General features: G+C 69.4%; 57 protein-coding genes and 1 tRNA gene (2 of these 58 running past the window's edge). 19 read left to right on the top strand and 39 right to left on the bottom strand.

What is annotated here, in order from left to right; translation table 11 throughout:
• Positions 1–321, bottom strand: partial view of a DNA polymerase IV gene (gene dinB, locus ASF71_RS07510; protein ID WP_056297459.1) — the beginning only. Its footprint begins 741 nt before the window's first position; only the first 321 of its 1062 coding nucleotides appear in the window; its start codon is at positions 319–321; its stop codon lies beyond the left edge, outside the window.
• Positions 322–347: 26 nt separating this feature from the next.
• Positions 348–1553 (bottom strand): 23S rRNA (cytosine(2499)-C(5))-methyltransferase, encoded by a 1206-nt coding sequence (locus tag ASF71_RS07505; protein WP_056297456.1) that lies wholly within the window; start codon positions 1551–1553, stop codon positions 348–350.
• 338 nt (positions 1554–1891) lie between these two features.
• On the opposite strand from ASF71_RS07505, the gene ASF71_RS07500 reads away from it, so the two are divergent.
• Entirely contained in the window at positions 1892–2482 is a 591-nt protein-coding gene (locus ASF71_RS07500; protein ID WP_056297453.1) for a hypothetical protein, read from the top strand.
• A gap of 57 nt (positions 2483–2539) precedes the next feature.
• Positions 2540–3424: a hypothetical protein gene (locus ASF71_RS07495; RefSeq protein WP_056297450.1), complete on the top strand. Its 885-nt coding sequence runs from the start codon at positions 2540–2542 to the stop codon at positions 3422–3424.
• 55 nt (positions 3425–3479) lie between these two features.
• Here the strand turns inward: ASF71_RS07495 and ASF71_RS07490 are convergent, their stop codons facing one another.
• From ASF71_RS07490 to ASF71_RS07470, 5 genes are all read right to left on the bottom strand, one after another.
• Positions 3480–4673: a thiolase family protein gene (locus tag ASF71_RS07490; protein ID WP_056297447.1), complete on the bottom strand. Its 1194-nt coding sequence runs from the start codon at positions 4671–4673 to the stop codon at positions 3480–3482.
• On the bottom strand, positions 4666–5868 hold the full coding sequence (locus ASF71_RS07485; protein ID WP_056297443.1) for a S9 family peptidase: 1203 nt from the start codon (positions 5866–5868) through the stop codon (positions 4666–4668). The genes ASF71_RS07490 and ASF71_RS07485 overlap by 8 nt, the downstream gene beginning before the upstream one ends.
• Positions 5869–5906: 38 nt before the next feature.
• Entirely contained in the window at positions 5907–8267 is a 2361-nt protein-coding gene (locus tag ASF71_RS07480; protein WP_056297441.1) for a 3-hydroxyacyl-CoA dehydrogenase/enoyl-CoA hydratase family protein, read from the bottom strand.
• A 392-nt stretch (positions 8268–8659) separates the two neighbouring features.
• Entirely contained in the window at positions 8660–8956 is a 297-nt protein-coding gene (locus tag ASF71_RS07475) for a hypothetical protein (RefSeq protein WP_056297437.1), read from the bottom strand.
• Positions 8953–9720 (bottom strand): sulfite exporter TauE/SafE family protein, encoded by a 768-nt coding sequence (locus tag ASF71_RS07470; protein WP_056297434.1) that lies wholly within the window; start codon positions 9718–9720, stop codon positions 8953–8955. Before ASF71_RS07470 ends, ASF71_RS07475 begins: the two co-directional genes overlap by 4 nt.
• Positions 9721–10102: 382 nt before the next feature.
• Between ASF71_RS07470 and ASF71_RS07465 the strand changes: the two genes are divergently transcribed.
• Positions 10103–11068, top strand: coding sequence for a tripartite tricarboxylate transporter substrate binding protein (locus tag ASF71_RS07465; protein ID WP_056297432.1), 966 nt, complete (start codon positions 10103–10105; stop codon positions 11066–11068).
• Here the strand turns inward: ASF71_RS07465 and ASF71_RS07460 are convergent.
• The 4 genes from ASF71_RS07460 to ASF71_RS07445 form a co-directional block, all read right to left on the bottom strand.
• On the bottom strand, positions 11055–12320 hold the full coding sequence (locus tag ASF71_RS07460; RefSeq protein ID WP_235514215.1) for an AAA family ATPase: 1266 nt from the start codon (positions 12318–12320) through the stop codon (positions 11055–11057). The genes ASF71_RS07465 and ASF71_RS07460 overlap by 14 nt on opposite strands.
• Complete coding sequence (locus ASF71_RS07455; RefSeq protein WP_056297423.1) at positions 12317–12943, bottom strand: RNA ligase family protein; 627 nt, start codon at positions 12941–12943, stop codon at positions 12317–12319. Before ASF71_RS07455 ends, ASF71_RS07460 begins: the two co-directional genes overlap by 4 nt.
• 153 nt (positions 12944–13096) lie before the next feature.
• Positions 13097–14125 (bottom strand): RNA ligase (ATP), encoded by a 1029-nt coding sequence (locus ASF71_RS07450; RefSeq protein WP_056297420.1) that lies wholly within the window; start codon positions 14123–14125, stop codon positions 13097–13099.
• A gap of 151 nt (positions 14126–14276) precedes the next feature.
• A tRNA-Ala gene (locus ASF71_RS07445) sits at positions 14277–14351 on the bottom strand.
• A gap of 172 nt (positions 14352–14523) precedes the next feature.
• On the opposite strand from ASF71_RS07445, the gene murD reads away from it, so the two are divergent.
• Both murD and ASF71_RS07435 read left to right on the top strand, forming a co-directional pair.
• Entirely contained in the window at positions 14524–15810 is a 1287-nt protein-coding gene (gene murD / locus ASF71_RS07440; protein ID WP_056297418.1) for a UDP-N-acetylmuramoyl-L-alanine--D-glutamate ligase, read from the top strand.
• Positions 15807–16919 carry an FtsW/RodA/SpoVE family cell cycle protein gene (locus ASF71_RS07435; protein WP_056297415.1) on the top strand — a complete coding sequence of 371 codons (1113 nt, stop codon included), beginning with the start codon at positions 15807–15809 and terminating at the stop codon, positions 16917–16919. The genes murD and ASF71_RS07435 overlap by 4 nt, the downstream gene beginning before the upstream one ends.
• Before the next feature lie 132 nt (positions 16920–17051).
• Here the strand turns inward: ASF71_RS07435 and rpsI are convergent, their stop codons facing one another.
• From rpsI to murF, 14 genes are all read right to left on the bottom strand, one after another.
• Positions 17052–17453 carry a 30S ribosomal protein S9 gene (rpsI, locus tag ASF71_RS07430; protein ID WP_056297412.1) on the bottom strand — a complete coding sequence of 134 codons (402 nt, stop codon included), beginning with the start codon at positions 17451–17453 and terminating at the stop codon, positions 17052–17054.
• A gap of 2 nt (positions 17454–17455) precedes the next feature.
• Positions 17456–17881: a 50S ribosomal protein L13 gene (gene rplM, locus ASF71_RS07425; RefSeq protein ID WP_056297409.1), complete on the bottom strand. Its 426-nt coding sequence runs from the start codon at positions 17879–17881 to the stop codon at positions 17456–17458.
• 150 nt (positions 17882–18031) lie between these two features.
• Positions 18032–18889: an alpha/beta hydrolase gene (locus ASF71_RS07420; RefSeq protein ID WP_056297406.1), complete on the bottom strand. Its 858-nt coding sequence runs from the start codon at positions 18887–18889 to the stop codon at positions 18032–18034.
• Entirely contained in the window at positions 18886–19347 is a 462-nt protein-coding gene (gene aroQ, locus ASF71_RS07415) for a type II 3-dehydroquinate dehydratase (RefSeq protein ID WP_056297399.1), read from the bottom strand. The genes ASF71_RS07420 and aroQ overlap by 4 nt, the downstream gene beginning before the upstream one ends.
• A 44-nt stretch (positions 19348–19391) precedes the next feature.
• On the bottom strand, positions 19392–20465 hold the full coding sequence (gene aroB / locus ASF71_RS07410) for a 3-dehydroquinate synthase (protein ID WP_056297396.1): 1074 nt from the start codon (positions 20463–20465) through the stop codon (positions 19392–19394).
• Complete coding sequence (locus ASF71_RS07405) at positions 20452–21078, bottom strand: shikimate kinase (RefSeq protein ID WP_369814979.1); 627 nt, start codon at positions 21076–21078, stop codon at positions 20452–20454. The genes aroB and ASF71_RS07405 overlap by 14 nt, the downstream gene beginning before the upstream one ends.
• A 152-nt stretch (positions 21079–21230) precedes the next feature.
• Positions 21231–22379 carry a chorismate synthase gene (gene aroC, locus ASF71_RS07400; protein ID WP_056297392.1) on the bottom strand — a complete coding sequence of 383 codons (1149 nt, stop codon included), beginning with the start codon at positions 22377–22379 and terminating at the stop codon, positions 21231–21233.
• Between the two features lie 112 nt (positions 22380–22491).
• Entirely contained in the window at positions 22492–24537 is a 2046-nt protein-coding gene (locus ASF71_RS07395; RefSeq protein WP_056297389.1) for a secretin N-terminal domain-containing protein, read from the bottom strand.
• A gap of 3 nt (positions 24538–24540) precedes the next feature.
• A complete protein-coding gene (locus ASF71_RS07390) occupies positions 24541–25857 on the bottom strand; it encodes a hypothetical protein (protein ID WP_056297385.1) in 1317 nt (438 codons plus the stop codon).
• Positions 25854–26483 carry a GspMb/PilO family protein gene (locus ASF71_RS07385; RefSeq protein ID WP_056297382.1) on the bottom strand — a complete coding sequence of 210 codons (630 nt, stop codon included), beginning with the start codon at positions 26481–26483 and terminating at the stop codon, positions 25854–25856. The genes ASF71_RS07390 and ASF71_RS07385 overlap by 4 nt, the downstream gene beginning before the upstream one ends.
• Complete coding sequence (locus ASF71_RS07380; protein ID WP_056297379.1) at positions 26473–27180, bottom strand: hypothetical protein; 708 nt, start codon at positions 27178–27180, stop codon at positions 26473–26475. Before ASF71_RS07380 ends, ASF71_RS07385 begins: the two co-directional genes overlap by 11 nt.
• Positions 27173–28351, bottom strand: coding sequence for a type IV pilus assembly protein PilM (gene pilM / locus ASF71_RS07375; protein ID WP_056297376.1), 1179 nt, complete (start codon positions 28349–28351; stop codon positions 27173–27175). The genes ASF71_RS07380 and pilM overlap by 8 nt, the downstream gene beginning before the upstream one ends.
• 307 nt (positions 28352–28658) lie before the next feature.
• Entirely contained in the window at positions 28659–29384 is a 726-nt protein-coding gene (locus tag ASF71_RS07370; protein WP_056297375.1) for a hypothetical protein, read from the bottom strand.
• A 206-nt stretch (positions 29385–29590) separates the two neighbouring features.
• Positions 29591–30892: a UDP-N-acetylmuramoyl-tripeptide--D-alanyl-D-alanine ligase gene (gene murF / locus ASF71_RS07365; protein ID WP_056297373.1), complete on the bottom strand. Its 1302-nt coding sequence runs from the start codon at positions 30890–30892 to the stop codon at positions 29591–29593.
• A gap of 163 nt (positions 30893–31055) precedes the next feature.
• Here murF and ASF71_RS07360 point away from each other — a divergent pair, with 163 nt between their 5' ends.
• Positions 31056–31379 carry a hypothetical protein gene (locus tag ASF71_RS07360; protein WP_056297370.1) on the top strand — a complete coding sequence of 108 codons (324 nt, stop codon included), beginning with the start codon at positions 31056–31058 and terminating at the stop codon, positions 31377–31379.
• Between the two features lie 110 nt (positions 31380–31489).
• Here the strand turns inward: ASF71_RS07360 and lipA are convergent, their stop codons facing one another.
• From lipA to ASF71_RS07345, 3 genes are all read right to left on the bottom strand, one after another.
• Positions 31490–32500: a lipoyl synthase gene (lipA, locus tag ASF71_RS07355; RefSeq protein WP_056297368.1), complete on the bottom strand. Its 1011-nt coding sequence runs from the start codon at positions 32498–32500 to the stop codon at positions 31490–31492.
• A gap of 4 nt (positions 32501–32504) precedes the next feature.
• Positions 32505–33221, bottom strand: coding sequence for a lipoyl(octanoyl) transferase LipB (lipB, locus tag ASF71_RS07350; protein WP_056297365.1), 717 nt, complete (start codon positions 33219–33221; stop codon positions 32505–32507).
• Between the two features lie 126 nt (positions 33222–33347).
• The gene (locus ASF71_RS07345) at positions 33348–33830 is read right to left on the bottom strand and encodes a hypothetical protein (RefSeq protein ID WP_056297360.1); all 483 of its coding nucleotides are present in this window, start codon (positions 33828–33830) and stop codon (positions 33348–33350) included.
• Between the two features lie 305 nt (positions 33831–34135).
• On the opposite strand from ASF71_RS07345, the gene rplS reads away from it, so the two are divergent.
• Entirely contained in the window at positions 34136–34606 is a 471-nt protein-coding gene (gene rplS, locus ASF71_RS07340) for a 50S ribosomal protein L19 (protein WP_369814969.1), read from the top strand.
• A 160-nt stretch (positions 34607–34766) separates the two neighbouring features.
• On the opposite strand, the gene tsaB is transcribed toward rplS, so the two are convergent.
• Complete coding sequence (gene tsaB / locus ASF71_RS07335) at positions 34767–35357, bottom strand: tRNA (adenosine(37)-N6)-threonylcarbamoyltransferase complex dimerization subunit type 1 TsaB (RefSeq protein ID WP_056297344.1); 591 nt, start codon at positions 35355–35357, stop codon at positions 34767–34769.
• 130 nt (positions 35358–35487) lie between these two features.
• Here tsaB and ASF71_RS07330 point away from each other — a divergent pair, with 130 nt between their 5' ends.
• Positions 35488–36621, top strand: a complete 1134-nt coding sequence (locus ASF71_RS07330) for a citrate/2-methylcitrate synthase (RefSeq protein ID WP_056297341.1) — start codon at positions 35488–35490, stop codon at positions 36619–36621.
• Between the two features lie 67 nt (positions 36622–36688).
• Here the strand turns inward: ASF71_RS07330 and ASF71_RS07325 are convergent, their stop codons facing one another.
• The 6 genes from ASF71_RS07325 to ASF71_RS07300 form a co-directional block, all read right to left on the bottom strand.
• A complete protein-coding gene (locus tag ASF71_RS07325; RefSeq protein WP_056297338.1) occupies positions 36689–37153 on the bottom strand; it encodes a hypothetical protein in 465 nt (154 codons plus the stop codon).
• 138 nt (positions 37154–37291) lie between these two features.
• A complete protein-coding gene (locus ASF71_RS07320) occupies positions 37292–38284 on the bottom strand; it encodes an MBL fold metallo-hydrolase (RefSeq protein WP_056297335.1) in 993 nt (330 codons plus the stop codon).
• Positions 38285–38378: 94 nt separating this feature from the next.
• Positions 38379–39779 (bottom strand): methylenetetrahydrofolate--tRNA-(uracil(54)-C(5))-methyltransferase (FADH(2)-oxidizing) TrmFO, encoded by a 1401-nt coding sequence (trmFO, locus tag ASF71_RS07315; RefSeq protein WP_056297332.1) that lies wholly within the window; start codon positions 39777–39779, stop codon positions 38379–38381.
• A gap of 305 nt (positions 39780–40084) precedes the next feature.
• Positions 40085–40831, bottom strand: coding sequence for a YdcF family protein (locus ASF71_RS07310; RefSeq protein ID WP_082505720.1), 747 nt, complete (start codon positions 40829–40831; stop codon positions 40085–40087).
• A 146-nt stretch (positions 40832–40977) separates the two neighbouring features.
• Positions 40978–42135 carry an NADH-dependent flavin oxidoreductase gene (locus ASF71_RS07305; protein ID WP_056297326.1) on the bottom strand — a complete coding sequence of 386 codons (1158 nt, stop codon included), beginning with the start codon at positions 42133–42135 and terminating at the stop codon, positions 40978–40980.
• A gap of 142 nt (positions 42136–42277) precedes the next feature.
• A complete protein-coding gene (locus ASF71_RS07300; protein ID WP_056297323.1) occupies positions 42278–42577 on the bottom strand; it encodes a hypothetical protein in 300 nt (99 codons plus the stop codon).
• Between the two features lie 84 nt (positions 42578–42661).
• On the opposite strand from ASF71_RS07300, the gene ASF71_RS07295 reads away from it, so the two are divergent.
• The 3 genes from ASF71_RS07295 (at position 42662) to ASF71_RS07285 (ending at position 44852) form a co-directional block, all read left to right on the top strand.
• Positions 42662–43309 carry a ribonuclease HII gene (locus tag ASF71_RS07295; RefSeq protein ID WP_056298297.1) on the top strand — a complete coding sequence of 216 codons (648 nt, stop codon included), beginning with the start codon at positions 42662–42664 and terminating at the stop codon, positions 43307–43309.
• A 261-nt stretch (positions 43310–43570) separates the two neighbouring features.
• The gene (locus ASF71_RS07290) at positions 43571–44464 is read left to right on the top strand and encodes a hypothetical protein (RefSeq protein ID WP_156372664.1); all 894 of its coding nucleotides are present in this window, start codon (positions 43571–43573) and stop codon (positions 44462–44464) included.
• Positions 44465–44540: 76 nt separating this feature from the next.
• Positions 44541–44852, top strand: a complete 312-nt coding sequence (locus ASF71_RS07285) for a non-heme iron oxygenase ferredoxin subunit (protein ID WP_056297317.1) — start codon at positions 44541–44543, stop codon at positions 44850–44852.
• Between the two features lie 54 nt (positions 44853–44906).
• Here the strand turns inward: ASF71_RS07285 and ASF71_RS24970 are convergent, their stop codons facing one another.
• Both ASF71_RS24970 and ASF71_RS07275 read right to left on the bottom strand, forming a co-directional pair.
• Positions 44907–46166, bottom strand: a complete 1260-nt coding sequence (locus tag ASF71_RS24970; protein ID WP_235514213.1) for an ankyrin repeat domain-containing protein — start codon at positions 46164–46166, stop codon at positions 44907–44909.
• Positions 46163–47344, bottom strand: a complete 1182-nt coding sequence (locus tag ASF71_RS07275) for an acetyl-CoA C-acetyltransferase (protein WP_056297314.1) — start codon at positions 47342–47344, stop codon at positions 46163–46165. Before ASF71_RS07275 ends, ASF71_RS24970 begins: the two co-directional genes overlap by 4 nt.
• Positions 47345–47389: 45 nt before the next feature.
• On the opposite strand from ASF71_RS07275, the gene ASF71_RS07270 reads away from it, so the two are divergent.
• The 3 genes from ASF71_RS07270 (at position 47390) to ASF71_RS07260 (ending at position 50817) form a co-directional block, all read left to right on the top strand.
• Positions 47390–47836, top strand: coding sequence for a thioesterase family protein (locus tag ASF71_RS07270; protein ID WP_056297311.1), 447 nt, complete (start codon positions 47390–47392; stop codon positions 47834–47836).
• A gap of 100 nt (positions 47837–47936) precedes the next feature.
• Complete coding sequence (lepA, locus tag ASF71_RS07265) at positions 47937–49751, top strand: translation elongation factor 4 (protein ID WP_056297308.1); 1815 nt, start codon at positions 47937–47939, stop codon at positions 49749–49751.
• A gap of 112 nt (positions 49752–49863) precedes the next feature.
• Positions 49864–50817 carry an MBL fold metallo-hydrolase gene (locus tag ASF71_RS07260; RefSeq protein WP_056297304.1) on the top strand — a complete coding sequence of 318 codons (954 nt, stop codon included), beginning with the start codon at positions 49864–49866 and terminating at the stop codon, positions 50815–50817.
• A gap of 1 nt (position 50818) precedes the next feature.
• Here ASF71_RS07260 and ASF71_RS07255 read toward each other — a convergent pair whose 3' ends face one another.
• Together ASF71_RS07255 and ASF71_RS07250 are read right to left on the bottom strand one after the other, a co-directional pair.
• Positions 50819–51901: a DUF4163 domain-containing protein gene (locus tag ASF71_RS07255; RefSeq protein WP_235514211.1), complete on the bottom strand. Its 1083-nt coding sequence runs from the start codon at positions 51899–51901 to the stop codon at positions 50819–50821.
• Positions 51902–51905: 4 nt separating this feature from the next.
• A complete protein-coding gene (locus tag ASF71_RS07250; RefSeq protein ID WP_056297301.1) occupies positions 51906–52664 on the bottom strand; it encodes a metallophosphoesterase in 759 nt (252 codons plus the stop codon).
• Between the two features lie 69 nt (positions 52665–52733).
• Between ASF71_RS07250 and dcd the strand changes: the two genes are divergently transcribed.
• The 5 genes from dcd to ASF71_RS07225 form a co-directional block, all read left to right on the top strand.
• On the top strand, positions 52734–53297 hold the full coding sequence (dcd, locus tag ASF71_RS07245; protein ID WP_056298290.1) for a dCTP deaminase: 564 nt from the start codon (positions 52734–52736) through the stop codon (positions 53295–53297).
• Positions 53298–53302: 5 nt separating this feature from the next.
• Positions 53303–53797 carry a GNAT family N-acetyltransferase gene (locus ASF71_RS07240; protein WP_056297298.1) on the top strand — a complete coding sequence of 165 codons (495 nt, stop codon included), beginning with the start codon at positions 53303–53305 and terminating at the stop codon, positions 53795–53797.
• Between the two features lie 74 nt (positions 53798–53871).
• Positions 53872–54093 carry a hypothetical protein gene (locus tag ASF71_RS07235; RefSeq protein WP_056297295.1) on the top strand — a complete coding sequence of 74 codons (222 nt, stop codon included), beginning with the start codon at positions 53872–53874 and terminating at the stop codon, positions 54091–54093.
• 65 nt (positions 54094–54158) lie between these two features.
• Entirely contained in the window at positions 54159–54575 is a 417-nt protein-coding gene (locus ASF71_RS07230) for a hypothetical protein (RefSeq protein ID WP_235514209.1), read from the top strand.
• A 103-nt stretch (positions 54576–54678) separates the two neighbouring features.
• Positions 54679–55351: the 5' portion of a VOC family protein gene (locus ASF71_RS07225; protein WP_056297289.1), read on the top strand. Its footprint extends 197 nt past the window's final position; only the first 673 of its 870 coding nucleotides appear in the window; it begins with the start codon at positions 54679–54681; its stop codon lies beyond the right edge, outside the window.

The following is a 55351-nucleotide window of genomic DNA, read 5'->3' as shown; positions in this document are numbered from 1 at the left end:
CAGGTACGCCTCGTCGAGCGAGAGCGGCTCGACAAGCGGCGTGTACGACCGGAAGATGGCCTGAAGCTCGGCGCTCACCGCGCGGTAGGCCGCGAAGCGCGGCGGCACGACCCGCAGGCCCGGACAGCGTTCCAGCGCCCAGTGCAGGGGCATGGCGCTGCGCACGCCGAAGGGCCGCGCCTCGTAGCTCGCGGTCAGGACCACGCTGCGCTTGCCGCCCCACGCCACCGCCAGCGGCACACCCCGCAGCGCTGGGTCGTCACGCTGCTCGACCGAGGCGTAGAAGGCGTCCATGTCGACATGGATAATCTTGCGGGTCATGGGTGAGGCGCGGGGCCGGGCGCCGCCTAGTCCACCTGCAGGAAGATCGCCTTGAGGTACTCGGCCTCGGGAAAGGCCGCGTGATGGTCGGGGGCGTGGCGGCTGGTCCGCAGCTCCTTCGCCGTGCGGCCGGTGCGGCGCACGGCGGTGCGCACAGCCCCGAAGAATTCGTCGGCACTGACGTGCGCGCTGCACGAGGCACTGACGAGCACGCCGCCCCGGCTCAGTCGGGCGACCCCGTCGGCGGCCAGCTTGCCGTAGGCGCGGATGGCCCCCTCGCGCTCGCTTTCACGGCGGGCCAGCGACGGCGGGTCGAGGACGATGAGATCGAACTCGCGCCGGGTGTCGCGCAGCCAGTCGAACACGTCGGCCTGCACCGTCTCGTGCGGAGTCGTGAGGCGCGGATTGAGGGCGAAATTGCGCCGGGCGCCGTCCAGGGCGTGCGCGCTGATGTCGAGGCTGACCACCTCGCGCGCGCCGCCCCGCGCGGCGTACAGCGAAAAGCCGCCTGTAAAGGAAAAGGCATTGAGCACCCGCCGCCCCGAAGAGAACCCTTCGACCCGGCGACGGTTCTCGCGCTGATCGAGGAAAAACCCCGTCTTCTGCCCCTGCACCACATCGGCCTCGAAGGCCAGCCCCGACTCGTGAAACACGACCGGCCCGGCGGGCGCGCGGCCCAGCAGGGTCTGGCCGTCGTGCAGGCCGAGTGTCGCGGCCGCGTCCTGGATGTTGCGGCTCAGGCGGGCGACCACCCGGAGCCCCGGAAAGCGCGCCGTGAGCAGTTCGAGCACCAACGCGAGGTGCGGAAACCACGCGGCCGTGTAGAGCTTGACGACCAGCGTGTCGGCGTAGCGGTCAAGCACCAGCCCCGGCCAGCCGTCCGACTCGCCGTTGATGAGGCGGTAGCCATCGGTGTCGGGAGCGAACAGCGGCGCCCGGCGCTGCAGGGGCGTGTCCAGGCGGTGCGCCCACCACGCCGGGTCGAGCGTGACGGGCAGCCCGGCGTGCAGCACCCGCACCCGCAGCGGCGAGGCCGGGTCGTACAGCCCGATGGCCAGAAAGCGGTCGCGGCGGTCGTAGATCACGGCCAGTTCACCGGCCTCGCCGGGGCGGTTCTGGTCACGCACACTCGACTCGTAGACCCAGGGATGCCCGGCGCGGATGTGGGCCTCGGCAGCGGGGGCCACGCGCAGGCGCAGGCGGGGCAAGGAGGGAGTGGAAACACCAGACATGCCGGGTAGCGTAGCGCAGCACGCATGAAGCAGATGGCCCCGCCGCCGCAAGCTACGCAATCTGGCATTCGGCGCGAAAAAAGAAACAGCGCCGTCAGACCCGGCCGTCTACAGTGCCTCCATGAATGCCCTGGCTCCGTCCGCCCCGCGTCTGGCCGCCCTGAGCCTGGTCCTGCTGCTCGCCGCCTGTGGCAGCGCCTCTCCGGAGCCGCAGACTGGAACGACGTCGCCCTCCCCCACCCCGGCACCGGCCGACACCACCGCCCCGACGGTGGGCCTGAGCGCGGCGCAGAGCGGCACGGACCGATACCTCGGAACCGTACACCGCCAGCGTAACCGTGAGCAGCGCCGACAACGGCAGCGTGGGCTTTACCGCCAAGGCGTACGACGCGGCCGGCAATACGGGCTTGAGCAGTGCGGCCGTGAACGTGTACGTGGCCCCGCCCACGACCACGCCGGTCCCCTCACCCACGCCGGGCAAGACGCTGTATCAAGGGGTCTGGAGCTGGAGTGCAGCCGACAGTGCAGGCCGGGTGGTCGGCGAGGGCACCCTGACCCTGAACGGCGAGGTGGTGCTGGGCACCGGCAGGCTGGCGACCGGCACCTACCGCACGGCCGCCGGGACCCAGAGCGGCTACGCGGGCCTGGGGCCGGGTCTCGCCGCCGGGAACCTCGACGTCGCCCTGTCGTACAGCTCCGACTCGTCTTCCAGCCAGATCTATCTCATCGCCTCGGACAGTGACCGCCAGTTGGAGACACAGGGCGGGCAGGCGGTGTTTTCCGGCTCCGGTTTCATTCTCGACCGCGTGACGCAGCAGCCTCAGCAGCCGGTCGTGGTGACGCTACGCCAGCTCTCGGCCGAGGTGCCCGGCGGACGGGTGCCCGTCCAGAGGGCGGCTCTGGACCGCGGGTTCGCAGCGCTGCGCTGAGGTCTACACCGCAAACGAGGCAACGCCAGAACAACTTCTCTCCTATTCTGAAAACAGATGAAAGCCCTGAGTCTGCCCGTCCTGAGCCTTTCGCTGCTGCTGGCCGCCTGTGGTGGCGGCGGCAGCGCGCCCAGCGCCGATACCACCAACCCCAACATCACCCTGAGCGCGGTGCAGAACGGCACGGCTGTGAAYCTCAGCGCGGCCGCCAGCGACACCGATACCTCGGAACCGTACACCGCCAGCGTAACCGTGAGCAGCGCCGACAACGGCAGCGTGGGCTTTACCGCCAAGGCGTACGACGCGGCCGGCAACGTGGCGACCGACACCCGGACGCTGAACGTCTTCGTCGGCTCCACGCCTCCGGCGGGCACGACGCTGTATCAGGGCCTGTGGCTCTGGGCACTGGGCGACGGGACTGGGCAGAAGATTGTACGTTCCGGCCTAGCTGTCTTTGACGACGATGCCGCCGAGGTCTACGGCCGGATTGCACTGGGCGACTACGGCGACGCCCGTGACCCCGAGGACGTGGGCAACAACGTGAGCTACACCGGGGGAGCCTTTTTTGGTCCACTGACCGATATTGGGCAGTTGCAGGTCCGCTTTGTACGTGCCAGTACGACACCGAGCTTTGACATCCTTGCGGACGACGACGACAACCGATTCGAGCAGATCGAGGGCCAGCCCGCGTTCTACGACGACGATGCCGAGGTGCGTGACAGGAACGGCACCACAGTCGGCTACGGCGAGTTCGCGATGATCCAGGTAACAACTCAGGTGTCGGGAAGTGCCTCAGCGACGGCGCTACGGCTTCAGGCCGTGGCCCCCGTCACGCCCGGAAATCTGGGCCGCGCGAGGCTGGACAAGCAGGCGGTCTCCGCGTCTGCAACCGGGCACAGCCGCATGCCTGCCTACCTCCGGCAGATTGCCAAAGGCAAGTAAGGTCAGACGAAACAGAGCCCAGGAAGCCTGATTCCTGGGCTCTGTTTGGTGGTGCTCAGTCGGCGGCCTGCTCCTCGCCGTAGACCTCGATGACCCCGGCCGCGCCCATGCCGCCGCCAATGCACATGGTGATCAGCGCCTTGCCGCCGCCCCGGCGCCGCAGTTCGTAGATCGCGGAAGTCGCCAGCTTGGCGCCCGAACACCCCAGCGGGTGCCCCAACGCGATGGCGCCGCCGTTCACGTTCATCTTCTCCTGGTCGAGGCCCAACTCACGCGCCACGGCGAGGCTCTGGGCCGCGAAGGCCTCGTTCAGCTCGATCAGGTCGATGTCGTCCAGTGTCAGGCCCACCTGCTTGAGCACCTTGGGCACGGCCTTGACCGGCCCGATCCCCATCAGCTCGGGTTCTACGCCCGCCACCGCGAAGCCCAGGAACTTGGCGATGGGCTTGGCGCCCAGTTCCTCCGCCTTCTCGGCGCTCATGAGCAGGACGGCCGCCGCGCCGTCGGAAAAGGGGCTGGAGTTGGCTGCGCTCACGCTGCCGCCCTGCTTGAAGGCCGGGCGCACCTTCGCCATGTCTTCCAGGTTGGCGTCGCGGCGGATGAGTTCGTCCTTGTCGAAGCTGAGGGTCTCGGACTTGAGCTTGGTGCCGCGCAGCTTGTCCACACGCACCGGCACGGCGATGATCTCGTCGTCGAAGCGGCCCGCGTCCTGCGCGGCGGCGGCCCTCTGGTGGCTGCGCAGCGCGAAGGCGTCCTGATCGGCGCGGCTGACGCCGTACTTGGCGGCCACGTTCTCGGCCGTCAGGCCCATGCCGATATAGGCGCCGGGGCGCTCGTCGACCAGTTCGGGGTTGGGGCTGGGGTTGTGGCCGCTCATGGGCACCATGCTCATGCTCTCGACGCCGCCCGCGAGCATCACGTCGGCCTGCCCGGTCTGGATGGCGGCCGCCGCCATGGCGATGGTCTGCAGGCCGCTGGAGCAGAAGCGGTTGACGGTCACGCCGCCCACCGAGTCGGGCATTCCGGCGCGCAGCGCAGCCATACGGGCCACGTTCAGGCCCTGTTCGGCCTCGGGAATCGCGCAGCCCAGGTAGACGTCCTCGACCTCGGCGGCGTCGATGCCGGCGCGGCGCACGGCCTCGTTCAACACGAGGGCGGCGAGATCGTCGGGGCGGGTATTGGCGAGGGTGCCCTTCACACCCCGGCCGACCGGGGTCCGAACGGCGGAAACGATAACGGCGTCACGCATGTGGTTCTCCTTGACTGTCCACACCGGGCAGGACCCGGCGAATGAAGGTTTCGAGTTGAGCGTCGTACTCCTGAGGCCCGAGGTTCCAGCAGCGGATGTGCTTGGCTCCCTCCACCCGGTGGTACTCCACGAGGTCGGGGCGCGCGGCAGCGAAGGCGTCGGCCTGCTCTACCGGCACCGTGCGGTCGCGGGTGCCGTGCCACAGCAGCATGGGCAGGGTAAAACGCGGCGCGGCGCGCAACTGGTCCACCAGATCAAAATCCTGACCACTGCGGCGCGTGACCAGCCACTGCACGAAGCGCCCGATGTGCGCGGCCATGAAGCCCGGAATACCGAAGCGCTGGCCGTTGGCACGGATCACGTCGCGCCAGTCAAGCACGGGGCAGTCGAGCAGCACGCCTGCCAAGGGCAGTGTCGAACGCTCGGGGCGCTGGGCCACGCACAGGGCAATATTGCCCCCCATCGAGAAACCGTACAGCACTGCCCGCTTGTAGCCGGCCGCCCGCGCCCAGTCCAGCGCCGCGAGCACGTCGTCGGCCTCCTGGTCGCCCAGGCTGTGAAAACCCTGGCCCACCCGCGGCGCACCGTAGGCGTTGCGGAAGGTCACGAACAGCGAGCCCACCCCACCCCGCCTCAGCGCGGGCAGCATCCGCAGGGCCTGCGCCCGCTGTCCGCCGTGTCCGTGAATGACGATGGCAACGGCGTCGCGCTCACCGCTGCCGCTGGCCGGGGGGATGTGCCACGCGGGCATCTCGCCCACCCCGGTCGGCACATTGACGTTCTGGAAGGGAATGCCGAGCTGCGCGGGCGTACCGTTGTACACGAAGGTCGAAGCCCAGGCCACCGAACCGTTCGGCACGACCCCCCGCTCCTCCAGGATGCGGCGGCGCACCAGCGTGCCCAGAAGCTGCGGCGGCCCCAGCAGCGCGTGGCCCCGGTTGGGCCGCAGGGGCACGATCCCGATGACCCCACGCGAAAGTGTCTCGGGGGTGGCGGGCAAAAACACGTCGCCGCCCCGACGTCCTACCGGCACGAACTCGCCTTTGATGCGCCGGGTCTTCGAGCGCAGGGTGATCTCGGCGCCCAGCAGCGCCCCCAGGAGCACCGCCCCCACGTAGCCCAGCGCGGCCCAGCCCGCAAGGCGGCGCGGGGGCACGGCGCGCAGGCGGGAGAGCAGGGACAGCGTTCTGGGCATGGAAATCCTCCGGGCAGGGTCGGGCGGCGAGGGTCGGCTCAGTTGCGCAGCGGCTTGCCGGTCTTGAGCATGTGCTCGATGCGCTGCTGCGTGCCCTTCTTGCCCAGCAGGGTCAGGAAGGCCTCGCGTTCCAGGTCGAGCAGGTGCCCTTCGCTGACCTTCGCGGCGCGGTTGTTGCCGGTGCCGCCCGACAGCACGCGGGCGAGCTGCAGGCTGACCTCATTGTCGTAGGGCGAGATGTAGCCGCCCTCCTTCATGCCGTACAGCACGCTCTTGACGGCAGCGATCGCGGCGTCGCCCATCACGGGGATGTCCTGGCGCATCACGGGCTGCACGTAGTCGGGCGCGAGGTCCAACACGGCGCGCTTGGCTTCTTCGAGCACGTGGTTCTTGTTCATCACGACCGTGTCGTGGTCGCGCAGGAAGCCGAGCTTGCGGGCCTCCAGGGCCGAGGTGCTGACCTTGGCGGTGCCGATCAGCTCGAACGCGCGCTGCACGGCGGGCAGCAGGGCCATACCGAGCTGTTGCCCAGGCTGCTGCATGTCGGTGAAGCGCAGCAGCATTTCCTTGGTGCCGCCGCCCCCGGGAATCAGGCCGACACCCACTTCGACGAGGCCCATGTACGTCTCGGCACTCGCCACCACGCGGTCGGCGTGGATGCTGAACTCGCAGCCGCCGCCCAGCGCGAGACCGAAGGGCGCCACCACACAGGGGTGCGGCGAGAAGCGCATGGAGGTGGTGGCCGTCTGGAACTGCTTGATGGCGTCGTCGAGCTCGTCCCATTCCTCGGCCTGGGCCTGCGACAGGATCAGGGGGAGGTTGGCACCCGCGCTGAAGTTCTCGCCCTGGTTGCCCACGACCAGCCCGGCGTAGCCCATGCTCTGCACGAGCTTGTGGGCGTCCTGCACCGCGCGAAGCTGGTCCTCGCCCAGCGCGTTCATCTTGGCGTGCCATTCGACGAGCAGCACCCCGTCACCGAGGTCCACGATGCTGGCCCCGGCGCGCTTCTTCACGACCTTGGTCGCGTCCTTCTTCAGGTCGGTCAGGATGAAATACGGCGCGGCGTAGGGGGTCGGCTCGCCCGCCGGGGTCACGGTCTCGTCACCCACGTAGAAAGCGTCCTTGCCACTGGCCTTCATGGCGGCCAGCAGGGGCGGCAGCTCGCGGCCCTCGGCTTCCAGGTTGGCGATGACGGTCTGGACGCCCAGGGTATCCATCGTCTCGAACGGCCCCTGCTCCCAGCCGAAGCCCCACTTCAGGGCGTTGTCGATGTCCTGAAGGCGGCCGCTGACGTTACCGGCCATCTTGGCGGCGTACCAGAACCCGTCGTTCATCACGCCGCGCAGGAAGTCGCCTTCCTTGCCCTCGGCCGTGTACAGCGCCCGCACACGTTCGGCCAGGGGCCGTCCCTTGACGGCCTCGACGGCCGCCACCTTCACCTTGCCCCGGTCTTCGTACTCCAGGGTCTCTAAGTTCAATGACAAAATCTTGGTCTTGCCTTTCTCGTCTCTGGTCTTCTTGTAGAACCCGCTGCCGGTCTTGTCCCCCAGGAACTTCTTCTCTTCGACCAGCGTCCTGAACGTGTCGGTGAGCGTGAAGTCCTCGTCGGGAGGCGTGACGCGGCCAAGGTCGTTGGCGACGTGGTAGATGATGTCCAGCCCCGACAGGTCGGCGGTGCGGAAGGTCGCACTCTTGGCGCGGCCCAGCGCGGGACCGGTGAGCTGGTCCACCTCGTCCTGGGTCAGCCCAGCCTTTTCCATGTGCTGCATGGCCCGCACGATGCCGTACACGCCGATGCGGTTGGCGACGAAGCCCGGCACGTCGTTGGCGACGACGATGCCCTTGCCCAGCGTGGATTCGGCAAACGAGCTGAAGGCCCGCACGATTTCGGGGTCGGTCTTGGGCGTCGGGATGACTTCGAGGAGGTGCAGGTAGCGCGGCGGGTTGAAGAAGTGCGCGCCCACGAACCGCCGCTGGAAGTCCTCCGAGCGGCCCTCGATCTGAAGGTGCATCGGAATGCCCGACGAGTTGCTGGAGATGATGGCCGTCTTCTTGACGACCGGCTCGACCCTGGCCCACAGGTCGCGCTTGGCCTCCAGTTTCTCGATGATCGCCTCGACGACCCAGTCGGCGTCCTTGAGTTTTTTGAGGTCGTCCTCGAGGTTGCCCGGCGTGATCAGGGCCGCGCGCGCGGGGTCCATGAAGGCGGCGGGCCGGGCCTTGAGGGCACGCGCGATTCCCTGCTTGGCCAGGAAGTTGCGGTCGGGATTGTCCGGCAACACGATGTCGAGAAGGGTGACGGGAATACCGGCGTTGGCGAGCTGCGCGGCGATGGCGGCGCCCATGACACCGGCGCCGATCACGGCCGCCTGCTGGATGCGGTGGGGTTGAAGCTTCATCTGACCTCCGGCGGGGTTGGAAATTGAAATTAGACTCGGTCCAAAGTTTAGAGTCTGCCCCCAGGTTTGTCCACTGCGGCCCACACCCATACAGTCCTCAACCCAGGTCGGCAAAGGGGAGCGCCGCCCTTTCCACGCCGCCTGTTCCTTGCTGCTGCCGAGCACACCGGGCTCGGCCCATAGCTGTACCAGAGCCACCACAAGATGAGGACCAGCTTCCTGTTTGATCTGGTCCAGATAAACCGTTTCGGAAGTCGGAGTGTCTTACAGTGGGGAGCGAGCCCCAAGCAACTTTTACGGCTTCCGTCGGCGAGTGGACCCGACTGACCCGCAGGCGCCCGCACCCTTTTTCCGGTGTGGGCGCCCGCTTTGTGCTGGAGTCGGGGGTCTCCCTAACCGATGAACTGTTTGACCACGAACACGAGGGCCAGACCCGCCAGGGCGGCGAGGGCGGCGGCGCTCAGGCGGCGGTCAGTGCGCCACGCCGCCACGGCCACCCACAGGGCGGCCAGCACCGGCACGGCACCGACCCAGGCGACGCCCCATACGGCGACACGGGGAAAAAACAGGCCCACAGCCAACACGGCCACCGCGACCCAGAATCCCGCCGGATACAGCCAATCGGGCAGCCCGGCCAGTTCGCGTCGGTCCTGGGCCGGGGCTGGTCCCTTCTCTCCGGGAGCGCTCACAGGTGCACCCAGTACTTCCACAGCAGTTGCAGGGCCGTGAAGATGAGCAGCAGGCTGAAAAACAGCTTGAGCTGTGCGGCGGGAATGCGGCTCTGTAGTCCGGCGCCCGCACGCGCACCGATCAGGACCCCCAGGGCCACGGCCCCGGCCAGTGGCAGGTCCAGCAGGCCACCCGCCTGGTACACGAGTGCGTTGCCCACCGCAGTCAGGCCCATGATGAAGGTTGAGGTGGCGATGGCCTGCCGGATGGGCACACCCGCCATGAGGTTCAGGACCGGCACCTGCACCGTGCCCCCGCCGATGCCCAGCAGGCCGCTCATGACCCCCGCGAAGGTCATGGCCGGGGGCACCAGCCGCGAGGGCTCTCGCTCGGCGTCTACCCGTTTCAGGCCGCGCAGCAGGTTGTAGGCCGAGTACAGCAGGAGGGCCGCAAACACGGTCGCCACCACGCGCGCCGGCAGCACCAGCCCCAGGAAGCTGCCCGCCGCCCCGCCGACGATGGTATAGGGCGAGAGCAGATACCCGGTCCGGGCGCGCACGAGCCCCTGACGCAGGTAGCTGGCTGCGCCGCTCAGGCCGACCGCCAGCACCCCGATCTGGCTGATGGCGACCGCCTGGGCAATCGAGATGTCGCGCCCGAAATGCGGCAGCACGAACTCCAGGGCGGGCACGACCACCACGCCGCCCCCCAGACCCAGGATGGCGCCCAGAACCCCGGCGACGAGGCCAATGGCGAGCACCGCGAGCGTCGCCGCCGAAATCAAGACCCTCTCACGCCGCCGAGGCTAACACGGACACCGCCGAAGGGCTGGTTCTCTGACGTGGGTGTCACTGGCTCCTGAACAGGCGAACTCGCCGGACGAAGTTTCGACATCGTGACTAACTCCAACTGACCAGCAGACAGTTTGATCATGACTGAAGAATCCTGCTCAGGATTGCGCAAACGGCCTGCCTACTTTGCGACAATTGTCGAAAACTTCTACCAAGCCGCTGCGCCAGACGCATGCAAAGGAGGACCGGCTTAAACATTCAGGCCGTCACGGCCCCGTGATAACGGTTTCCTCATGCTGGGTTCACAAGTGTTTTAACTTCCTTGCGGTCAGTCCGGGCCGTCTCCATTTCTCTCCTTCACCCCTGAGGTTCACCATGATCCGTTCCCGTCTTGCTCTGTGCTCCGGCCTGCTTCTTCTGTCCACCGTCTCTCCTGCCCAGGCCCAGGACCTGACCACCCTGCGCATCCTGGCGCCCGCGACGGTCGGCGGCGGCTGGGACAACACTGCACGCGCCATCGCCGACACCCTGAAGAAAGAAGGGCTGCGCGACAAGGTCGAGGTCTACAACGTGCCGGGCAAGGCGGGCACCGTGGGTCTGGCCGACTTCGTGAAACTGCGTGGACAGCCCAACCAGCTCATGATGACGGGCTTCGTGATGGTCGCGGGCATTCCGGTCAACGGCGCGAACTATGACCTCTCGGCCGACGTGACGCCCATCGCGCGGCTCACGACCGACTACGAGGTCTTTGTGGTGCCGGCCAGCTCGCCCTACCGCACGGTCGAGGACCTGATCGCGCGCTTCCGCGCCAGCCCCGGCAGCATCCGGTTCGGGGGCAGCAGCGCCGGCGGCAGCGGCCAGATCGCCGTGTCGAAGCTCGCGCAGGAACTCAAGATCCCGACCTCGCAGGTGCGCTACATCCCCTCGGCGGGCGGCGCGCAGGCCACCAAGGCGATGCTGGGCGGCGAACTCGACGTGGTCAGCGCCGGCTACAGCGAGGTGGACGACCTGATCCGCAGCGGGCAGGTGCGCGGCCTGGCCATCTCGGCCCCCGAACCCGTGGAGGGCATCAACCTGCCGACCTTCGTGGACAAGGGCCTGGACGTGGACGTCTCGAACTGGCGCGGCATCGTGGCCCCCACCGGCCTGACCGAGGCGGCGCGCACGCAGCTCATCTTGATGTTTACCCGCATGTCCCGCACCGCGACCTGGCAGCAGCAGCTTGCCCAGAACAAGTGGAGCCCCTACTTCACGTCAGGCGACAACTTCACCAAGTTCGTGCGCTCGCAGCGCGGCTACGTGAACAACCTGCTCAAGGAACTCAACATCAAGACGAACTGAACCCCGCCTGCCCGGTCGTCTGCCCGTCGCCGTCCACCCAGAGGGTGCGGTGAGCCTCGGGCAGATAGGGAAACTCGGCGCCGGCGAGCTGGGCGGCTAGCACGGCGCCCGGCACGGCGTGGGCGCGGCCCAGGTTGCGCGCCCCGAGGTCGCCGGGACGCGGCTGGAACACGGCCAGGGTGGTCAACGCGCCGTAGTCCATCCCCAGACCCAGCACGGTCCGGCGAAAGTCGCGCCTCAGGCCTGTGGCGTCCCAGACGACCTTGCCGTTGCGGCGCAGCGCCGCGCGCAGGGCTTCTCGGGCGGCCTGCATGACCTGCCCGTTCATGGCCTGGTCGGCCCGCCGGCCCGCCAGACGCCCGCGCAGGTCGTCAAGCGACACGACCTCGTAGTCCGGCAGCGCCCCGGCGATCCAGGTACTCTTGCCCGAACCACTCGGACCGCACACCACCACCAACTCGGCGAAACCGCCGCGGGCGCGGTAGGCGCGGGCCACCGCTTCCTCGGGGGTCCGGATGCGGCCGGCCTCATGGTCGAGGACGCCCTGTCCGAGCGTGCGGTCGAGCAGTGCGGGCGGCGCACCGGCCAGCACGGCCCCGACCACCTCCGCCCACGCCCGGTAAGGATCGCCGCCGTCCCAGAGGCCGTAGTCCTGCGCCTGCATGCGGAAGAGGTCGAGGTCGTCCAGCCGCCCGGCCTGGCCCTCGCCCACGCGGCCCCGCAGGTCGGCCTGCTCCAGCAGATACAGCAGCGGCAGACTGACCTGCCGGGCGAGGCGGCGATAGACGGCGGGCGTGCCCGTTTCCAGCACGCGCGGCACGTCGTGGTGATGCCCGACCAGTGCCAGCACCGCGCGCAGGGTGGCCGGCGGCAGCCCGAGCTCCGGCAGGCGGTAGGCCAGATACGAGCGGCCCCGGTCGGCGTGACGCGGCGACACGAGGCGCATCTCCTCCCCCGCCTCCGCGTCGCCGACCAGCCGGGTGGTGAGCGCCTTGCCGACATCGTGCAGGGCCGCCGCGAGCAGGAGGATCAGGCGCTCATCGGGGGGCAGGGCCTCGGCGTCGGCCAGTTGCGCCGCCTCCGCGAAGACCAGGGCCGTGTGGCGCGCCACGTCACCCTCGGCGTGCCAGCGGGGATTCTGCGGGGTGTGCTCCAACTGGGAGATCAGCGGCAGCGGGTCGGCCAACGCCCGCATGAGCTCAGGGAACGACGGGAGGCTGGGGCCCCGCAAGGCCTGCACCTCGGGCCTCATGACGGTCTCCTCAGGCCATTGGGCACGACTGCGCGGTGCATCCAGTGTTCGTCCGTCTGGACATGCCCGGCCCGCACGTATTTGGCGACATGGTCGGCGAATTCCTCATGGGCGAATCCGGCCACCGTGCGTACCACGTACCCTTCGGTGGTCAGGGGGTCTACCGGCAGGGCGCGCACCAGCACCTCGTCCCAGGGGCCCCGGTACAGCTCACGCGGAGTGGGAACCCCCAGTGTCCGCGCCCAGGTCAGGGTCTCGTCCCACGCCAGGGCCGTCCCCGTCTCGTCCCAGACGCTGAACAGATAGAAATACCCCTCCAAGTCGGTGTACGCCAGCGAATGCCGGGCGTAGACGTTCTCGCCGCAGACCCGCCAGCCCGCAGGAATCAGGTAGCCGACGCGGCCATGCAGCCCGCCGACCCAGGCCCGCGACGGGTGGGGCCGGGGGTCCAGGGAACGGGCGTGCAGGCCCCAGCGGTCGAGGGTGGTGTTCTCGCCGTCGAGTTTCTCGGTGACGACCACCTCCCGCCCCGCGAACTGCCGGGCCTGCCCCAGCCGGGTGTCGTCGCTGCTCAGGCCGGGCGACCAGGGCAGGTGGGGGGTGCGGGGATACTTGCGGCGCATGGGCAGATCAACTCCTGGGTGCAGGCTAGTGCGGCCTCCACGCCACCGGCAGCGCCGTCCGGCCTGTTCCTCCTGCGCCGGATGGCCTAGGACCGGGACACAGGGGCAGCCTCACGCTCGGCAGCCTGGTCCCGCCCACCCCCCGCCCCGGTCCTACGAGAACTCCTCGCCTGTCTCCTTTTTGGCATAAGCGTCCGAGATGAGCTTGAGGCTGAGGTTGAGGCCGTCGGCCGTGCGGCGCGGGACCAGGGGAGTAACCACCAGTCCCTCGCGGATGTGCAGGCCCCGGCCCGACACCGTCTCCAGGCCGCCCCGCAGGGTACGCAGCGCCGCCTCATCGAAGGGACCGCTGTACAGCACCGGAACCGCATGTTCGGTGAACCACGCCGGCCAGTCGGCGCGCGCGACCTGCCGCCCTTCGTGCACCACCTTGAAGACGAGGACCACCACCTGCCGCTGCCCGTACGAGAAGCCCTTCTGCACCGGCACGACCTCGCCGAACACCTGCAGCTCGCCCGCCGGGAAGGCCACGTCAGCCGCGGCGAACAATCCCGTATGGCGCGCAGCCTGCCAGTACACGTTGGTGTCCGACGGCCTGAGGCCCATGCCCCGGCGTGAGAGCCCCTTGGAAGTCACCCACCAGCCGCCGTCCTGCGCGCGGAAGTACACGCCCTGGGTCCCGTGCAGCTTCTCGGTGGCGATCACCGGCTCGCCGGACTGGAACTCGCCGGCATAGATCCCGAACTGTTCCACGTCGTGGTGCCGGTAATGCGCGGCCTGCGGCAACGGCGTCACCTCACCGGCCATGCTGACCGGCACCGGAGGCTCCCAGAAGGTGATCCCGAGGCGCTCGGCGAGGTCCTCGCTAAAAGGCAGAGCGTCCACCTCGGGAAGCGACAGCACCACGCCCTGTGAGCGCTCGCCGCGCAGGCGCACCGCACCGACGCGGTTCTTCTCCGGGCCGTGCAGGTAGGACTGGCCCGTCTCGGCGTTGACATACCGGCCCGCGAGCTCGGGCGGCAACACGGCCCGCTCGGGCGCGATGACGATGGGGTCGCCATCTGCGTACTCGCCCCGGCGCACCACGAGCTGGAAGGACGCGACCTTGCACAGCTCCAGGCGTTCGGCATTCGGGTGGGGAAAGAGGCGGGCGCGGTCCTTGATCACTTGACGTTCGGCCATAAGCGTTCTCCTGGGCAGTCTCCAGAACTGCCGGCAGGCAGGTTACGCGGCCGGGTCAGGCCCGGGCATCGGCCAGATGGGCCGGGCGAGGCAGGCTAGGTGGCCCATGCCTGGAAATAAAAAAAGACCGCGCATTACACGCGGTCTTCTTTGGTGGAGGCTTAGGGATTCGAACCCTAGACCCTCCGCTTGCAAAGCGGATGCTCTCCCGCTGAGCTAAGCCCCCTCAGCGCCGACGAGCTTAACAGAGGTGGAGCGACTTGGCAAGTCTCCCCCCCAGCGGCCCAAGGGGCGGGACACACCTGAGCCGCACCCATACACGGACCTTTTCGCCTATCGTGGGGGGCGTGACAGGGTCAGACGGGGCAGGAACAGATGGTGAAGTGCAGGGTAAAGACATGTTGATCTACGGCCTGGGCCGCAGCGGACGGGGGGTCGCCCGTTTTCTGGCTGCCGAGGGCGTACGTGCCGCGTGGCACGACGCGCAGCCCACGCCGGGCGACGAGGCGCTGATGGCCGACTGGGGCCATACCCGCGCTGCGCCGCGCGGCCACTACCGCACGGTCGTCGCGGCTCCCGGCGTACCTATCGACCATCCCGACCTGCTGGCGCTGCAGGCCGGCGGCGCGGAGATCGTGGGGGAGGTCGCCCTGGCGGCGCGCGCCCGGCCCAGGCTACCGATGGTCGGCGTGACCGGCACGGCAGGCAAGGGAGGCACGACGGTCCTGATTGCTCACCTCCTGCGCGAGTCCGGGGTGCGGGCTATGGAAGGCGGCAACATTGACCCACCGCTGCTTGATGTGGTCAACGAGGCCGAGGTCGCCGTCGTGGAGCTCAGCAGCTTTCAGCTTGAACGGGTACCGGGGCTGCGGTTGCCGGTGGCGGTCATCACCAACCTGGGGACCGACCACCTCGACCGTCACCGTACAGTGGAGGCTTACCACGCTGCCAAGCTCAACATCACGGCCGGGCAGGAGGCGAGCGACGTGCTAGTCGTTCCCCAGGGGCTAGAGTTGACTACCCGCGCCGAGCGCCGCGCGTTTTCGGCCGCGCAGATCGCCCTGGCGAACGGGGAGGTCGTCCTCTCCTCGGCCGAGCTGCATCCCGGCATCCACCCGGCCAACGCCGCCGCCGCCGTACTCGCCACCGAGGCGCTGCTGACCCATCTGGGCCGCGTGGCCGACCCGGCCGTCCTGGCCCAGGCCCTGCGCTCGGCGCGGCCGGTCGCCGGGCGTTTCGAGACGGTGGCGCGCGTGGGCGAGGTGGCCTTCATAGACGACAGCATCGCCACCCGCACGATCGCCGTACAGGCCGCGTTGGAGCGGGCCACCCCCCCCATCGCCTGGCTCGTCGGCGGCCGCGACAAGGGCGCCGAGCTGGAACCGCTGGCGGCCGCCGCGCAGGGCCGGGTCACCCAGGTCATCGCGTTCGGTCAGGACGGCGAGGCGCTGGCGCGGCAGCTGGGCCTGCCCTTCACCCCGGTCGGGGGCGAGGGCGGCGACGAGGTCATGGCGAACGCGGCGCGCGCCGGGCTGGAGGCGCTGGGCCGCAGCGGCGGGGTGGGGGGCGGCACGGTACTGCTGGCTCCCATCGGCACGAGCTTCGACCTGTTCCGGGATTACAAGGCGCGCGGTGAGAGTTTCCGGCGGGCGGCGCTGACCCTCGCGGCGGAGGTAGGGGCATGAGCGTCCAGCTTCTCGTGGCGCAGCTCCTCCTCATCAGCCTGGGACTGATGGGCGTGGCAGCTGCGCGCCCGCAGCTCATCGTCGATCACGGCAGCAAGGCGCTTCTCGCCATCCTCGTGACCTTTCTGGTGGCCCGGATCAAACCGCGCACCTTGCTCAAGGCGGGAACGCCGTTCTGGGGTGCCACCCTCGTGCTGCTGCTGCTGGTGCTGGTCATCGGCGTGGGCACCGAAACGAGTCCGGGGACCCGGCGCTGGCTCAACCTCGGCATCCGCTTCCAGCCTTCCGAACTCGCCAAGCTCGGGCTGATCCTGCAACTGGCGTCCTTCTTCTCACGCCGGGGCGTGCAGCACAAGCTCCTGAGCGCCACAGGCATGATCATCTTCACAACCCTGCTCGTGATTCTGGAACCCGACCTGGGCACCAGCGTCCTGACCTTCGGGCTGGGCATCATCCTGATGTATGCGGCGGGCGTGCGCATCAGCAATATCAGCGGCTTCCTGCTGTCCCTGGGGCTGGTATCCATCCCCTTCCTCAGCCTCTATCTGGAGCGGCACCCGTACATCGTCGAGCGCTGGTTCGGCCACCGCAACCGCGACGAGGCGCTGCCCCAGGGCCTCGACCAGATCGGCATGGCCCACCGGGACCTTACCTTCGGTGGCTGGTGGGGCCACGGCCCCGACGGCCTGCGCTGGGACTACTTCGCGGCCCACACCGACATGGTGGTGGCGGCGGTCGGCTTCAGCACCGGCCTGCTGGGCGTGGTCATGCTGCTGTTCGCCTACTGGCTGATCGTGTCCTCGGCGCTGCAGGTCGCGCAGCTCGCCTCGCGTATCCGGCCCATGACCCCCGAGGTCCACGGCGCGAGCATTCTCGCCATCGGCTGCATGTTCATGATCGTGGGGCAGGCCTTCGTGAACCTCGCCGTGGCGGCCGGTATCTTCCCGGTGACGGGCGTGCCCCTGCCGCTGGTAAGCTACGGCTTTTCCAGCATGCTGACCATGAGCGTCGCCCTGGGCGTGATCCACTCGGCGCTGCGCCACGTGCGCGAGCAGTTGCCCCAGGAGAACAATGCCGCCGACCTCATGCCCATGCCCGCCGACGACTGAACCTGTCAGGCAAACAACCCACCGCCTCTGGACGGTGGGTTGTTTACTGGAAGACTAGGCACCGGACCAAGAGGCACCAAATCGGAAGATGCCCCCCGGCACAGGCCAGGGGGCATCTCGACGCGGTGGGGTTCAGCGCTTGCTGAACTGAGGCGCGCGGCGGGCCTTCTTGAGGCCGTACTTCTTGCGCTCGACTTCGCGGGAGTCGCGGGTCAGCAGGCCCTTGGGCTTGAGCTGGGCACGGAAGTCGGGGTTGACCTTGAGCAGGGCGCGGGCGATGCCGAGCTTAATGGCGTCGATCTGGCCGGTGGGGCCGCCGCCCGTCACGGTGATCACGGCGTCATAGCGGCCGGCGGTGCCGGTTTCACGGAACGCCTGAAGGGCGTGGAACGCGCGCAGCAGGCCCAGGAAGTAGGTCTGGAACTCCTTGCCGTTCACCACGATCTTGCCTTCGCCGGGGCGCAGGAAGACGCGGGCGACGGCGGCCTTGCGGCGGCCGGTGCCGTAGAACTGTTCAGGTTGGTTGACGGCCATGCTTACTTGACCTCCAGGGTCTGGGGCTTCTGGGCGGCGTGCGGGTGGGTGGCGCCCGCGTAGACCTTCAGGCGGCTGTGCATCGCGCGGCCCTGGCGGCCCTTGGGCAGCATGCCGAACACGGCGTGCTCGATCACGCGCTCGGGGTGCTTGGCCAGCGCCTGACGGGCGGTTTCGGTCTTGAGACCGCCCTGGTAGCCGGTGTAGCGGGTGTAGACCTTGCCGTCGAGCTTGTTGCCGGTCAGGGCGACCTGAGCAGCGTTGAGCACGACCACGAAGTCGCCCTGAATGATGTTGGGCGTGAAGTCGGGGCGGTGCTTGCCACGGATGCGGCTGGCGATCAGGGTGGCGAGGCGGCCCAGCGGCACGTTGGTCGCATCAACCACGATCCAGTTCTGCTCGTCGTTTTGGGGGATATAGGTTTTCACCGTAAAACTCCGTCGGGGGATTGGGATTTGGGGTTCGACACGCCCCACGAATAACCGGGGGGAAACCGCATGCGTGTCCGGGTCGCCTGCCCGGTCATCCCGGCTCTACCAAGCACGAGACACTAAAGGCGAGTGTACCAGACACCCGGGTCAGGGAGCAAGCGGCGCGGCCGTGCCCGGCGACGCGGCCTCCTGAACTGGGCCTCCCAGCAGGAAGCGCAGGGCCGCCGGCAGCCGCGCGGCCCACGCCGACTCGTGGTGGATGGCCTGGGGATCGGTCAGGAACGCGGCCCGGTCCCCCATGCCTCCGGCGCGCAGCACCTCGGCCAGGGTCTGGGCGTCCCGCAGGTATGCCTCGGCGCGGCCGGGCTGCTCGCTCTCTCGGCCCCCCACATCCACCCAGACGCGCCCGGACGGCGTGGGCGAGTGCCGCGCCTGCTCCAGGGAGAAGTCGCCGCCAGTCCAGAAGGCCGGGCTGAGCAGCCCCGCGTGGCCGAACACGTCCGGACGGGTCAGCAGGGCGTGCAGGCTGACCACCGCGCCCATGCTGCTGCCGACCGTGACCGTGTACTGCGGCTCCGGGCGGGTCCGGAACGAGCTGTCGACGAGGGCCTTGACCGTATCCACGAGGTAGGCGACGTAGGCGTCGGCCCCTCCCCCCTCCGGCAGGTCCGGGGCCTGAACGGCGGCGGGGCTGTACTCGAAGAACCGCCGCTCGCCGCCGTGCGGAACACCGACGGCTATGGCCTCCAGGCCCTCCCCGGCCAGCCGGGTCAGGGTCTCGTCGGCCTCCCACTCGCCGCTGTTGCTCGTCGCCGCGTCGAACACGTTCTGGCCATCGTGAAAGTAGATCACCGGATAGTGGCGGTCCGGCTCCTCGTGGTACGAGGGCGGCAGCCACGCCAGGACCGTGCGGGGAGCGTGCTGCGCGTCCCCCAGGCCGGGCCACTCCAGCAGCGTACCGGTGACGGTGCTGCCCTCCCGCAACCCGTAGGGCCGCCAGCTCACGGGGCGCCCAGGGCCGGGCCGTCTTCAGGCGAGAGGAGCTCGGTGAGGTAGTCCATCGCCAGCCGGTAGCCCGCGAAGCCCAGGCCGCTGATCTTGCCCCGGCACACGGCCGCCGTGACCGAGTGGTGCCGGAATTCCTCGCGGGCGTCCACGTTGCTGATGTGGACCTCGACCACCGGCAGCGGCTGCCCGGCGATAGCGTCTCGCAGGGCGTAGCTGTAGTGCGTCAACGCACCGGGGTTGATGACGACGCCGGTGAAACCCTGCTCCTGGGCCTCGTGAATCCACTCCAGCAGCTGGCCCTCGAAGTTGCTCTGGCGGCAGGTGACGGCCACCCCCAGCTCCGCCCCCCAGGCCTCGCACTGCCGCTCCAGGTCTTCGAGCGTCTGCTCGCCGTACACTCCCGGCTCCCGCAGGCCGAGGCGATTGAGGTTCGGGCCGTTCAAGACGAGAAACATGCTTCAGGATACGGGGTCGCTGCGCCCCGGAGACAGGTCGGGCGCTACGCCTCAGGCACGTCCCGGAGGCCGCCCGCCACGTCCTCCAGCCACCCGGCAAATTCACTCCGCAGGACAGCTTCCGGTACCCGCGCCAGGTAGGGCTGGGCAAGCCCCTGCAACAGCACGAAGCGCACGCCCTGTGCGTCGGCCTTCTTGTCCCGGGCCATATAGGGAGCTACCGCGTCGTAGGTCAGGGCGGGAAGGGGTGTGGGCTGCTGCCAGCGCAGGAACTCCAGCGTATGCGCCGTCAGATCGGCCTCCCCCTGCGCGCGGCTCAGGCGGGCGGCGTAGTGCATGCCGTAGGCGACCGCCTCGCCGTGGGGAACGGCGTGGTCCGTCACGGCTTCCAGGGCGTGCGCCAGCGTGTGACCGAAGTTCAGGAAGGCGCGCTCGCCCTGTTCCGTGAGATCACGGGTGACGACACCCGCCTTGACGGCGACGGCGTCGGCCACCGTGGCCTCCAGGAGCGCGCCGCCGGGCCGGAACTCGGGGTCCAACACGCGCGGAAGCAGGCTGGGGTTCTGGATCAAGCCGTGCTTGAAGGCCTCGGCCGCCCCTTCGCGAAAGACGGCGGGGGGTAAGGTCGCCAGTGTGTCCGTATCGCACCACACGGCGCGCGGCGGCCAGAAGGCCCCGACCAGGTTTTTGCCCTCTGGCAGGTTGACCCCGGTCTTGCCGCCCACCGCCGCGTCCACCATGCCCAGCAGCGTGGTTGGCAGGGTATAGAAGGCCACGCCGCGCAGGTAGCTCGCTGCCACGAACCCGGCCAGATCGGTTGCCGCACCGCCGCCCAGACCCACCACTGCGCCGTCACGCGGAATAGCCGCCGCCGCGAGCCGCGAGAGCACCCCGGCCATGACCGCCAGCGTCTTGCAGTCGTCGCGGGCGGGTACGGCGACTGTTACCACCGGCCGCAGCCGCGCCTGCACACGCGCCACGAACTCCGGGGGCAGGTCTTCGGGATGGATCAGGGCGACATGGCGGTGCGGGACCACCAGCGTCTCCAGCAGGCCGGGGCCGACCATGACCACGTAAGGCGCCGCCGCGCCACCGGCGCCGACCTCAATCCGCCGCACGGCTGTTCCAGTCTTCGGGGGCGTGCAGGTCCGACCAGTGCCACAGCCGCTCGATGACCTCGGCCACGATCTCCTCCGAGGGACGGCCGTCGCTGTGGACATGAATGGTGCCCTGGCGGTACACGCCCTCGCGCTCGTCCATCAGCGTGCGGATACGGGCCAGCGGATCGGCGGCACTGAGAAGAGGCCGGTCGCTGTGCTTGGTGCGCTGGTAGACCGTCTCGGGAGTGGCCCACAGTACGACCACCGGACCGCGTTCCAGCAGCGAGTGGCGGTTTTCCTCGTGGATGAAGGTGCCGCCCCCCAGACTGATGACCGCGTGGTCGAGCCGCGTGACCCGTCCCACCACCTCGCGCTCGCAGGCGCGGAAATAGCTTTCGCCTTCCTCCGCGAAGACCTCGGGGATGCTCTTGCCGACCACACGGGTGATCAGCTTGTCGGTATCCACGAAATGCAGGGCGAGCGCGCGGCTGAGTTCCCAGCCGATGCGGCTCTTGCCGGTGCCCATGAAGCCTGCCAGCGCCACCCAGCTGACCGGCCGTTCGATGAGGCCCGTCGTTGACATATCCGACAGTCTAGACGAATCACCCTCCGCAGACATGACGCTTCCCACAGGAGAATGGTGAAGGTCGGTCCTGTCCTGCGCGTCCTCCTGCAGTTCGGCCCCCAGGGCGCGCTCGACCTCGGCCCCCAGAGTGGACGCCGGAACGGAGGCACCGACGTGACTGCCGGAGGGGCCTCCGGGCGTACGGAGGTCCACGGCGTTCAGTACGCCCCGGCGAAGGCCCGCGCCGCCGCCACCCGTTCCTGCAGCTCGGGCAGGGTATCGCCGCCAAACTTCTCGAGCATCGCCTCGGCCAGCACCCAGCCGATCACGCATTGCAGGATGACCCCGGCAGCGGGCACGGCGGTTGTGTCGCTGCGTTCGCGGGCCGCGTCGGAGGGCTCATGCGAGACGACGTTCACGGTCGGCAACGGTTTCATCAGGGTGGCGATGGGCTTCATGGCCACGCGCACGATCAACTCTTCCCCGTTGGTCATCCCCGCTTCCAGGCCGCCCGCACCGTTGGTGTCGCGGGCGTAGGTGCCCCCACGGTAATACACCGCGTCGTGGACACTGCTGCCCGGCTTTACCGCGTTCTCGAAGGCGCGGCCGATCTCCACCCCCTTCATCGCCTGCACGCTGAGCGCGGCCTGGGCGATCTTGCCGTCGAGTTTGCGGTCGGAGTGCACGAAGCTGCCCAGACCCACCGGCAGACCTCGGAAACGCACCTCCAGGATGCCGCCCAGGGTGTCGCCGTCCTTCTTGGCCTGGTCGATACGCTCCCGCATCTGCTCGGCGGCGGCGGCGTCGGGAGTGCGCAGGTCACTGTCCTCGATGGCATCCAGGGCGTCCCACGAGAAGGCCTGGCGCGTCTCGATGCCTGCCAAGCTGGAGACGTAGTTGGCGCCCTCCACCCCCAGTTCGGAGAGGAGCTTGAGGGCCACACTGCCCACAGCCACCCGCGCCGCCGTCTCGCGGGCGCTGGCGCGCTCCAGCACGTCGCGCAGGTCCTTGTGGCGGTACTTGACCCCCCCCGTGAGATCGGCGTGGCCGGGACGGGCGTCGGTGAGGGCCTTCTTGCGCGGCTCGCCGCCCGACTCGGGCGACATAATCTCAGTCCAGTTGCGGTGGTCCTTGTTGGCGATCGCCAGCGTGATGGGCGCGCCCGTCGTGCGTCCGGCCCGCACGCCGCTCAGGATCTCGGCCTCGTCGGATTCGATGACCATGCGCCGCCCCCGGCCATAGCCCCCCTGACGCTTCTTGAGCCAAGGGTCGATGTCGGCTTTGCCGAGCGGCAACTGCGACGGCAGCCCCTCCAAAATGGCCGTCAACTGCGGCCCGTGCGATTCTCCAGCGGTCAGGTACCTCATCCCCGGACTCTAGCGCCGCGCCCCTGTGAGCCTGCGTGGGCTGCCCACACAGCCCGGCCATCAAAAGGTTGGGCACCCCCGTCGCCGGAAGGTGCCCGCCCGTGATGGAGCTTCAACGCACGACGTTGCCGGTGATGATCACCATGAGCTGCGTCTGGGTGCGATTGGTGGTCTGCTTTCCAAAAGCGGCCCCTACGACTGGCAGCGTGCTCAGGAAGGGCACACCCGAGTTCGTACGGGTCTCGTTGGTTCCCATCAAGCCACTCATCAAAATGGTCTGTCCATTCTTGAAGGTGATCGTACTCTGAGCCTCGCTGTTAGTGAAGTTCAGGATATTGGGCACACCGGTAGTAGGGATGTTGTCCGGCTGATTGACCTGCCCCCGAACTCGCAGCGTTATCGTACCATCAGGGGATACCTGGGGATCAAAGAAGTCCAGGTTCACGCCGTAATCGATCTGTCGGACGATATTCCCCGCACTAGACGGGATATTGATTTCAATACGTCCGCCACTCTTGATGTTAGCTGCCGCGTTGCTTGAAGCATTTTGCGCACCGCCGGCCGACGTTAGCGACCGCTGTCCACTCTGCATAGTGATACTACCGTCGTAGACACGCTTAGTAAGACTCTGGTTTTCGAGAGCAGTGAGGGTCGGGAAGATATTGAAGCCTACCAGACTGCGCGTAGGGTCGAAGGCCGCCCCCAGGCCACCACTCCCCACCGAGACGTTGAACCCCCCGAAGCCCACCTTCCAGTCGAGCCCGAGCGTGCGCAGTGCCTGATCGCTGACCTCCTGAATGCGTACCTGAACGTTGATCTGCGGCACGACCTGATCAAGCTGAGGAATCAGATCGGCGATCTGTGCGACCTGAGCAGAAGAGCCCCGTACGATGATGCTGTTGGTGCGGCGGTCGGCGATGATGGTCGCGCCGTTGCCCGTCTGGGCGGCCGTGGCAGCCGCACCGGCAGCCGCAGCCGCCTGGGTCTGCGCAGCCTGTCCGGCGGTCGTCGGGCTCGTCGGCACAGTCACAGTCACGGCGTTGCCGCTGGCGTCGGTGGCGTTGACCGGCACGTTGGCCAGAGGCTGGGTCACCGGGGTCAGGTCGCGCGCCAGAGTGCCTTCCAGGGTGGCCTTGACCTCCTCGGCGCTGGCGTTCACGAGCTGAAAGACGCGCTGCACAGTCTGTGCGCTCACTGCAACGACCGTTTCGCGGTCCACCTGTCCAAGCAGACCCAGCGCAGCGTCGATCTGGTTCTGTGGACCTGTCAGGACGAGTTGCCCGGTCTGCCCGACCGGGGTCACGCGCAGGTTGGGGTACTGGGCTGCCAGCAGCGAGCTGATATCAGCCTGCTGTCCCCGCACGGTATACACCCGCTGCACGGTCTGAACATTGGTATTGGCGCTGCTGGTATTTGGAGCCGACGGAGCCACATCGAGCTGAGCAAGCAGCCGGCTCACCTCGCCGACCTCGCGGTTGGTACCGCGCACGACCACACTGTTACTCCGCAAGTCGGGCACGATCCGTAGGGTGGGCGAGTCGAGTTTGACATCCACCAAGCTCCGAGTTACACCCACGGTGTTGCCCTGCGCGTCCCGCTGCGCCACCTCGTTGTAGGTGGGCGTCCCGAAGAACAGCTTCACCTGATTGGTGAGCTGCACCGCGTCGGCGTTCTGCAATTTCACGATGCGCTGAATCGGCGCATTGCCGACCCGCAGGACCGGCTGTCCCCCCACCTGCACGACCTCATAGCTCAGCCCATACACGTCCATGAGCAGTGGCCAGACCTGATTGAAGGGCTTGTTCTGGAAGGAATACACCAGAGGACGCCCCGTCGTGCCGGGGGCCGCGGCTGCAGCCGTACCGGTCGCCGCTGCACCCGTGTCGACCGCGCCCACGCCGCCTTGAAGAAGGTCTACGTTGACGTCAAGGATCAGGCCATAGCCCGCTGCCTTAGACACCGCCGCGAGCAGGCTCGACAACGGCCCCGAGTAGTTCCCCATCTCGATGGTCACGCTGGCCTGGCTAAGCTGAGGATCGGCAGCCGCGACGGTGGCGGGGGCAGAAGTGATGCCGGTAATCGCCGGAGCGGTCGACGTGCCCTGGGCGGCGGCCATGCCGAGAACGGCGGTCAGGAGGAAGACGTGTCGTTTATTCATGGCTCACCTTTGTTCCAGTTGCAGAGTTTTGACGTTGTTACCCAGCGCCAGGGTGGCGGTGGTGGCCGTCACTTCCCGGAGCACCACTTCGGTGTCGGGAAGGGTCTGGCCTACCGAGACGACCACGAAGCCGCCGCTTGTACGGAAGACAGCCGTGTTGACTGGGCCCAGCACCGCGCCATCGAGGTTGATACTCCGGTCGGCCAGGACGCGGTCGAGCGCTGTAGTCGTCGCCGCAGGAGCCGTAGAGGTGACAGCCACGTCCGCAGCGCCCGTCGGGTTGCCCTGACCGAGCTGGGTGATGACCTGGGGGGCCGAGGTGGTCGCCGATTCACTGTTGCCTGCCGCCGCTGCCTGAGCGCTGCCCGTCTGGGCGCCGTTCTGAGCCGTGACACTGGCGGAGCCCGTGCCGGTCTCACGCGGCGCCGTGACCCCGGCGATGGGCGGCACGATGGGTTCGGGCGTAGCGGCTGGTGCCGTGGTCGCCGGAGTGGTCGCAGCCGGGTTGGTCGTGGGCCGGTTCGTCGCCGGGCTGGACGCGACGGCCGCGCCGTTGGCCGCGTTCGCCGGACGGGTCCCTGCATTGGCGCCAGGAATCGTGACGGTGGGCAGGGCGCCGCCCGAAATGGGCGAGACGGTGGCCACGACACTCCCGGTGCTGCTGCCGGTACCAGGCAGGCGGGTGATGGGCACTGCGCCCCCGACCGGGTTGGCGGCGACCGGTTCACGCGTCGCCGGAATGGGCGTTACCCGCACAGGTGCCGTCTGGGCGGGCACACTGGCGACCGACGCAGTCTGCTCAGGCACAGTGATCGGGCCGGTGGCCTGAGTGCCCGTAGCCTGGGGTTCCGCCGGCTGGCTCGCTGTCTGGCTGCCGGCGCTCTGGGCACCGGCCGGCGTTCCACCCTCGGTTGGCGCGAGCTGCAGCGGCCGGAAGGGATTGCTGGCGCCCAGGGTGAGCAGCGACTGGTCAGGGTTGATCCCGCCGGGAGTGGGCGTGACAGCCACGCTGGTCGCCGTATCCGGCACCGGGAAGGGCGGGAGCGTGGCGACTTCAATCTGGCCGCCGGTCGCCAGTGGGGTGGTCGTGGCCGCCGCACCAGTGCCAGTCTCGCCCGTCTGGGTGGACTCGCCTGTGGTCCCGGAAGCCGGCTGGCCCGCTTCCGGCTGCGCGGCCGGCGTCACGGCCACAGGGTCCGGGGTCGAGCGGTTGGTGAGCACGAACCAGCCGCCGATCAGGGCCACCATCAGCAGCAGAATCAGGACCAGTTTCATCTCACGCGTGAGGGTCAGGCCGGGGGCCTTCAGCGGCGCCTTCATGGCGTTCCTCCAGCGGCCGGAGCGGCCGTGCTGGCGGAGGCGGGCACGGCCGCTCCGGTCTGCGCCACGTCGTAGGTGTAGACCGTGAGGCCCAGCGCCCCTTCCAGCGGCGGATTGAAGCTCGTGGCGGTCGGCAGCTGCAGACCGAGCGTGCTGACGGTCGTGAAGCGGTTCTGGGTTTCCAGGCTCCGCAACACCTGAAACAGCTGCGGGAAGGTGCCGCTGACGCTCATGGTGATGCCCACCGAGCGCACGCCGGCCGGCAGGGTCACGCCCCCCGTGGCCGCCGGGTTAAAGCTCAGGTTGCCCATCTCCGCACCGGCCGCGTTCACGTTCGCCCGCAACTGGTCGACGACCTGGGCAAAGCGGGTGGTCGGCGGCAGGGCCCGCAAAAATTCGCTGCGCTCGGTCTCCAGACGCGCGACGGTCGTCCGCAGGGCCGGCACGGCCGCCGACGCCGAGCGGTACTGCGTCTCGGTGAGCTGCCGGGCCGAGAGGTCGTCACGCAGCGCCGCAATCTGGGTGTACTTGGGCTGGATGACCAGGGTGTAGAACAGGGCCAACACAGCCACGAACAGCGCAGCGGCCAGTGCAAAGAGGTACTGCGGCGCGAGCTTAGCGAACATCGCTACCTCCTGTGGAAGACGGCGCGGCCGGGGCCGCTTCTCCCGCTGGGGCCGGCGTGGCGGCTCCGGGGGCGCCCACCGGAGCGACCGCACTCACGGCTGGGCCGACCACGCCCACCGTCGCCGCAAAGGTGTAGTTCCCAGTCTGCGGATTACGCTGGAGGCTCTTGAAGTTCACACCGAAGTCGGGGTCGTTTTCGTAGGTATTCAGGAAATTGATCACCGCCTGCTGACTGGAGGCCGCGCCGGACAGGTCCAGTTCGCGGCGCACATTCTTGCCGGTGTAGATGCCGGCACCCTGACTGGTCGCCAGGGCACCGGCGTCCAGCGTGCGCATCGTCAGGCTGCTGACCGACACGCCGGGCGCGGACGCGAGCTGGGTGCTGAACGATGCCAGGTCGTTTGACCAGTAGGTCTTCTGGTCCCGCAGGGCCTGGGCGACCGTCGTCACCTGCTCGAGTTCCTGCTGGCGGGCGGCGAGACGGTCGCGCTCCTGCTTGGCCGGGGTCAGGGTGTCGATGTTGCCCTGCACCGCGTCGATCTCGCGCTGCAGTCCGCCGGCCTGCGAGGCGGTCGCCAGCCACAGGCTGAGCATGGTCACGGCCGCCACCGGCAGCAGCGCCCAGGTGGCGTATTTCCAGACGCCGGGCTGCGACTGTTTGCGGTACTGCGCGGGCAGCAGGTTGATTTCAACCACGGCCGATCACCCCGCGCAGCGCCAGTCCCAGCGGCACCGTGAACTCGGGGGCGTTGGCCTGCAGGTATCCGGTGTCCACGCCCGCCTGGTCGGTCTGCACCGTCAGCCAGGGGCTGGCGACCTCGACCCGGAAGCCCAGCGCGTCGCTGATGGCCGCCGGAAGACCGCGCATCTTCGCGCCGCCGCCGGCCAGGAAGGTCCGGTCGATGACCACGTCGCCGCTCTGCACGCGGTAATACTCCAGCGAGCGCCGGATCTCGGTGATCAGGTCGCCCAGCACCGGGCGCACGACCTCGAACACGCGCGCGGGACTGTACTGCTCGCGGCTCATGTCGAAGTTCAGCAGGTCCTCTTCGTCCTCGGTGGGCGTGGTGGCGGTCGCGTAGCCCAGCTTGATGTCCTCGGCCGCCGAGAAATCGAGGTCGAAGGCCTTTTGCAGCGCCGTGGTGAAGTCATCGGCCGCCACACCGATGTTGCGGGTCAGCAAGACGCGCTCGCCGCGCACCAGGTTGATGACGCTGCTGCTCGCGCCGATCTCGATGACGAGGGCCACCTCGCCGGCCTCGGTGTAGCGGGTGCCTGTCAGGGTGCTCTTGGTGAGGTGCTCGCCTAGCAGGTTGCCGCGCAGGGCGCGAAGCGCCGCGAAGCTCTTGAGGTCGATGACAGTCGGCTCCAGGCCTGCGAGGCGCAGGACCTCGACCTGCCGCGCGACGGCCTCGGTCGGAGCGGCGGCGACGACCACCTCCATCTGGCCGTTTTCCGGCACGGTGGCGGGGTCGTCGAGCAGGTCGTAGTCGAGGCTCACGTCGTCAATGGGATACGGGATGTACTTCTCCGCCTCCCATTTGATGGCTTCCTGAAGGTCCTTGCGGTCCATCTTGGGCACCATGATGTTGCGCGTGACCGCCGACTGGTTGGGCACGGCCGTCACGGCGTAGCGTGTGGTGATGCGGTGCTCGGCAAGCAGGTTCTTGAGCTCGGTCGCCACCGCCTGCGGCTCGACCACCAGGCCGTCGCGCATGCTGCCGATGGGCGTCGGGATCATGACGGCGTGCTGCAGCGAGGGCGGCGACCCTGCGCGCAGCGCGACCACCTTGATGGCGCTGGTGCCGATCTCGACCCCGATCGCCGCCGGGCGCGACTGTAATAGGCGGTTGATGAAACTCGACATGATTCCTCCGAAAAGACGCGCAGAGTTTAGAGTTTTCTCACGTTGTGAGGCGGCCGGTTCTCTCACAGCCGCCCCTTTGCCCCCGGTGGGGGAAGTGGAACGGTCCAAAGATGAAGGCCGACTGCGCACCCTGCTCTGCCTCCATGCAATCACCTGCCCACTTACGAAACTCTGACCACCCAGATGGGGGGAGTCGCCTCCGTGGACAAAACCAGAAAGACCGATCTGGACGGGATTTTCACGGAGCCACATCGGAGGACCAGCGTGGCCTTCAGGGCATGTCGGGGACCGGCACGCTGGCCCAGGCTCAGGGGACGAGCGGTGCGAGGGTCTGGGTATACCGCCGGATCTCGCCCGCCGCCGACACGGTCACGATGTCCTGGCCCACCACGCCGACCCGTCCAGGCCCGTGTGGCGTGCGGGCGATGACACGTCCGGAGGCGTCGATCCGCTCAAGCTGTCCCCCCTGAAGACGGTAGAGGTCGCCCGTGCTCGCAGCCGCCGTGGGCACCGCTGCCGTAGCCGCCCCCCGCGCCGTGGCGTACAGGTAGGGCTGCGCCTCCGCCTCGACCACTGCGCCGCCGCGCCGTAGCTGTCCATCCAGCACCACGTAGTCGAGCCCGTCGCCCCCGGTCACGGCCGCACTCGGGCCCCCGGCTCCCTGTCCGGCCGCCAGCCCCTCATAGCTCAGGGCGCTGCCGTCCTGCCGGTAGATGAGCTCGCTGCTCAGGGCCGCGACCGCGCCGGCCGGCACGCTGCGCGCCGCGCGGTCGAGCGTCACTGCCAGCCCAGCCCCCGGCACGCCGGCCCAGGCGTCGCCGCCGTTCCAGGCCACGTCCACCGCCCGGCCCAGGCGGGGACACACCGGCCGGTACTCGGGCACACGCGCTACACAGGCCTGCCCGCCCGAGACCCACGTCACCCCCGCGCTGCTGAAGGCGGCCCGGAAGGCCGCGTCCCCGGTCGGCGCGGTGTAGGCCGGCGCACAAGCGGGCAGCAGAGCAAGCAGGGCGAGGGGGAGAAGGGAACGCATCTCCGGTATTGTCGGACGGGCCCCGGAGTGCCGGGTGAGGACGGCGGGGAGCAGGCCGCGCCGTTCGGTGCTCCAGCCTGCCTGTGCAGGAACAAGCCCCCACAACAGCCGGCCTTTGGGGCTGGCCGGTACATTCGCGGAGCTGGACCAGAGAAGCGGATATCACCCGATGCTCGCCCGGCGCCGCCCTGCCACCGGAAGCCGGCTCAGTCCTGACCGTCGCGCCAGCGCAGCAGCGCGTCCACGACCACGTCCAGGCCCACGCCCTCCTGCGCGCGCTTGTCGGGGGTCCAGGAGATGCCCCGGCTGGCCTTGACGAGGACCACGTCGCCGTCCCGGATCTCGCGCCGCAGGGCGCCGAGCAGCTCGGGGACCGTGCGCGAGGCCCGCTCGCCCAGTTCGCGGGCGTAGACCCCCACTCCGTAGGTCAGGTCGGCGCGCTCACGGGCGTAGGCCCCGACCTCGGCGTGCAGGGCGCGTTCGGTGGGGCCAAGTTCGAGCATCTGCCCGAGCACGCTGATACGCCGCCCCGTGCTTCCACCGCCCGCCTGCGTGCTCAGGGCGTCCAGCGCCGCCGTCACCGCGACGGGCGAGGCGTTGTAGGCGTCGTCGATGACCGTGTATCTCCCCGGATGCACCCGGTAGCGGCCCCCCGGCACCTGCACCCGCGAGAGCCGCTCGGCGGCGGCGGGCAGGGCCACGCCCGCCTCCTGCGCGAGCCGCAGCCCCAACACCGCCGCCTCGGCCTGCACGCGGGCGGCCAGCGGCAGCTCGACCAACACGTCGCTGTAGGTGAACATGGCCCCGCGTGCCGTGAGCACGAGATCGTGGCCCGCGTAGGTCACGTCCCCGAAACCGTAGCTGTCCACCCCCGTGTAGAAGGCCGAGGCCTGCGTGCCCACCAACCCGCGCGTGCCCGCCAGGATGCCGCCCTTTTCGCGCACGATGGCCTCGACACTGCCGAGCTGTTCCAGGTGCGCCGGGCCGATGGTCGTGACCACGCCCACGTCTGGGCGCACGAGGGCCATCAATTCGGCCATCTCGCCGGGTCGGTCGATGCCCATCTCGACCACCAGGGGCCGCCCCGACGCACCGAACTCGATCAGGAAGCAGGCGATGGCGGGCATGGTGTTGAACACCGGCATGAAGTGGGCGTCCAGCGCCGCCGCCACGTAGCTCTTGGCGGTCGTTTTGCCCGCACTGCCGGTAATGCCCACCACCAGGGCGTTCTTCGCGCGCTCGTGGCGTGCCCAGGCGAACAACGCCTCCTGAGCGTCTTGCACCCGCACGGCGCGGGGGACGTCCAGGTCGGTCAGGACGAACGGTGCGCCGGCCGCCAGCGCCGCCTCGATGAAGGCGTTGCCGTGCATCTTCTCGCCGAGCAGCGCCACAAAGGCGACCGTGGGCGAGGCCTCGCGCGAGTCCCAGGTCAGGCGGGCAGCGGGCCGCGCCTCCGGGTGAACGGCGGCACGGAACAGCTCCGGGGGCAGGGCATGGGGGTCCAGCATGGGGGCAGGCTAGCAAACCACTGCCCGGCCCCCGCCGAACCCCAGTCGCTTCACCCGCCCTGAAGAAAGCGGGCGGGCGCGCAGTCCGGCCCCCATGCACCGCGCATGGTGCGGGCCGAGCTGCGGGACCACCCCGCACCGTCACCTTCCGGGAGGAACCCCCATGCCCACCGATATTCAGACCACCATCGACGCCCTGAGCGGCGACCTGAGCAAGTTGGACGCCGGAGACGGCGCCGCCCTGATCGAGAGCTGGCTGAGCGACCTGGAGAACGCCGACTGGCGCGGCGCCAAGACCCTGCACGCCGACCTCGTGTCTCTGCGCCATCAGCTCGACAGCGATGCTCCCGACGCCGGCCGCATCAGCGACCTGCTCGTCAAGCTGGGCGAGTCGGCCGAGCGCGCAGCCCCAGACGGCGGGCAGGTGGGCGAACAGGTCACCAAGCTCGCCAGCACCCTGATGGACGCGGGCAAACGGCTCGCGTAGGCACAGGAAACCCGAAGCCGCCCCCAGTCGGAGGGCGGCTTTTCTAGTCCTGGGCCAGAGGACCGGGGCGGCAGGCCTGCCGCCCCGGTCCCCTTCTCCCCTCTCCAGCCTCAGATCAGGCTGAGTTCACTGCCAGCGTCGAGATGCGCGAGGTGCTCAGGCAAGTTGCCGGGGCGGTCCATCACGATCTGCTCGGCCTTGTACGAGCTGCGGACGAGCGGGCCCGAGACGACTTCCAGGAAGCCCAGGCTCATGCCCTCCTCGCGGATCTCGTCGAACTCGGCGGGCGACACGTAACGGTCGACCGGCAGGTGGTGCATGGTCGGGCGCAGATACTGCCCGAAGGTCAGCACGTCCACCCCGGCGGCGCGGCAGTCGTGCATCGCCTCGGTGATCTCCTCGCGGGTCTCGCCCAGGCCCAGCATGATCGAGGTTTTGGTGATCACGTCGGGACGCGCCCGCTTGGCGTGGGCCAGCACGGCCAGGGTCTGGTCGTAGTCGGCGCGGCGGTCGCGCACCGGGTGTGTCAGGCGGCGCACGGTCTCCAGGTTCTGGGCGTAGGTATCCACACCGCTGTCCAGCACGAGATCCACGCAGTGGGTGTTGCCCCCGAAGTCGGGCGTCAGGGCCTCCACACGGGTCTCAGGATTTTCGCGCTTGATGGCCGCGACCGACTTGGCGAAGTGATACGCGCCGCCGTCGGGCAGGTCGTCACGGTCGACCGAGGTCAGGACGACGTACTTCAGGCCCATGAGCTTGACGCTTTCGGCGACGTGGCGCGGCTCGTCGAGGTCGAGCTTGCCCATCGGGTTCCCCGTATCCACGGCGCAGAAACGGCACGCGCGGGTGCAGATGTGCCCCATGAGCATGAATGTAGCGGTGCCGCGCGACCAGCACTCGCCGATGTTGGGACACATCGCTTCTTCGCACACCGTGTGCAGTCGGTGTTCCTTGACGATCTTACGGACCTCGGTGAACACCTGCCCGGTCGGGATGGTGACCTTGAGCCACTCGGGCTTCTTCTCGCGCACCGGCACGCTGTCCTTGCGGTAGATGCCGTTCTTGATGAACTTGGGTTCCTTGGGGGCGTCGTTATGCGGCGCCGATTCGTGCTGGGTCATGGTTTCAGCCTCCCGACGCCGCGAGCTCGGGCAGCGTCCAGTCGTAGTGTTCGAAAGTGGTCGTGAACGCGCCGGCCAGCGCCGCCTTGGCCGCCGGCATGGTTGCCGTCAGGGGCAGGCCGCGCAGCTCGTATTCGCGGGCCACACTGGTCATCTGGGTATCCGTCAGACCGCAGGGCACGATGAGATCGAAGTGGTCCAGGTGGGTCGTGACGTTCATACCAACGCCGTGCAGCGCGACGTGCCGCTTGACCGCCACCCCAATGGAGGCGAGCTTCTGGTGCCGGGGCAGGCCGTTCACCTCGCGGTCGGGGACATACACGCCCGCGTAGCCGGGATTGGGCCGCGCGTCGGGCAGGCCCAGGGTGTCCAGCGCCGTGACCACGCTCTGTTCGAGGAGCCGCAGGAAGTCGCGGACCCGCCGCCCCACCGGAAAGACCGCATAGGCGACGAGCTGGCCGGGGCCGTGGTACGTCACGTCCCCGCCGCGCTCGACCTCAAAGACTTCAATACCCTGCGCGGCGAGGTACTCGCGGGTCACGACGATGTTGTCGCCCTCGCGGGCCTTGCGGCCCAGGGTCAGGACGGCCGGATGCTCGACGAGCAGCAGGGTGGACCGCCCGCCCTCAGCGACGCGGGCGTGGTGCACCTTCTGCAGCGCCCACGCCTCGGGGTAGGGCAGCGTGCCCAGGTCAAGAATGTCGAATGCCGGAACGCTCACGTTCCCGAGTGTAAACCTCGGACCCGGACATCAAGGTGCCGGTGACGGCAATGCCGGACACCCGGACCTGTAGGGGGACACAGTCGCGGTGGTCAATGACCAGCCCCTCAGGTGCCGTCCCCGTCCTCAGTTGCCGTAGAGCACGAACACGGTCGCGGTGTTGGCGGTGCTGAGACCCTCGGTGTACGAGAATTGGGCAACGTATTTACCCGAACTGTTGGCGTACACGACCTGCTCCTTGTTGCTCTGGCGGGTGCGGGGCAGGGCGTTGAACTTGCTGAACCCCACCTGCCCGTAGCCCAGGGCGCGCGTCTTGTAGATGAGGTCGTGGAACGTCGACCCCCAGTTGCGCACGCCGTAGACCTCGACCCAACGCACCGGCACGCCGTTGGCCTTGCCGGCCGCCATCACGTCGGCGGCGAGCTGCCGGGCGCCCGCGTCGCAGGCCCGCTGCACGGACGCGCCGCCCCCGCCACGCGGATACTCGATCTTGACCAGACCATTGTAGGCCGAGACCGGCGTCCTGACGCACTGCGCGCCTGCCACTCCAGCCAACCCGAACGCCGTACCGACGACGACACTGCCCAACATCCTTTTGCCGATGGTCATAACCACCTCCAGGTGTCCTGCACGAGTGTTTTGTGTTGCGCCGTTCACCGCCGAGCCTAAGCACCGGGCATGTGGGCGCACTGAGATACGCCCCCTGTTCGTTTTCAGCAACCAGACAGGTCGCGGTCAGAGAGGACAGGGCGCGGCCACCCGGTCTTGCCGCCCCCCGGCATTTCCCCTATACTCCCAAGGTCCGGTGTGCTGCCAGCGTGCAGACAGACCGCAAGCAGGTGTACGAACGTCTCTGCCCGCACCATGCGGGACGGTGGGGCGGTCCGCTGGCCGAAGGAGCAGATATGCAAGGCATGAAGGTGAACCGTGGCGCGATTCTGCGCGCCGTCGAGCAGGGCCACATCAAGACCGACCACCCCGACTTCCGCCCCGGCGATACCATCCGCGTCGAGACGAAGGTCGTCGAAGGCACCCGCACCCGTAACCAGGCTTTCGAAGGCGTGGTCATCGCCATCAACGGGTCGGGCAGCCGCAAGAGCTTCACGGTCCGCAAGATCTCCTTCGGCGAAGGCGTGGAGCGCGTGTTCCCCTACAGCAGCCCCCTGCTCGCCAAGGTGACGGTCCTGGAGCGCGGCAAGGTGCGCCGCGCCAAGCTGTACTACCTGCGCGACCTGCGCGGCAAGGCGGCCCGCATCAAGAGCGACCGCAGCCGCGTGATGAAGGACGCCGCCCGTGCCAACCAGGCCAAGCAGGCCGCAGCTACGGCTGCCGCTGCCCCGGCCGAAGCGAGCACCGAAAGCGCCCCCGAAACCCAGGGCGAATAAGCCCCAGGTTTTCGGCTGCCTGCCCTCCGGGGTGGGCGGTTTTTTTTGGCCGTGGAGCCTAGCGGGGTGCGGGCAGCACCCTTCCCCGATCTCGGAGCACCGGGCGACGTGACGGCCTGCCTGCAAGTTCACCCGCTCCGCACGGCCATGAAGACCGGCTCTACAGGTATGCCAATGCCCAGTCGCGCGCGCCGTGATCCAAGCCCGCGCGCAGCAGGGCCGGGCCCGAGGGTGCCGGGTTGAGGTGCAGGGGCAGGTCCGCCGCCAGGGTGCGCAGGTCCTCCAGGGCGTACTTCTGGGGCGCGTGCCGCACGCCCGTGACTGTCCCGGCCGTCACCTCGTAGACCGCGCCGTACACGTTGCCCTTGCGGGCGTCGAGCGCGACTGCCTGGGGGCCGTCCCCCGTGACCAACGCCTCCAGGGTGGGAACGCCCAACACCGGAGCGCCCCACACGCGCGCCAACCCCAGGGCGTAGCTCGCGCCCACCCGCACGCCCGTGTACGAACCGGGACCGGTGCCGATCACGACGGTGTCTGCACGGCGGGGCAGCCCCGCGCGCGCGAAGAGCTCGTCGAGCGCGCCCGCCACCCGCTCGGCGTGGGCGCGGCCCACCTCCTCCCTCCACTCCAGAATGGGACACTCGGTCACGCCACCTGCCCAGCTCAGGGCCAGGGTCAGGTGCGGGGTGGCGGTGTCGAGCGCCAGCGTTACGCCGGGGACTGTCGGGTCGGGGGCAGCGGGCACGGTCATCGCCGGGCATTGTACGGGGCATCCCCGCGGCCCGGCAGGCCAGTGCGCGGCAGGGCGGCTGTCACCGCCGGGGGAACGTCCGGGGGTCAGTTCAGAGTCAGTTCCGGGGCGGTGGTATTGTGGCCTCAACATGACCGAAATTGCCAAAGGACTCGAAGGCGTCCTCTTCACCGAGAGCAAGCTCACGTTCATCAACGGGTCCGAGGGCGTCCTGACGCACCTGGGCATTCCGATTCAGGACTGGGCCGAAAACAGCACCTTCGAAGAACTCAGCCTCGCGCTGCTCGACGCCAAACTGCCGACCGCCGCCGAACTCGCGGCCTTCGACACCGAACTCAAGGCCAACCGCGAGGTGCCCGGCGCACTGCTTGACGTGATCCGGGCGATGCCGCGCGGCATCAACCCCATGCAGGCGCTGCGTACCGCCGCCTCGTACCTGGGCCTGCTCGACCCGCAGTCCGAGGAGACGGGCGAGGACGCGCGCCGCGCCATCAGCGTCCGCATGATCGCGCAGTTCTCGACCATCATCGCGGCCATCAACCGCTCGCAGGAAGGCCAGGAGATCGTCGCGCCGCGCATGGATCTCAACCACGCGGGCAACTTCTTGTACATGCTGACCGGCAAGGAGCCCACGCCCGAGCAGGCGCGCCTGTTCGACATCGCCCTGGTGCTGCACGCCGACCACGGCATGAACGCGAGCACCTTCACGGCCATCGCCACCTCGAGCACCCTGTCGGACATGTACTCGTGCGTCACCTCGGCCATCGGCGCACTCAAGGGGCCGCTGCACGGCGGAGCCAACGAAGCCGTGATGGACATGCTCGACGAGGTGGGCACGCCCGAGAAGGCCGAGGCCTACATCACCAACAAGCTCGACCACAAGGTCAAGATCATGGGCGTGGGCCACCGCGTCTACAAGTACTTTGACCCGCGCTCGCGCGTGCTGCGGGACTACGCCGAGCACGTCGCCAACAAGGAAGGCAAGAGCAACTACTACCAGATTCTCGAAACCATCGAGAAGATCGTGGTGGACCGCATGGGCTCCAAGGGCATCTACCCCAACGTGGACTTCTACAGCGGCACGGTCTACAGCGACCTGGGAATCCGCAAGGAATACTTCACGCCGATCTTCGCGCTCGCCCGCATCAGCGGCTGGTGCGCCTCGGTGATCGAGTACACCCGCGACAACCGCCTGCTGCGCCCCGACGCGGTGTACACCGGCGCCAAGGACGCGCAGTACGTCCCCCTGCAGGACCGCCAGTAAGTACCGGAGGGGATGAAAAAGGAGGGCCGGAGCGTGACTGCTCCGGCCCTCCTTTTCGCCTCCCGCTCTAGGCGCTCAGGCCCTTGCTGCCGTGCAGGGTGCGCTCGACCGCCTCGGTCACTTCAGCCTCGAAACGGCGCAGGTGCTCGCGCAGACGGTCGAGCTCCAGCGGCCCGAGGTCCTGCAACCACAGCACCGCGCGGCCCAGAATGGCGAAGGTGACGGGCGCGTCGTCATCGTCTTCGTCCTCCTCGGTCTCGACGGGGTCGAGGTTCAGGGCGCCATAGTCCAGCCCCTGATTCAGGAGGTTCATGCCCATCAGGATGTCGGGCAGGCTCTCCTCCTCGACGTACAGGTCGAGGTCGAGGTGCAGCCGCACGATTACGCCGCCCTGCGGCTCGGGTTCGGCGAACAGCGCCACGCGGGTCTCACCGCTGCGGATCAGGGCGCCGTCCTCGACCGGTTCGACGGTCAGGCCGCTTTGTTGCAGAGACGCCACAATGCGCTGCAATTCTGTCTGGGGAACCGTCATGGGCGGAGTATAGACCCCGTGCTGCGCGGAAAATGGGGGATTTTGCCCCCAGGTGTGCCCGGTGCGGGGCGCCGCTTCCCGGTCCACTGGGGCCAGATTCACCCGGGCCGGACCTGCACGCACCTCTCTTGACCGGCTTCAGCCGTGGTACACCCACACCTCCCGCGCCTCGTCCCAGGTGCGGTACACCCCGCCCAGCAGCCGCAGGTGCTCGGCGTGCGCCAGCGTCTCGGCCAGGGCAAAGCGGCGGCCACTGATGTTCAGGTCGCGCGGAAACATCGCCAGCGACAGGGCGTAGGCGTCGCCCGGCTGCCGGGCCACCTCGGCGCGGATGAAGTCCAGACGCTCGTGGTGGTGCGCACGCAACTCACGGGCGCGGGCCTGCACACCGGTCATGACGGGGCCGTGGTGCCCGACGACCGCGCGCACCGGGTTGAGCAGCTCCAACTTGCCCAGCGTCTGGAGGTAGTCGCCCAGCGGGTCGGGCCGCGTGTAGGCGTACAGGCCCACGTTGGGGCTGATGCGCGGCAGGATGGCGTCCCCGGCGATCAGGACGCTTTCGTGCTCGTTCCACAGGCCCAGGTGCCCGTCGGCGTGGCCGGGGAGCCACAGCACCTCCCACTCGCCGCCGGCCAGCTCGACATTCTGGCCCTCGCGCAGCGGCTGTACGGCGCTCGCCGGATGCACCCGGTCGCGCCCCTTGCGGTTGTCGGCCCCCATGCTCGCCAGTGACTCGGCGGGCAGGCCGTGGTCGCGCATGAACTTGAGGTGGCCCGGCAGCCACTCCTCCCACAGGTGCCAGTAGCGCTCGCCGCGCCCGATCTCCACGTCGAGCATCTGCACGCGCGCGCCGCTGCGTTCCTCGACCACGCCCGCCAGCCCGTAGTGGTCGGGGTGGTGGTGCGTGATGATGACCCGGTCGATGCTCTCCCAGTGCAGCCCCAGCGCCGCCAGCCCGTCCTCAATGGCCTGCCGGGCCTCGGGCGTGTCGAGCGCCGTATCGATCATGGTCACGGGGCCGTGCGCGGGCGCGTCGATAAGCACCGTGACGTACTTCATCGGGTAGGGAATCGGCACCTGGAGGGCGTGCAGCGTCCCCGTCACGGGGGTCAGGAGGGGTGCGGTGGTCATGGCCCCAGCCTACGGCGCGGCGCGGCCGTTCGTTGAACTGGCTCCGTCTGCCGAACGCGGCCGGGCCTCTCCCCCACGTCGCGCCCGCAATCCCTCAGCGCAGCGCCGGTACCTCGTCGCTGGCGGGCTCGGGAATCACGCGCGGCGTCACCGGCACGCCGGCCTCCTCCCCTGCCCAGGCCATGAAGGCGTCCAGACCCCGGCGAAACAGCACGGGCCGCTTTTCACGCTTGCCGAGTTTGCGCGGCTTGCCGGTCTTGGGGTTGATCTCGGCAGGCATCTCGGGCACCAGCGCCCAGTTGACGTTCATGGGCTGGAAGCCCTTGGGGTTGGCCGAGGCGAGGTAGCGCACCAGCCCGCCCAGCATGGACTCGGCGGGTGGGGTCAGCGGCGCGAGGCCCCGGGCGAGCCGCGCAGCGTTCGTGCCCGCCAGCCAGCCAGTGCCCGCCGATTCCAGGTAGCCCTCGGTGCCCGCCAGTACCCCGGCGACGAACTTCTGCGGATCGGCCCGCAGCGCCAGCGTCGAATCGAGCACGCTGGGGGCGTTGAGGTAAGTGTTGCGGTGCATGACGCCGTAGCGCACGATCTCGGCGTTCTCCAGCCCCGGAATGAGGTTCACGACCGCCTTCTGGTCGCCCCACTTCAGGCCGGTCTGAAAGCCGACCAGCGACCACAGCCGGCCCTCGCGGTCCTCCTGACGAAGCTGCGCGACCGCGTAGGGCCAGCGCCCGGTGCGCGGATCGTCCAGGCCCTTGGGCGACATGGGGCCGAAACGCGGCGTATCCACCCCCCGGCGCGCGATCTCCTCGATGGGCATACAGCCCTCGAAGAATTCGAGCTTCTCCCAGTCGTGCGGCGTGTGGGACCGGGCCTGTTCCAGCGCTCCGAAAAAGGCGAGGTACTCGTCCTTGGTGAAGGGGCAGTTGAGATAGTCGGCGCTCTGGTCGTAGCGCCCCGCGCGCCACGCCACGTCGAGGTTAATGCTCTCAGCGTCGATGACCGGCGCCGCCGCGTCGTAGAAGCTCAGGCGCTCGCTGCCGGTGAGCCGGGCGAGGTCGGCCGCCAGCGCGTCGGAGGTCAGCGGCCCAGAGGCGATGACGGCGATGCCCTCCGGCACGGCCTCGACCTCGCCCTCGACAATCTCGATGAGGGGATGTTCGCGTACAGCCCGCGTCACACGCTCGCTGAACTCGTCGCGCTCGACGGCCAGTGCGTTGCCCGCCGGCAGGCGCGAGGCGTCTGCCGCGCCCACCACCGCGCCCCCCACGCTGCGCAGTTCGGCCTGGAGCAGCCCCTTGCTCTGCATCTCACCCTCGCCGCCCAGCGAGTTGCTGCACACCAGCTCGGCAAAGTTGCCGCTGCGGTGCGCCGGGGTCATCTTGACCGGCCGCATCTCGTGCAGGCGCACCCGCACGCCTGCCCCGGCCGCCGCCAGCGCCGCCTCCGACCCGGCCAATCCCGCACCGACCACCGTAATTCCCTGAAAACCCGTCATCAGGACACTCTAGGGCGTATGAGGTGCCGGAAGTGGGATGTGAGAACCGAAGGGCGCGTGGTTCATGGAAGATACGAGCCCATGCCCCGACTGCCCACCTTTCCCTAAAGGCCGTCATGTGCGCCGCGCGCGGGACATTTCAACCGGGCAGGGATGGCCCCAACGCGAGCCGTCAGGCCGTAAAACAGCGCCACCCCGCCAACCATAGGAACGATTCTTGCCGAGCGCAGCGAGAAGCTTTCCTCTCCTCGCGGGCGGGGACTGGGGACGAGGGAAAGTAGACCCTCGGACGCCTTCCGACCCGCCTACTTCCCCCGCTCCGGCGTCCCCCCCACCGCGAACTTCACCCGCGACAGCCCCTCGTAGAGCAGCACCCGCAGCGCGGCGAGCCGGTCGTGCGGATACAGCAGGCCGTAGTCGAACCGGCTCTCGGGCGCGGGCACGCTCACGGCGTCCACCCCCTGCGCCCGGAACAGCGCCTGCGTGCGCCGCGCGTGCCAAGGCGACGTGACGATCAGGACCCGCCGCCAGCCCCGCTCACGGGCGTAGGCCCCCACCCGCGCGGCCTCGTCGCGGGTCGTGGTGACCGTCCGCAGGGTCAGGACCTCGGGGCCGCCTGCCGGGTACAGGGCAGCGATGTGCGCGCGTTCCAGGTCGCTCATTTTGGCGCACTCGTGCGGCCCAATCAGGCCCGACTGCTGCGAGACGGTCACAGTGGGGGCGTACCCAGCCCGCCACAGCTCCAGCCCGCGCACGAGCCGCGTCAGGCTGGTCGCCTCCAGGGTGCCCGCCCCGCACTGCACCCCGGCCCCCAGCACCACGACGGCGTCGGCGCGCACGGGTAGCTGAGAGACGGTCAGGGCGTTCAGCGGCCCGCGCAGGACCGGCGTCAGGAGGCACAGGGCCACCGCCGCTGCCAGTAGCCCAGCACCCCAGCCCAGCAGCAGCCGGGTGGGCCGCCACGCCCCCAGCGCCCCGCACAGCAGGATCACCCCCAGCAGCAGCGGTGCGGGCGCCCGCACCTCACCTAGCAGCGCTGCCAGCACGGCCAGTCCGCACCCGGTGGCGAGGCCGGTCAGGAGGCCAGGGAGTTCGGGGCGTGGGCGGGAAGTCACGCGCGTCAGCATAGCCGAGGGCGCCAAAAACCCCCGCCGGTCAGGGGCGGGGGCACGGTGCGGAATCTATGGAGCGGAAAAGCTCAGGCCGTGACGGCTTCGGGCTTCTTGCTCAGGGGCAGCCAGCCGGGGGTGTTCACCAGGGCGTTCCACAGCGGCGTGGCGATCACGAGGCGGTCCTGGCCCTCGACATCCAGCACCGTCTCCAGCTCGGCCTCGCGGCCGTCTCGGACCTTGGCGACCCAGTCGGGATCCATCAGGAGTTCGCGGCCCAGGGCGACGAACTCGGCGCCCATCTTCAGCACCTGCGCGGCCTGCTCGGGCGTGTGCACCGAGCCGACGCCCATGACCGGCGTGCGCCCGGCAACCTTCGCCACGATCTGCTCCAGGCGGCTGCTGGCCGTGTCGCTGGCGCGGCGGGGCAGCGAGGCGTACTCCATCAGCGAGATGTGCAGGTAGTCCATGCCCTTGTCGGCCAGCACGTCCACGAGGGCCAGCGAGTCGTCCATCGTGATGCCGGGGGTCTCGGGCTCCTCGGGCGAGAAGCGGTAGCCGACCGCGAAGGGGCCAGTGGCGTGCTCGGCAACCACGCGCTGCACCTCGTCCACGACGGCCAGCGGGAAGGCCATACGGGCTTCCAGGCTGCCGCCCCAGCGGTCGGTGCGGCGGTTGGAGTGCGGCGAGAAGAACTGCTGGATGAGGTAGCCGTTGGCGCCGTGGATTTCCACGCCGTCGTACCCGGACTCGATGGCGCGGCGGGTCGCTTCCCCGAAGGCGCGCACGATCTCGTCGACTTCCTCGCCGCTCAGTTCACGGGGGGCGGGCGCGGGGGCCTGCTCGGCGCCGTCACGCACGGGGGACACAGCGCTCGCGCTCACCACGTCGCCGTCCACCAGGGCGGCCGGGGCCATGCGCCCAGCGTGGAAGATCTGGAGGAGCGCCTTGGCGCCCTCGCCCTGCACGGTGCGGGCCAGACGGGTCAGGCTGGGCACGAAGCGGTCGTCGTAGGCCGCAAACTCGCCGGGAAAGCCCTGGCCGTTGCGGGTGACATTGGTGCAGGCCGTGATGACCAGGCCCACGCCGTTCGAGCGCCGGGCGTAATAGGCCAGTTCGTCGTCGGTGACGTTGCCCTGGGCGTCCGAGGAGAAGTTGGTCATGGGGGCCAGCACGACGCGGTTGTCCAGCACGACGCCGCTGCGGAGGGTAAAGGACTGGAACAGGGAGTTGAATTCAGGCTTCATGGCAGACCTCGGGGGGGAAGGAACGGGAAAAAGGAGGGCGGAGTCGACCGCCACTGCTCCGGCAACCCCGCCACTATGCGCCCAACTTTTAAAAAAGTAAAGCGGTTTGTTTTTTATTCCTTTACAGACTGCCGTCTCTGCCTTATTCGTCAAGCTCCTGGCGTTTGCCCTCGCGGCGTTCGCGGCGCCGGGCTTCCTTGCCCTGCTTCTTCTTGGGCTTGGGGGGCAATTCGAGGTCGTAGGTGCGGGACGGGTCGCAGGGAGCCGGGTACTCGCCGAGCGACTCGCCAGGGTCGGCGGTGCGCAGGTTGCCCGCGACGTGCATGTGGCGCTCACCGCAGTAGGGGCACTCGTCCACGACCCAGAACAGCACCCGCGTGCCCGGCAGGTCACGCAGGGTCACGAAGGCGGTGCGCGGCAGGGAACGGTCTTTCTTGCCCATAGGCGCCGAGCCTACGCCCGCGCGCACAGCGGCTGTGTGGCGCCGGGCACGCTGACGCGCCGGCCCGGTGCTACCTTCAGCGCCATGCCTGTTCCCAGCACCACCCCCGACTGGGCCTTCGAGCGCGAGCACTGGCGGCGCGGCCACTTCCGGGTGGCGGGCGTGGACGAGGCCGGACGTGGGGCCTGGGCAGGGCCGGTGACGGTGGCCGCCGTGATCCTGCCCGGCACGGCGCAGGACTATCCCTTCCGGGACAGCAAGCAGCTCTCGGCGGCGCAGCGGGAGGACTACGCCGCCGAGGTGCGCCGCGTGGCCCTGAGCTGGGCGGTCGAGCACGCCTGGCCCGACGAGATCGACCGCCTGAACATCCTGGGGGCCACCCACGCGGCGGCGCTGCGGGCCATCGCCCGGCTCGACCCGCCGCCGCAGGCCCTGGTGACCGACTATCTGCGTCTGCGCACCCCCCTGCCCCTGAGCGCACCCCCGAAGGCCGACGCCCTGAGCTACAGCGTGGCCGCCGCGAGCCTGCTCGCCAAGACCGGGCGCGACCAGTTGATGGCCGAACTCGACGCCCAGTACCCCGGTTACGGTTTTGCGGCGCACAAGGGCTACGGCGCGCCCGCCCACCGCGCGGCCCTGGCACAGCTGGGCGTCAGCGGGACGCACCGCCGCAGCTACGCCCCGATTGCCCGCCTGCTCAGCGGCGAAACTGGGCCTCTGCGGCTGCTGTAGCGCGGCCGCACTTGCCCTCTTCAGGCGAGGGGGGTAGACCGCAGCGCCGCGTCCAGCCCGAAGCACAACGCCCCGCGACTGGGGCGACGGGACTGGCCGGGGCCGGCGAATAGAGGACAGTGGCGCCATACTCGACATGGTTCGGGTTAGGCGACGGTCTTCCAGCGCCTACGGGCCATGTACCCACACCCTCAAGCTTTGCCCAAGGCCGGCCGTGGGTACGTAGTCCGCACAGTTAGACGACGCCGATACGCTGCTTCTATGTCTTCCCTGTCCAGCCTGACGCGCCGACTGCTCGCCGTGGCCCTGCTGGGCAGCGTGGGGGTGGCCCAGCAGTCGGCGACGCCCCCAGTCCCCGTACCCGTGCTGGCGACCACCGGCGGCGACCTGACCTACCTGCTCGGCGGCTGGCAGGGGAATGGGCGGCAGGGTGGTCGCTGGCTGACCGATGCCCAGGTGGCGGCCCGCCTCGGCCCCGCCGCGACCTACCAAGCCTGGACCCTGGGCCGCGCGACCGGCACGGCGCGGGGAAGTCGGCCCGGCAGCATGGGCGAACCCTGCGAGCAGACCCTGAGCACCAGGATGAGCCCGGTCCCGCCAGAGGGCGCGCTGCGCGTGTACCTACCCGCCGGCCTGCGCGCGGTGCCCCGGCCCGTGCAAGTGCTGCCGCCTAGCAACCCGACCTATACCGAGATCATCCGGGCCGACCTGCGCCGCCGCGGCGTCGCGCAGCCGCGGGTCCGCGTGACAGGCCTGACCCGCACCGACCTCGACGGCGACGGCACCCAGGAGGTGCTGATCGAGGCGCGGTACTTCCGGGAGGAAGGGCCGGAAGGCACGGCCTTCTCTCCCCCGCCGGCCGGACAGCCGGGCGACTACAGCCTGCTGCTCGTCCGCTTCGTGCGGGAGGGCCGGGCCGTGACCTCCACGCTGGCGGCCTACCTCGGCCCGAAGCAGGCCTGGGATTCGGGCAGCGACCAGCCGATGCCGATGGCGAACCTCTACCGCCTGGCGGGCGTGGCCGACCTCGACGGCGACGGCCGGATGGAACTGATCGTCTACAGCGCCTACTACGAGGGCCAGGGTTTCGCAGTCTATAGCTGGACCCCGGTCGGCGGCGCGAAACTGCGGCTGGAGACCGGCTGCGGCGTCTGACAGAGAGGGTATGCCGGCCGCGTGTCCGGGCGTCGCCGCTCCCGGCGGCACCGGGCCCACCGCTAGACTGCCCCGCATGAGCGAGCGCGTGAAGGTCGGTCCCGAGAACGAATTGCCCGAGGGCTGGCAGGGCGAGGTGCAGGTGGACAGCGTGGGCGTGCTGGTCGTACGGTACGAGGGCCAGTTCTATGCCCTGCGCAACAACTGCACCCACAAGGATTTTCCCCTGCTCGGCGGCGAGGTGGTCATGGGCCGGATCACCTGCGAGAAGCACGGCGCCAAGTTTGAACTGAGTACGGGCAAAGCCAAGACCCTGCCCGCCGTCAAGCCGGTGAAGATCTACCGCACCGAGGTCGAGGCCGGCGAGGTGTACGTCTCGGCGCTGTGACCCATCACGAAACGGAGCCAGGCAACCATGCCCGGCTCCGTTCTGCTTTCGTCCTCAGCGGTACTTGCTGTCGCCGTCCACCTCCGCTCTCAGTTCCGAGGTCTCACCGGGCGGCAGGTCGCCGGGCTGCTCGCTCACGTGGGGCGGGCCGCTCTCGCTGGGGGGCGTATAGCCGGGATTGAGGTCGGCGGCGCCCCAACTCACACTCGCAGCAGTGATCAGGCTGGCGTTGAGGCCCAGCCCAGCCGAGGGGGTCACGCCGGCCAGCGCCTCGCCGCCCAGGCCCTCGGTCGTCTCGGCTCCGGCGAACTCGGGCTCCTGAAGGCGGTGCTCCATCGCGCCGGGGTCGCGCGTGGCGAGGTGGGCGAACTGGCCCGTGACCTCGGCCGGGTCGGGCACCTCGGGCGCCTCGTAGGTCATGTGGTTGGCGCTGCTCACGCGGTCCGTCTCGGGGGTGGTCGTGTAGCGCACCTGGGCGTCGTCCTTGGGGTCGGGCGTGTCGAAGCCCGTCACCGCGCCGCTCTGGCCGATCACCTTGTCGTCGTTGTTCATGTGCCCAGTGTGGCCCGGCCGGGAGAGCGCCGCATTCCGGGTTTCTTGAGGCTGGCCCGCCGCCTCCCGCAGGCGGGCCACGAGCGCCGCGTGTCCGTCCTCGGCGGCGAGGTCGGCGGCCGAGCGGCCCTGGTCGTCGGTCGCCCCGGCCTGGGCCCCGTGCGCGAGCAGCAATTCGGCCAGTTCGGCGTCGCCGCGCAGCGCCGCGAGCATGAGGGGAGTCAAGCCGCCCGGCTGCGGGGCATTGACGTCAGCCCCCGCGTCCAGCAGCAGGCCGGCGAGGTCGCGGTGCAGACCCGACACCGCCGAGTGCAGTGGCCGGACTGGCGGCGTGCCCCGGCTGGGGGCGTCAGCGGGCGCGCCGCGCGCGAGCAGGAGCCGCGCCGCCTCCGTGCGCCCGAACAGCGCCGCGAGGCCCAGGGGCGCGTAGCCGTCCGGGCTGCAGGCCTGCACCAGCGCCGGGTCGCGGTCCAGCCAGCCGCGGAGCGCCGCGACCTCGCCGGTCGCCGCCGCCTCGAACACGTCGAGTGGCGCGCCGGCCTCGATCAGCGCCCGCAGGATGTCGGGGCGGTGGTAGTACGCCGCAAACAGCGCCGGCGAGAGCCCCGAGGGACTGCGCGCGCCCAGCACCGCAGGCTCGGCGGCGATCAGGGCCTGCACGCCCGGCAGGTTGTGGGCGTGGATGGCCGCGAACAGCAGGGTCGAAGCCTCGTCGGGGTCTGCGGGCCTGCCCGTGTCCCCAGGCCTGCCGGAGTCGGTCACGCCCGGACCCGCACCGTCACCGCGATGCCCATGCCCCCGCCGATGCACAGGCTCGCCACACCGACCTCCTTGTTCAGCCGCCGGAGCTGGTGCACCAGCGTCACGAGCACCCGCGCCCCCGACGCCCCGATGGGGTGGCCCAGCGCGATGGCGCCCCCTGTGACGTTCACCTTCTCCGGGTCGGCGCCCAGGTCACGCACGACCGCCAGAGACTGCGCGGCGAAGGCTTCGTTGAGTTCCAGGAGATCCACGTCGGCCAGGGTCAGCCCTGCGCGCTTCAGGGCGATAGGCACCGCCTTCGCCGGCCCGATGCCCATGACGGCCGGGTCCACCCCGATCGCCGCGTAGCTGGCGATCTCGGCCAGGACGGGCAGGCCGCGCTCCTGCGCGTAGGATTCCGAGCACACGAGCAGCATCGCCGCGCCGTCGTTCAGGCCCGAGGCGTTGCCAGCCGTGACCGTGCCCCCCTTGCTGAAAGCCGGTTTCAGGCGCGCCAGCCCCTCGGCGGTGCTCTCGCGGGGGTACTCGTCGCGCGCGAAGGTGGTCGGCCCCTTCTTGCCGGGCACTTCCACGGGCGCGAGTTCGGCATCAAAATGCCCGGCCGACTGCGCGGCGGCGGCGCGGCGCTGGCTTTCCAGGGCGAAGGCGTCCTGGTCTTCCCGCGTCACGCCCCACTGGGCGGCAATGTTCTCGGCCGTCACGCCCATGTGGTAACCGTGGAACACGTCGGTCAGGCCCTCACTGAGAATGCTGTCGAGCAGTTCGCCGTGCCCCAGGCGATAGCCCTCACGGGCGCGGGGCAGCAGGTAGGGCGCGCGGCTCATGTCCTCGGTGCCGCCCGCCAGGTACGCCTGACCGTCCCCCGACCGCAGGCCCTGCACCGCGCCGATGACCGCCTGGAGGCCGCTACCGCACACCCGGTTCACGGTGAGGCCCGGCACGTGGTCGCCGAGGTCGCTGCGGCGGGCGATCTGGCGGCCCACGTTCATGCCCTGCCCGGCCTGGAGCACATTGCCCACGATCACGTCGGCCAGGTTTTCCCGGACCTCGGGCCCGACGCCCTCCAGCGCGGCGAGCGCGGCCGCGACACCCAGGTCGGCGGCCGACACGCCCTGCAGACTGCCCAGAAAACTGCCGATGGGCGTGCGCCGCGCCGCCACGATCACTGCTTTGTCCATGCGGGCAGTCTAGAGCGGCCTCTGCCGGGTCGCCATACTGCGCGCATGACCCGTCCCGTGCCCCACCTGCGCGCCGCGTACCCGCACCTGCACCCTACGCCGACGCGCTGGGCCGACAACGACGTGTACGGCCACGTGAACAACGTGACCTACTACGCCTATTTCGACACGGCCGTCAACACGTATCTGGCGCGGGCGGGCGTGCTGGACCCGCAGCGCGGCGCGGTGATCGGACTGGTCGTCGAGACGGGCTGCGCCTTCTTCGCCCCGGCGAGTTTTCCAGACGCGCTGCTGGTGGGCGTACGGGTCGCGCACCTGGGCCAGAGCAGCGTGCGCTACGAGCTGGCCGTGTTCCGGGAAGGCGAGGACGCGGCCTGCGCCCAGGGGCACTTCGTGCACGTGTATGTGGACCGCGGGTCGCGCCGGCCCACGCCGCTGCCTGCCGAGCTGCGCCGCGTGCTCGAAGGGCTGCGGGTGGATCAGCAGGGTTAACCCCGCCCCGGGCCTGTCTCGCGCGGGCCTGGACACCTGCACCTCCCCTGTTCCCGCCGCCCACAATCCCCTTGCGCCGTTGTGCACTAGACTCTTCTGTGTGACCGAAGGCCCCGCCGCTTCCAACGCGAATATTCGCAACTTTTCCATCATCGCCCATGTGGACCACGGCAAGTCCACGCTGGCCGACCGCATTCTGGAGCGGCTGGGCGCCATGGGCGAGCGCGACAAACGCGACCAGACCCTCGATACCCTCGAACTGGAGCGCGAGCGCGGCATCACCATCAAGTCGACGCCCATCCGGCTGGAGTACCGACGGGAAAACGGTGAGGAATACGTCTTCAACCTCATCGACACGCCCGGCCACGTGGACTTCAACTATGAGGTGTCGCGTTCCCTGGCTGCCTGCGAGGGCGTGCTGCTGCTCGTGGACGCCTCGCAGGGCGTCGAGGCGCAGACCATCGTGAACGCGTACCTCGCCATCGACAGCAACCTCGAGATCGTGCCGGTCATCAACAAGATCGACCTGCCCGCCGCTGACCCCGAGGGCGCCGCGCGCGAACTCGAGGAAGTGATCGGCATTCCGGCCGAGGACGCCGTCTTCGCCTCGGGCAAGACGGGCGTGGGCGTACCCGACATCCTCGAAGCCATCGTCGACCGCATTCCGCCGCCCCCCGGCGACCCCGCCGCGCCGCTCAAGGCCCTGATCTTCGACTCGTTTTTCGACGCCTACCAGGGCGTGATCCTGTTCGTGCGCGTGCTGGAAGGCACCGTCAAGGCCAAGGACAAGATCACCCTGTTCTCCAACGGCAAGGGCTTCGACGTGGACAAGGTCGGCACCTTCACGCCGGGCCTGGTCGTGGGCGACCGCCTGATCGCCGGGTCGGTGGGCTGGATCGCCGCCGGGGTCAAGGACATCCACGACGCGCAGGTGGGCGACACCATCACAGACCGCGAGCACCCCACCACCGAGCCGTTCCCCGGCTTCAAGCCCGCGCAGCCGGTGGTGTTCTCGGGCCTGTACCCCACCGACACCGAGGACTACCGCAAGCTGCGCGAGGCGCTCGAAAAGCTCAAGCTCAACGACGCGGCCTTCAGTTTCGAGCCCGAGACCTCCGAGGCGCTGGGCTTCGGCTTCCGCTGCGGCTTCCTGGGACTACTGCACGCCGAGATCATTCAGGAGCGGCTGGAGCGCGAGTACGACCTCGACCTGATTGCCACCGCCCCCGCCGTGATCTACCGCGTCACCCTGACCAACGGCGACATCTTCGAGACCCAGAACCCGGCCGAGTTCCCGACCCGCGACCGCATCAGCAACATCGAGGAACCGTACATCAAGCTCTCGGTGATGCTGCCCGAGGAGTTCGTGGGGCCGGTCATGCAGCTCCTGCAGGAGCGCCGGGGCGCCATGCAGACCATGAACTATGTGGGCAAGCGCGTGGAACTGCTGTACGAGGTGCCCTTCGGCGAGATCCTCTACGACTTCCACGACCGCCTCAAGAGCATCAGCCGGGGCTACGCCAGCATGGACTATGAGCAGATCGGCTACCGCGAGGGCGACCTGCTCAAGGTGGACATCATGGTCAACAACGAGGTCATCGACGCGCTGGCCGTCATCGTCCACGAGACCAAGACCTACGGCCTGGGCCGCAAGATCGTGGACAAGATGGCGGAGGTTATTCCGCGCCAGATGTTTCCCGTGCCGATCCAGGCGACCATCGGCGGCAAGATCATCGCCCGCGCCACAGTCAAGGCCTTCCGCAAGGACGTGCTCGCCAAGTGCTACGGCGGCGACATCTCGCGCAAGAAAAAGCTGCTCAACAAGCAGAAGAAGGGCCGCGCCCGCATGAAGCAGTTCGGGACGGTCGAGGTGCCCCAGGAAGCCTTCCTGGCCGTGCTGAGCACCGACGAGTAAGCCAGGCTCCGGAGGACCGGTCCCTGCGGGGGCCGGTTTTCTCCTGGTCAGTTCAGGGCGGCTTTGCAGGAGTGGCGGGTTGCGCTCATGCCCGCTGCCTAACGTCGGGGCCATGAGCGACCCCCACCGCCCGGCCCTGCCCCGTCCCCCCGCGCCGCCCGTTCCGACCTTTGGCGGCGTTCAGGTTCTGCGCCCCGACGTGATGCGCGTGCGGCTGCCCCTGGTGAACGCCTACCTGCTGGGCCAGCCAAGCGGAGACTGGGTGCTGGTGGACGCGGGGATGCCCGGCACAGCGGGCCTGATCCGCCGGGCCGCGGCGCAGGTCCACGGCGACCGGGCGCCGAGCGCCATCCTGCTCACCCATGGGCACCTCGACCACGTAGGCGCCCTGCACGCGTTACTGCGCCACTGGTGGGTGCCGGTGTACGTGCACCCGCTGGAGCTGCCATACCTGAGCGGCGAGGCGCCCTATCCCTTTCCCGACCCCACGGTAGGCGGCGGCATGAGCCTGCTCTCGCCCGCCTTCCTGCCCGGTCCCTTCGATTTCCGGCCGCAGGTGCGCGCCCTGCCGGACGGAGGCGAGGTGCCGCACCTGCCGGGGTGGCGCTGGCTGCACACGCCGGGCCACAGCAGTGGGCACGTCTCGCTGTGGCGGGAGGCCGACCGCACGCTAGTCGCGGGCGACGCCTTCGTGACCACGCCCCAGGAGCGGGTGCGCGGCGCGCTGCGGCTGGAACCCACCGTGGTGCAGCGTCCCCCGCCCTACTACACCCCCAACTGGGACGCGGCGCGTGACTCGGTGCGCGCGCTGGCCGCACTGGACCCCGAACTGGCCGCCACCGGCCACGGCAACCCCATGTCGGGCGCCGAGCTGACCCAGGAGCTGACCCGGCTGGCGCGCAACTTCGACGAAGCGGCCCGCCCACCGCGCGGCTGGTACCGCCGCCACCCGGTGCCGGTCGCCCGCGCCCGGGCCGGAGCACCCGACCCCCTGCGGACCTACGTACTGGCCGCACTGGCCGGCCTGGGGGCGCTGTGGTTCCTCGCGCCGCGCCGCCGCAGGTGACTCAGCGGGGGTAGAACTCGCCGAAGTAGGGCGACGCCGGATTCGCCTCGTCGCGCAGGCGGCTGTAGGTTACGGTCGCCGTCTCGCCGCAGGCCACGACTACATGCGGCAGCGAGGTGGGGGTCAGCTCCAGCCCCCTCTTGCTCAGGTTGGCGGTGAAGTCCGGCGCCATCTCGTTCAAAACGCCGCGGCATTCGGGATCGGGGGTGAAGGCCGCGAGATACAGCGCCTTCTGCCGCGCGGGGGTCAGGCCCTTCCAGATCGCGCCGGGGGCGACGGGCCGCCCAGTCGCGCGGTCGAAAATCAGGCCCAGGGTGTAGTTGTCGGGATGCGCGCCGCCGCAGTAGTACCACACGTCCTCGCGCACGCTCAGCAGGCGCGCAGTGTTTAAGGTCACGGTCGCCGTCAGTTCGTAGCCGTCGTCCTCGTCCGAAGCGCCGAGACGCGAGCGGCAGTCCAGGGCGTTCTCGGCATTCTCCAGCAGCCGGTCCTGCAGCGCGGCGCGCAGCCCCGCCCCTGCCCCCGGCACCTGCGGGTAGCTCAGGCCCGAGACCGGCTCGCGCACGCTGCGCCCGTTCGCCGCCGCGGCCCAGGGCCGGTTCAGTTTCAGAAACGCCAGCGGGTTCTCGGCGCGCAGCTTCAGCAGGCCCGGCGAGGAGGAGTTCTGGAGGGGTACTCCCGCCACGTTCAGCGCCGTGAGCCGCACAGGCAGGGGCGCGGCCTTCACTGTCCTGCGCCACTCGCCGCTCAGGCCCGTGCCCGAGGGCCGCAGGGTGAAGCAGCCGGTGACCTTCAGGCCGTCGCCCGGTCCCTGCCAGACTTCTTCCTGGAGGATCAGGACGTTGCCCGACTGGAAGGGGGTCAGCGAGATGTCCACGTTGTAGCGCGTATAGAAATAGGCCTGATCGGTCTGCTGCCGGTCCAGGGCCAGCGCGACCGGCCGCCCCCCCAGCGTCCCCTGAAAGGTTCCGGTCTTGACCCAGGCGGGCAGGCCGGGCGAGCCGCCGCATTCACGCAGGTCCTGCGCGCCGGCCGAGGCACACAGGGCGAGGGCCAGCAGGGCAGCGGCGCGGCGCAGGGTCATGGCCTTAAGGTACTCCGGGCAGCGCCGTATCGCCCCGGCCTTCCAGACTGCCGGTGCGCAGCAGGGGCTCCAGATACTCCCCGAACGGCGAGTTTGCCCGGCCCCAGGCCACTGCTGCCTCCACGTCGTAGGCGACCGCGCGGAACTCGGTCGTCCAGTGGCCCCCCCGGCGCTCCAGCAGGGTCCAGCGGGCCCGCGGATCGCCGTCGGCCTGGTCGCTCACCGAGCCCACATTGACCACCAGGGTGTCGCCCACACGGGTCGCGCCGGGGCGGTGGGTGTGCCCGCACAGCACGACCTCGGTCCCCAACGGCTCTACCAGGGCGCGCAGTTCGCGCGGGTCACGCGACCGGTAGAACCCCGCCTCGCCCGGCCGGCCGTGGTCCCAGACCCATAGCAGGTGCTCCCAGGCGCTCGTGGGCGATCCGTGGCACACGAACAGCCCCCCCGCCCGCAGCGTGAGCGGCAGCGCGGCGAGGCGCTCCAGGGCCGCCGTACCCACCTGCGTCCCGAGCCACGCCCCGAAATCGCGCGAGACCGGGCTGCGCCGGCCGCCGGGCCACAGTTTCTCCTCGTTGTTGCCGCGCACCTCGGCCGCGCCCAGAGCGGCCTGCAGGGCGTAGGCCCGCGCCGGGTCCGCCGCACCCTCGACCTGGTCACCCAGGTTCACGGTCAGGTCGGGCGAGGCGGCCCGGACCTCGGCCAGCACGGCCTCCAGGGCGTAGGCATTGCCGTGAACATCGCTGATGACCGCCACTCGCACGCCACACAGGGTACGGGACAGCGGGCCCCCGTGGTCGCCGGCTGTTCAGAAGCGGCTAGCATGGGCCGCATGAGCATTCTGCCCGACTGGCGAATCCGCGAACTGGCGAAAGCGGGCATGATCGCCCCCTTCGAAGACCGGTTGATCCGTACCGCCGAAAACGCGAGCGTCATCAGCTACGGCCTGAGCTCCTTCGGCTATGACCTGCGCTGCGCCGACGAGTGGAAGGTCTTTACCAACGCGCACGGCAACACCATCGTGGACCCCAAGGCCTTCGACGAGCGGGCCTTCATCGACATCCGGGCGGCCGAGATCATCATTCCGCCCAATTCGTTCGTGCTGGCGCGCAGCCTGGAGTACATGCGCATTCCCGACACGGTGATGGTCGTGGCGCTGGGCAAGTCGACGTATGCCCGCTGCGGCATCGTCGCCAACGTGACTCCGCTGGAACCCGGCTGGGAGGGCCACGTCACCCTGGAGTTCTCGAACACCACGCCGCTGCCCGCCAAGATGTACGCCAACGAGGGCTGCGTGCAGCTCCTGTTTTTCGAGGGCGAGCGCCCCGAGACGACCTACGGCGACCGCCAGGGCAAGTACCAGGGCCAGCAGGGCGTGACCCTGCCCCGGCTGTAGCCTCCGTGATCCGGGCCCGCCAGGACAGCGACCTTCCGGCCCTGTGCGCCGCCCTGCGCGCGGTTCATGTCACTGACGCCTACCCCTCGGTGTGGCCGGCCGATCCCGCCGCCTTCGTCGCGCCGCCCGGCCTGGGGGCCTGGGTGGCCGAACTCGGCGGCGTGCCGGTGGGGCAGGTAACGCTGCGCGGGGCCGGGGAGCCGCCACCCGACTGGGCCGCCTCGGCAGGTCTGGAGGCCTCCGAGGTCGCCGTCCTGTCGCGGCTGTTCGTCGCTCCGGCGGCGCAGGGGCAGGGCCTGGCCCGCGCGCTGTTCCGCGCCGCCTGGGCCGGGGCACGGGCACTCGGCCGGCGGGCGATTCTGGATGTCCACACCGCGTCGGTAGGGCCTATACGGCTCTACGAGACCGAGGGCTGGGTGCGGGTCGCCACCCTGGACGCCCCGTGGCAGAACCCGGACGGCACCTCACCGCGGATGCATGTCTACCGCTCGCCGGCTTGAGCGCCCCTTCATCTCTGAACGGGACTTGAGATTCTCTGCGGGTTGGGCGGTGCCCGGGCTGTCAGGCTGACCGCATGCCTGACAAAGACGACAAGAACAAGGGCCACACCAGCCAGCCCGGCGAATACGACCGCAACAAGAAGGAAGTGCACGAGATCGAGCACGACGGCAAGCCTTCCTTCAAGGGTGCCAACGACCGCGAGGCCAACGCTGCGCGCAACACCGAGCACGACGGCCTGAAGGAAAAGCAGGACGTAGAAGAAGCGCGCAACGTCCCCGCTACCCAGCAGGGCTGAAGTCCACCAACCCGGCCGGGGCCCCTGGAGGCTCCGGCCCTTTGCTGTACCCGGGGAGGATGCCCGTGACCCTGCTCCATTCTCCGCGCGGCGAGTCGGCCCGGCCGAGCCCAGGTGTGCTGCTGCTTGCGGCGCTGTTCGTCGCGGCGGGGACCCTGCATTTCGTGACGCCGCGTTTCTTCGACCAGATCGTGTCGCCTGGCCTGCCCCTGTCGCCACGCGCCGCAACCCTCATCAGCGGCGCAGCCGAACTCGCGGGCGGGCTAGGCCTGCTGCACCCCGCCACCCGCCCGGCGGCGCGCTGGGGGCTACTGGCCCTGCTCGTGGCGGTGTTTCCGGCCAACATCTACATGGCCCAGTTCCCGGAACGCTTCCACGTTTCTCCGGCCGTGGCATGGGGCCGCCTGCCCCTACAACCCCTGCTGATGTGGCTCGTGTGGCGCGCTGGCCGGACGGTGCACCGCCGGTCTCAGGGTCAGTGACACCGGTGAGTCTGCCCGACGAGCAATGCCTCCAGGACCAGAGGTCTCAACATTATTTTACCAATCAGTTGATTTTTTAAAGCTGTAGAAGTATTGTGGTCCTATGACTGCTGCCTCTTCCCTGCCCGCGATCCGCCGTGTCGGAGCCGTGACCCTGCTGGCCCGCGACCTGCTGGGCCTGAGCGCCTTCTACATGAACCTGCTGGGTCTGACCCGGACGCAGGAGACCTCCGGAGAGGTCGTCCTGGAAGCACACGGCACACCGCTGCTGCGTCTGAAGGCGGCGCCGGAACTGCCCGCTCCCACCGCTTCCCGGCCCGGGCTGTACCACACCGCCTTTCTGCTCCCCACACGCGCTGACCTCGGGCGCTGGCTGGCGCACGCCGCGCGCGCGGGCCTGCGGATCGGCAGCGGCGACCACCTGGTGAGCGAGGCCTTCTACCTCTCGGACCCCGAGGGCAACGGCATCGAGGTGTACGCCGACCGCCCAGCGGCGGACTGGACCTGGGAGGACGGCCAGGTGCGGATGGATACCGTGGCCGTGGACGCCGCCGCCGTACTGGCCGAGGCGGGCCTGGCCGCGGGCGCCCTGGAAAACCCTGACTTTCCGGCCTACGCGGGTGCTCCAGCGGGAACGCGCGTGGGCCACGTGCACCTCAAGGTAGGCAGCGCGGCGCAGGCGGCCCGGTTCTACGGTGCCCTGCTGGGCATGGACGTGGTGGCCGACCTGGGAAGCGCGGCCTTCCTGTCCTGGGACCGGTACCACCACCACCTCG

It is taken from the genome of Deinococcus sp. Leaf326, assembly GCF_001424185.1.
Classification (GTDB): Bacteria; Deinococcota; Deinococci; order Deinococcales; family Deinococcaceae; genus Deinococcus.
The sequence above is the reverse complement of the archived record's forward strand: the minus strand, read 5'-3'. Positions and strand labels throughout refer to the sequence as shown.

Bases quoted from the DNA above. Each gene is read 5' to 3' on its own strand.
- ASF71_RS07505 (WP_056297456.1), bottom strand. From the start codon at position 1,553: ATGTCTGGTGTTTCCACTCCCTCCTTGCCCCGCCTGCGCCTGCGCGTG.
- ASF71_RS07490 (WP_056297447.1), bottom strand. From the start codon at position 4,673: ATGCGTGACGCCGTTATCGTTTCCGCCGTTCGGACCCCGGTCGGCCGG.
- ASF71_RS07485 (WP_056297443.1), bottom strand. From the start codon at position 5,868: ATGCCCAGAACGCTGTCCCTGCTCTCCCGCCTGCGCGCCGTGCCCCCG.
- ASF71_RS07480 (WP_056297441.1), bottom strand. From the start codon at position 8,267: ATGAAGCTTCAACCCCACCGCATCCAGCAGGCGGCCGTGATCGGCGCC.
- ASF71_RS07465 (WP_056297432.1), top strand. From the start codon at position 10,103: ATGATCCGTTCCCGTCTTGCTCTGTGCTCCGGCCTGCTTCTTCTGTCC.
- ASF71_RS07460 (WP_235514215.1), bottom strand. From the start codon at position 12,320: ATGAGGCCCGAGGTGCAGGCCTTGCGGGGCCCCAGCCTCCCGTCGTTC.
- ASF71_RS07455 (WP_056297423.1), bottom strand. From the start codon at position 12,943: ATGCGCCGCAAGTATCCCCGCACCCCCCACCTGCCCTGGTCGCCCGGC.
- ASF71_RS07450 (WP_056297420.1), bottom strand. From the start codon at position 14,125: ATGGCCGAACGTCAAGTGATCAAGGACCGCGCCCGCCTCTTTCCCCAC.
- murD (WP_056297418.1), top strand. From the start codon at position 14,524: ATGTTGATCTACGGCCTGGGCCGCAGCGGACGGGGGGTCGCCCGTTTT.
- ASF71_RS07435 (WP_056297415.1), top strand. From the start codon at position 15,807: ATGAGCGTCCAGCTTCTCGTGGCGCAGCTCCTCCTCATCAGCCTGGGA.
- rpsI (WP_056297412.1), bottom strand. From the start codon at position 17,453: ATGGCCGTCAACCAACCTGAACAGTTCTACGGCACCGGCCGCCGCAAG.
- aroQ (WP_056297399.1), bottom strand. From the start codon at position 19,347: ATGTTTCTCGTCTTGAACGGCCCGAACCTCAATCGCCTCGGCCTGCGG.
- aroC (WP_056297392.1), bottom strand. From the start codon at position 22,379: ATGAGGTACCTGACCGCTGGAGAATCGCACGGGCCGCAGTTGACGGCC.
- ASF71_RS07395 (WP_056297389.1), bottom strand. From the start codon at position 24,537: ATGAATAAACGACACGTCTTCCTCCTGACCGCCGTTCTCGGCATGGCC.
- ASF71_RS07390 (WP_056297385.1), bottom strand. From the start codon at position 25,857: ATGAAGGCGCCGCTGAAGGCCCCCGGCCTGACCCTCACGCGTGAGATG.
- ASF71_RS07385 (WP_056297382.1), bottom strand. From the start codon at position 26,483: ATGTTCGCTAAGCTCGCGCCGCAGTACCTCTTTGCACTGGCCGCTGCG.
- pilM (WP_056297376.1), bottom strand. From the start codon at position 28,351: ATGTCGAGTTTCATCAACCGCCTATTACAGTCGCGCCCGGCGGCGATC.
- ASF71_RS07370 (WP_056297375.1), bottom strand. From the start codon at position 29,384: ATGCGTTCCCTTCTCCCCCTCGCCCTGCTTGCTCTGCTGCCCGCTTGT.
- murF (WP_056297373.1), bottom strand. From the start codon at position 30,892: ATGCTGGACCCCCATGCCCTGCCCCCGGAGCTGTTCCGTGCCGCCGTT.
- ASF71_RS07360 (WP_056297370.1), top strand. From the start codon at position 31,056: ATGCCCACCGATATTCAGACCACCATCGACGCCCTGAGCGGCGACCTG.
- lipA (WP_056297368.1), bottom strand. From the start codon at position 32,500: ATGACCCAGCACGAATCGGCGCCGCATAACGACGCCCCCAAGGAACCC.
- ASF71_RS07345 (WP_056297360.1), bottom strand. From the start codon at position 33,830: ATGACCATCGGCAAAAGGATGTTGGGCAGTGTCGTCGTCGGTACGGCG.
- rplS (WP_369814969.1), top strand. From the start codon at position 34,136: ATGAAGGTGAACCGTGGCGCGATTCTGCGCGCCGTCGAGCAGGGCCAC.
- tsaB (WP_056297344.1), bottom strand. From the start codon at position 35,357: ATGACCGTGCCCGCTGCCCCCGACCCGACAGTCCCCGGCGTAACGCTG.
- ASF71_RS07330 (WP_056297341.1), top strand. From the start codon at position 35,488: ATGACCGAAATTGCCAAAGGACTCGAAGGCGTCCTCTTCACCGAGAGC.
- ASF71_RS07325 (WP_056297338.1), bottom strand. From the start codon at position 37,153: ATGACGGTTCCCCAGACAGAATTGCAGCGCATTGTGGCGTCTCTGCAA.
- ASF71_RS07320 (WP_056297335.1), bottom strand. From the start codon at position 38,284: ATGACCACCGCACCCCTCCTGACCCCCGTGACGGGGACGCTGCACGCC.
- trmFO (WP_056297332.1), bottom strand. From the start codon at position 39,779: ATGACGGGTTTTCAGGGAATTACGGTGGTCGGTGCGGGATTGGCCGGG.
- ASF71_RS07305 (WP_056297326.1), bottom strand. From the start codon at position 42,135: ATGAAGCCTGAATTCAACTCCCTGTTCCAGTCCTTTACCCTCCGCAGC.
- ASF71_RS07300 (WP_056297323.1), bottom strand. From the start codon at position 42,577: ATGGGCAAGAAAGACCGTTCCCTGCCGCGCACCGCCTTCGTGACCCTG.
- ASF71_RS07295 (WP_056298297.1), top strand. From the start codon at position 42,662: ATGCCTGTTCCCAGCACCACCCCCGACTGGGCCTTCGAGCGCGAGCAC.
- ASF71_RS07290 (WP_156372664.1), top strand. From the start codon at position 43,571: ATGTCTTCCCTGTCCAGCCTGACGCGCCGACTGCTCGCCGTGGCCCTG.
- ASF71_RS07285 (WP_056297317.1), top strand. From the start codon at position 44,541: ATGAGCGAGCGCGTGAAGGTCGGTCCCGAGAACGAATTGCCCGAGGGC.
- ASF71_RS07275 (WP_056297314.1), bottom strand. From the start codon at position 47,344: ATGGACAAAGCAGTGATCGTGGCGGCGCGGCGCACGCCCATCGGCAGT.
- ASF71_RS07270 (WP_056297311.1), top strand. From the start codon at position 47,390: ATGACCCGTCCCGTGCCCCACCTGCGCGCCGCGTACCCGCACCTGCAC.
- ASF71_RS07260 (WP_056297304.1), top strand. From the start codon at position 49,864: ATGAGCGACCCCCACCGCCCGGCCCTGCCCCGTCCCCCCGCGCCGCCC.
- ASF71_RS07255 (WP_235514211.1), bottom strand. From the start codon at position 51,901: ATGACCCTGCGCCGCGCCGCTGCCCTGCTGGCCCTCGCCCTGTGTGCC.
- dcd (WP_056298290.1), top strand. From the start codon at position 52,734: ATGAGCATTCTGCCCGACTGGCGAATCCGCGAACTGGCGAAAGCGGGC.
- ASF71_RS07235 (WP_056297295.1), top strand. From the start codon at position 53,872: ATGCCTGACAAAGACGACAAGAACAAGGGCCACACCAGCCAGCCCGGC.